This window comes from Streptomyces sp. SX-6 (genome assembly GCF_059089585.1).
Genome location: NZ_JBTHHU010000002.1, coordinates 1 through 56,590, shown reverse-complemented (window position 1 = coordinate 56,590; position 56,590 = coordinate 1). Strand labels below are relative to the sequence as shown.

The window sequence follows — 56,590 nt, the reverse complement described above, 5'->3', positions numbered from 1 at the left end:
ACGGCGATCTCCGGCGGGGCGGTGCCCGTCACCCGTGCGAGGACGCGCACCGGGGCCGTGCGCTCGGCGGGTTCGAAGGCCGGCAGCGGCAGCCGCTCGAGACAGGCGGGACCGTCGTCGGGCTCGGCGATCCCGATGAGGCCGTAGAACAGACGGCGCAGCAGCGCGGCGGACTTGCCCGGCGAGGAACTGGCCTGCTCCGCCGACGAGGCGTGGGCCCGCGGGTCATGATGCTCCATGACCCGGTCCAGCTGGGCACGCAGACCGCCCCGGAGGGACAGCCTCGGCGCCGTACGGCCCAGGGCGGCCACCGGCGAACCGGGGTCGAGGGCGTCGTCAGGGAAGGCACCCAGCAGCACGGGCACGCCGATGGCCGCGGCGTAGTACGTGACGCTGCCGTGGTCGCCCAGCAGGCAGTCGGCGGCGACGAGGGCCTGACGCCAGCCGTCCAGCGGCGGGACGACGGTCAGCCCCGCGCGCCGGGCCCGCTCCAGCCACGCCCGCAACTGGCCGGGACCGTGCCCGTACCAGATGTTGGGGTGCAGCACCGCCACGGTCCGGTACTCGTCCGCGGGCAGTTCGGAGGCGAGCCGGGGCAACAGCCAGGGCAGCGGCCCCTCTTCCGCTCCGCCATCACCGAATAGCGAGCCTGTCGACCAGGTGGAGTTGACGACGACCAGCCGCTGGCCCGGCGTCACGCCGAGCGCACGCCGGAAGCGTTCGCGCTCGGGCAGCGCGTCGAGGAGACGGTCGTAGCACGGGTCCCCGGCGAGCACGGCCGTCGGGACGGCCTCCGGACAGGCGGTGCCGAGCCGGTCCAGCTGCTCGGGGTGGGAGAGCACCGTGGCGGTCGCCAGGGGACGGCCGTCGTGCAGCAGCCACTCGGGCGAGAGCCCGAAGACGGGAGCGGGTGTCCGGTGTCCGGTGTCCGGTGTCCGGTGTCCGGTGTCCGGTGTCCGGAGCCTCTTATTGTAGCCAACCCCGTGCGACAGCACCGCCAACTTCCCTTGTACGTGGTGGAGTTGGCCGCCGTAGCTCGCCGAGACCGCCAGGTCGACGGGCGTGGCCACGGCCTGCTCCCAGGGCAGTACCGGCAGTCCCGCGGCCGCCAGCAGCTCGGGCACGCCCGCGAGGAAGGGCGACGAACCGGTGCAGGTGGCGAGCAACTGCAGTCGCAGATCGCCGTGCAGGAGCGGCAGCACGTCCAGCAGCCGCGTCGCCGACGTCACGTTGTGGACGACCAGCAGCACACGCCGGCAGTCGGCCCGTGTCACCCAGCGCTCCGCGTCCTCGCCGACCGGAACTCTCAGCCGTTCCCCATCCGCCACCCCGGAGGCCCTCCCGTATCACACGCCACTCCCGCCCCTGGCCGCCCGCGATCGTACCCGGCGGCCGGGCGGCCGTCAGCACAGCTCCACGAGGAGCACGGTGCAGAACGCCTCGAGATCGCCCGGCTTCCGGCTGGTGATCAGCGTGTTGGGCCCCCGCCCGCACACCACGGCCGGCTCGTCGACCCAGGTGCCGCCCGCGTTGCGGATGTCCGTGCGCAGGCTCGGCCACGAGGTCAGCGTCCGTCCGCGCACCACGTCCGCCTCCACCAGGACCCACGGGGCGTGGCAGATCGCCGCGACGGGCCTGCCCGTGGTGAAGAACTCCCGGACGAACGCCACCGCCCGCCCGTCCAGTCGCAGGAAGTCCGGGTTCGCCACACCGCCGGGCAGCACCAGGGCGTCGTACTCCGCCGCCCCGCTCCCGCCCACGACCTCGTCCACGGCGAAGGAGTCCGCCTTGTCGAGATGGTGGAACGCCACCACCCGGCCGGGCCGGGTGGAGACGAGCCGCGTGGTGCCGCCCGCCTCCTCGACCGCGCGCCGGGGCGTGGTGAGTTCGACCTGCTCGGCCCCCGCGGGGGCCACGAGGAACGCGACATTCACGTGTACCGGCACAGGCCCGCGGTGCCCTGGGGCGGGGCCCCTTCCACGCCGGGCTCGAGCACCCGGACGTCCGCACCGGTCAGCAGCGCGGACCGGACGGCCACGTCCGCCAGCCTGCCCTCGTGCAGGCTCCCGTTGCCCGACGGGAAGTCCTCGCGCCGCTCGTGGACTTCGGCCGGACCCGGGCCGAACCACGCGGTGCGCCGGTCCTGGGGATCGTCGGTCACCGCCAGGATGCGCAGCCGGCCCACGGCCAGGGCGTCGAGCGTGTCATGGACACCCATGACCGCGTGCCCGCCCCCCGAACGCTCCTGCTCCAGCAGGTGCAGCAGCCCCGCCGTGCGGGCGTGCCCCGCACGCGAGGCCTCCTCCTCCACCTGCGCGGCGCGCTCCGCCGCCGAGCCGTCCTCGCTGCGCCCGCCGCTGACCTGGCCGACGGTCACGTCGCGCCGCACCCGCTGGGACAGGTGCTTCGTCAGGTACTGGCGTGCCCGCACATCGCCGGCCAGCAGGAGCAGCCGCGCGGACACCTCGGCGAGGGCGGCGTCCACCGCCTCGGCGACACGGACCGCGTTGTGCTCCCAGGAGTCCTCCGCGCGGTGCTGGTAGCGCATCTGCGACATGCCGCCGGGCGCGCTCCGCACGATCTCGTCGTCCGGGCCGGTGACCGTGCGCCGTACGGCCTCGGTCGAGCCCTCCGGGTAGAGCAGGAGGTCCGCGCCGCTGCGGTCCACGACCGCGACCACCCGGGCGGGGTGGTCCTGGCGCCACTCCAGGAGCGGCAGCAGGTGCGGTACGGGCGCGTATTCGGCGATGTCCCCGCGCGGTGCGCCCGGCAGGTCGGCGGAGTGCCGCACCTCGCCCTCCGTGGCGAACGCGGCGAGCGTGCCGGTGCCGGGCAGCGAGTCCAGGACTCGGGAGGTGAGCGCGTCGACGGTACGGGCGTCGGCCCCTTCGCGGGACAGCCGGCCGGCCAGGTCGCGCCACCGGGCCTCGGCCTCCTCGGCCCGCTGCGGACGTACCTCACGGTCGAAGTAGACCGAGACGAACGGGCCCGGCGCATCGAGCAGATCGCGCAGGGTACCGGTGTCGGTGCGGGTGGCAGTGGTCATGGGGCTCCTCCTTCCACCTCCCTCCAGATGAGCAGATGGAGCGGCACGGTGCCACCGGCCCGGCGTCTTCGCAGATCAGAGGTGGTCAGCAGTCGGTGATTTCAAAGAGGACGGGATCTGACCTAGATGGCCCCTACGGTGATCACCAGCCGAACAGAGGAGACCCGGCCCGTGAGCCACGAGACCGACGAGATCCGCCCCTTCCGCATCGACATCCCCCAGGCCGACCTGGACGACCTCAACGACCGCCTGGCCCGCACCCGGTGGCCCCGGCAGCTGCCGGGCGAGGGGCGGAGCCGCGGCGTGCCCGTCGCCACGCTCAAGGAGTGGGCGGACCACTGGCGCGACGGCTACGACTGGCGCCGCCACGAGGCGCGGCTCAATGAATTCCCGCAGTTCATGACCGAGATCGACGGCCAGGACATCCACTTCCTGCACGTGCGGTCGTCCAGGCCCGACGCCCTGCCGCTCGTCCTCACCCACGGCTGGCCGAACTCCTTCGTGGAGTTCGCGGACCTCATCGGCCACCTCACCGAGACGTTCCACGTCGTCGTGCCGTCGGTGCCCGGCTTCGCCTTCTCCGCGCCGCCGCGCACGACCGGCTGGACGCCCGCCCGCGTCGGCCGGACCTGGGCGGAACTGATGGACCGCCTCGGCTACGAGCGGTACGGCGTCCAGGGCGGGGACTTCGGGGCGTCCGTCGCCCCGGAGGTCGCCAAGGCCGACCCGGAGCGGGTGTGCGGCGTCTACATCATCTGCGGCCTCGGCTTCCCCACCGAGGAGGACGTGCCCGGCATGACGGAGGACGAACGCGCCGCGTACGCACGGCTGATGGAGCAGGACTGGGTCAACGGCGTGGACCACCACGGGCTGCTGCGCGCCGCACCCCAGACCTTCGCCTACGGCTGGCACGACTCCCCGGCCGGTGCGCTGGCCTGGATGCTGCAGAAGTTCCAGGACTTCAGCACGGGCCCGGAGCCGCTGGAGCAGGTGATCGACCGCGACCTGTTCCTCACCAACCTCAGCCTCTACTGGTTCACCGGAACGCTGGGTTCCTCGTCCTGGCCGTACTACGACACCACACACTCCGGCTGGCCGACGGGCCAGAAGGCGGTGCCGACCGGCCTGTACAGCGGACCGCCCGGGATCCGACGGCTGGCCGAGCGGCACAACACCATCGTCCACTGGCCCGAGGACAATCCGGGCGGCCACCACTTCGTCACCATGGACCTGCCCGGCGAAGTCGCCGCCGACATGCGGAGGTTCTTCGCCGGGGTCCGCTGATACGGAAGGGCTCAGCGCCAGCTGTCGTCGAGCGTCATCGTCCCCGAAGTCCCCGTGGAGAAAGCACGGTTGGGGTCGCTCTCCCAGACGACGGAGCCGTCCGGGTACTTCTTGACGTACTTGTACTGGACGGACGCCCCGGCCGGCAGGGAGACCACGGCGCTCCACACCGGGTACGCGGACGGCGACAGCGGCACGGCCTTCGCCGGGTCCCAGGAGCCCAGTTCGGGCACCGCGCCCACGACGAAGACGTTCTGGCCCCAGGTGGTGGAGGCGTTCTCATGGAACGTCACCGCCACCCGGCCGGGCGGATCGTCGTGGGCGTAGCGCTGCGCGACGATGTCCGGGGTCTCGACGGTCCTGCCCTCGGAGATGCCGACGGCGAGACGCACGTACTGCGCCATGGCCCACATCAGCGGGGTCGCGGAGTTGTCGGGCTTGCCCGGGGTGAACGGCCCGCCGGGACCGGTCCAGATCTGCTCGGGGATCTGGTTGCCGTCGTTCGCGGCGGCGGCCATGTCCGAGAGCATCTGCCGGGCGTGGGCGGTGTTGCCCGTCTGGACGTCGTACTCGCCCCGCTCACCGCTGAGCACCGGCCAGGGACGCCCCACTCCGCTGCCGGTGTAGTCGCCGCCGTCGGCGGTCCCGCCGTACCCGTCGTGGTTGTAGCGGCCCCAGTAACTGCCGGTACGGATCGTCGCGTCCACCGCGGCAAGGGACTTGGCGATCCGCGCGGAGGACGCCGGCTTCACCCCGAGCCGCGACAGCTCGAGGAACCCCTGGTCGACGACGGCCCGTTGGTCCCAGGTGCCGCCGCCGTTGCCGATGGTGACCGTGTCGGCGGTGTCCGGCCTTCCGTTGGGGGTGATCCGCACGTAGTACGAGCCGTCGCCGACGGGCCCGGTGGTGGTGTAGGTGGTGGTGTCGATCGCCGCCTGCATGGCGTCCGCCTTGGCCAGGTACGTGGACGCCAGTCCGTTCTCCCCGCGGGCGCGGGCGATGTCCGCCGCGCACACCAGGCCGGCCACCTCGGCCGCCATGGTGGAGGGGGAGTACCCGCCGTTCTCCTCCCAGCGCTCCTGGCCGGTGACGGGGCCGTGGGCGACGATGTGGTCGGCGAGCAGCCGGAGCCTGGGCCAGGTCGCCGCGTCCTTGCGGCCCAACTGGTGGGCGAGGACCAGCGGGAAGGCGACCTGGTCCTCCTGGGTGCCGCCCCACTCCTGCCGGCCGTCCAGCCAGGAGTTCTGCTTGACGTAGCCGGTGTCGGTCTCCTCGTGGGCGAGGATGTAGTCGAGCGCGTCCTCGGCGTCCGCCCGGTCGCCCGCGGCCAGCAGGGCCGTGGCCATCTGGTACTGGTCCCGGGTCCACACCAGGTGGTAGCCGTGGGCCCCCGGGGCGTCGGCGCTCACGCTCGCACCCCACGGGGTCACCGGCGCGGCGACGAAACCGCCCTTGAAGGTCTTGTCCTCGTCGGCCTTCATCTCCATCAGCGACACGAGGTACTGCCGCCGGAGCCCGGCGTCGCCGGAGACCGAGGACGGCGGGGCGTGGAGCCGGGAGACCCAGGAGTGCCAGCCCGCCCGGAAGCCCTTCTCCGCCTTGTCGAACCCTGCGTGCAGCGAGGCCTTGGCGTCCGAAACCGCCGCGCCCCGGCCGGAGTTGAAGGCCAGCGCCAGGGTGAAGGTCGTCGAACCGCTGCCCGCCACGGGGATGCGGGCGGTCTGCGTGATGTGCCCCGCGGTGTCCGCGCTCTGCCCGGGGGTGGTCAGGGCGTGGGCGGTGGCCAGTTCACGGGCACCGTCACCAGGCGTTTCGGCGTAGCCGGTCGAGGTGCCGGTGAAACCGGTGGACGCGGCCAGAGCGCTGGCCACCGGCCCGTTGGAAGCGGTCAGGACACCGGCGTCGGCCGTCCCCGTGTTGCCCATGCCCTGGTTGTTCAGCGCCGGGCTGTAGTGGGCGTACAGCGACAGGGGAGTGTGCGAGAGGTTGGTGAAGGTCGTTCGCACCAGAACGGTGGAACGGTCCGGATCGGCGACATAGGTCTTGGTGATGCGGTACTTGCCGCTGGCCGCCGTGTTCGTCTGCCGCCACTCCAGCGAGGTGTCGTCCACCAGCGAGACGGCATGGCGGGTGTCGGCGACCTCGTTGTCGGTGAAGGACGAGCCGTCGGTCACGTAGTACTGGAGGCCGAAGGTGCCCGGGTTGTCGGGCCGCGGGTAGAAGACGTTCTGCAGCGCGCCGTTGCCGAGGGTGTACCAGACCTTCGAGTCCGGTGACAGCGCGTCCGCGAAACCGTCGACGCTCGGCTCGTTCCAGTGGGACGGCGCCCCGGGCGCGCCCGGGGCGGGTGCCGCCGTGGCCGGCGTGCCCGCCGCCGCGAACGCCGCGGCGGCCAGGGCGACGGCGGTGAACAAGGACGTCACGCGGCGTCTCGAGGTTGAGGATGAAGGGGAGTTCACGCCGGGAGCGTGGCGCGCTCGCCGCGTACCTGTCAACATCTGAAGCGGAATCGGCCCGTTACGCCCCTATTGGATTCGAGAGGTGAACGCAGCGGGCCGCCCGTCCGTCAGAGGGCGGGAAGCGGCTCCACGGGGTTGCGCAGTTCCTCCGCCGCGTCCGAGACCCGGCGCAGGAGGGACAGGAAGAGCGCTTGCTCCTCGGCCGAGAGCGGGGCCAGGAAGACCTGGTTCATCCGGGCCGTGCGCACGGTCAGCCTGCGGTGCGTGCGCACCCCGTCCTCCGTGAGCCGCAGCAGGAACCGGCGTCCGTCCTCCGGGTCGCGCACCTTGTCGAGCAGCCCCCGGCGGGTGAGCCGGCTGATGACCTCCGCGATCGTCGAGCGGTCGAGACCCACCCGCTCGCCCACGGTCCGCTGGTCCAGGCCCGGTTCGGCTGTCAGCGCGTTGAGGACGCCGAACTGCGGGGAGGTGATCTCCTCGGAGACCATCGTCGTCCACATCAGGTAGTGCGCCTGCTGGAGTCGCCGGGCCAGGTGCCCGGGATGCGTGGTCAGGTCCACCGCGGCCATGGTGCGCCTCCTTCTTTCGTCGGTACACAGAACGATACCTGTTGCCGTTCATCAATGGCTGAAAGCTTGTTGACGCAGGGTTATTGGGCTGCCAGCATGGCGAAATGCTCAGTGCACTGACTTATTGAGGAGTGCTTCTCGATGGACAAGGTGATGGCCACCGCCGCGGAGGCGGTGGCCGACATTCCGGAGGGGGCGTCGCTCGCGGTGGGCGGCTTCGGACTGAGCGGCGTGCCGAACGCCCTCATCAAGGCGGTGCACGCGAGCGGCGTCGCGGAGCTGAGCGTCGTCTCCAACAACTGCGGGGCGAGGGAATCCGGCCTCGCGACCCTGCTCGCCGCGGGCCGGATCTCCCGCGTGACCGGCTCCTACATCGGCGCGAACAAGGAGTTCGCCCGCCAGTACCTCGCCGGTGAGCTGGAGGTCGAGCTGATTCCGCAGGGCACCCTCGCCGAACGCCTGCGCGCCGGCGGCTGCGGCATCCCGGCCTTCTACACCCCCGCCGGTGTCGGCACCCAGGTCGCCGAGGGCGGACTGCCCTGGCGGTACGACGGGCAGGGCGGCGTCGCACTCGCCTCACCGCCCAGGGAAGTACGGGAGTTCGACGGCGTCGCGTACGTCCTGGAGCGCGGCATCCGCACCGACTTCGCGCTCGTACGGGCCGCCAGGGGCGACCGGCACGGAAACCTGGTCTTCAACAAGGCCGCCCGGAACTTCAACCCGCTCGCGGCCATGGCCGGCAACGTCACGATCGCCGAGGTCGAGGAACTGGTCGAACCCGGCGCGATCGATCCGGACCAGGTCCATCTGCCGGGGATATTCGTGCGGCGGGTCGTGGCCCTCACCCCCGAGGAGGCCGCCGACAAGGGAATCGAGCGGCGGACGGTGAGCGCCTCATGACCTGGACCCGCGAACAGATGGCCGCCCGCGCCGCCCGCGAACTGCGCGACGGCCAGTACGTCAATCTCGGCATAGGCCTGCCGACCCTGATCCCCAACCACCTTCCGGAAGGCGTCGAGGTGGTGCTGCAGTCGGAGAACGGGATCCTGGGCACCGGCCCGTACCCGGCCGAGGACCGGGTCGACCCCGATCTGGTCAACGCGGGCAAGGAGACGGTCACCGTCCAACCCGGCGCCTCCTTCTTCGACTCCGCGCTCTCCTTCGGGATGATCCGCGGCGGGCACATCGACGTCGCCGTCCTCGGCGCCATGCAGGTCTCCGCCCGCGGCGACCTCGCCAACTGGGCCGTCCCCGGCAGGACGGTCACCGGCATCGGCGGCGCGATGGACCTCGTCCACGGGGCCCGGACCGTCATCGTCGTCATGACCCACACCGCCAAGGACGGATCACCGAAGATCGTCGAGGAGTGCGGACTGCCGCTCACCGGGAAGGCCTGCGTCGACCGGGTCATCACGGACCTCGGCGTCCTGGACGTCACGGAGCACGGTCTGGTGCTGGTGGAGACCGCGCCCGGTGTCGGCACGGCGGAGATCGCGGCGAGGACCGCCGCGACCGTGATCCTCCCGGCGGAGGTCCCGTCATGAGCCCGCGTGCCGTCTACATCGTCGACGCCGTCCGCACCCCCATCGGCAGGTACAACGGCGCACTCGCCTCCGTACGCCCCGACGACCTCGCCGCCCACACGATCCGCGCACTCCTCGCCCGCACCCCGGACCTGGACCCGGCCCGGATCGACGACATCCACCTCGGCAACGCCAACGGGGCGGGAGAGGAGAACCGCAACGTCGGCCGCATGGCCGCCCTGCTGGCCGGCCTGCCCACCTCCGTACCGGGCGTGACCGTCAACCGGCTCTGCGCCTCCGGCCTCGAAGCGGTGATCCAGGCCGCGCGGGCCATCGCGCTCGGCGACGCCCACATCGCCCTGGCCGGCGGCGTCGAGTCGATGTCCCGCGCCCCCTACGTCCTGCCGAAGAGCGACCGGCCGTTCCCGGCCGGCCACGCCGAGCTGTACTCCACCACGCTGGGCTGGCGCATGGTCAACCCGGCGATGGACCCGCAGTGGACCGTCCCGCTCGGCGAGTCCGCCGAACTCATCGCCGAGAAGCACGCGATCGGCCGCGAACGGCAGGACGAGTTCGCGCTCACCAGCCACCGCAAGGCCGCGGCGGCGCAGGCGGACGGGCTCTTCGCAGCCGAGATCGTGCCCGTCACTGTCCCCCGGGCCCTCGTCGAACGCGACGAATGCGTACGCCCGGACGCCTCCCAGGAGGCCATGGCCAGGCTCAAGCCCTCCTTCCGCACGGAGAACGGCACGGTGACGGCGGGCAACGCCTCCCCGCTCAACGACGGCGCGGCCGCCCTCCTCCTCGCCGACGACGAGGGCCTTACGGCCACCGGACGCGAGCCCCTCGCCCGTATCCGCGCCACCGGCGTCCACGCGCTCGACCCGCACTGGTTCGGACTCGCCCCGGTCGAGGCCGTCAACCGGGCCCTGGCCAAAGCGGGCAGGACCTTCGCCGACCTGTCGGTCCTCGAACTCAACGAGGCGTTCGCCGCCCAGGTCCTCGGATGCGTCGCCGAATGGCCCGAGTTCGACCCGGCGGTCCTCAACCCGCAGGGCGGCGCCATCGCCCTGGGGCACCCCCTTGGCGCCTCCGGCGCCCGCCTCGCCGGAACCGTCGCCCACCAACTCGCCCGCAAGGGCTCCGGAACCGGCGTCGCCGCCCTCTGCGTCGGCGTCGGCCAGGGCCTCGCCCTCGTCCTCGAACGCTGAACTCACCGAAAAAATCAAGGAGTCACCCCATGGCTCTCACCCAGTCCGACATCGACACCGAGATGGACATCCTCCAGGACGCCTACGACAAGGCGGTGTCCGGCGGCGCCCCCGTCCGGCACCACCCGGCGCGCGACTACGCCCCGTACCGCAGTTCCCGGCTGCGCCACCCCCGTCAGCCGCTCGTCGCCGTGCACGGCGGTGACCCCGGGACCGTCGAACTCTCCGGCCCCGTCTTCGGCACGACCGACATCACCGAAACCGACAACGACCTGACCCGGCAGCACGCGGGCGAGCCTCTCGGCGAGCGGATCACCGTCTCCGGCCGGCTCCTCGACCGGGCCGGCCGCCCCGTCCGCGGACAGCTGATCGAGCTGTGGCAGGCCAACGCCTCGGGCCGGTACGCGCACCGGCGCGACCGGCACCCGGCCCCGCTCGACCCCAACTTCACCGGTGCGGGGCGGACCCTGACGGATGATCAGGGCCACTACACCTTCACCACCGTCAAGCCGGGCGCCTACCCATGGCGCAACCACACCAACGCCTGGCGCCCCGCCCACCTCCACTTCTCCCTCTTCGGCACGGCGTTCGCCCAGCGGCTCGTGACGCAGATGTACTTCCCGGACGACCCGCTCCTCGCGCACGACCCGATCCTGCGCTCGGTCACCGACCGGGCCGCCCGTGACCGGCTCGTCGCCGCCTACCGACACGACCTGTCCCGGCCGGAGTTCTCCCTCGGATACGCGTGGGACATCGTCCTCGACGGCCCCTCCGCCACCCGGACCGAGGAAGGGCGCTGACCCCGTGACGAAGACCCCGCTCCCCACCCCGTCCCACACCGTCGGCCCCTTCTACGGCTTCGCCCTGCTCTTCCCCGGCGGGGAGCAGATCGCCCCCCAGGGCCACCCCGACCGGATCCGTCTGCACGGACACGTCCTCGACGGCGCGGGCGCCCCCGTCCCCGACGCCCTCCTCGACTTCTGGCAGGCCGCCCCCGACGGCTCCCTGAAGGGCGCACCCGGCTCGATGCGCCGCGACAGAACCGGCTTCACCGGCTTCGGCCGGGCCGCCACCGACGCCGACGGCCACTACGCCCTGCACACCCTGCCACCCGGAAACGCGGGCCTGCCCCACATCAGCGTGTGCGTCTTCGCCCGCGGGCTGCTGCACCACCTCTTCACCCGCGCCTATCTCGCCGACGGCCCGGACGCACTGCTCGACGGGCTTCCGGCCGGACGCCGCGCCACGCTGCTCGCGGCCGAAGAGCCGGACCGCACCTACCGCTTCGACATCCGCCTGCAGGGCGAAGGCGAAACCGTCTTCCTGGAGTTCCCGTGACCCCCGCCGAACCCGACACCGGTCTGCTCGCCCCCGGCCGGGCGGGCTCCCCGGCCGAATCCGCCACCGGCGACACCGCCTGGCTCCAGGCGCTGCTCGACGCGGAAGCCGCCCTCACCCGCGCCCAGGCGGCGCTCGGACTCGCCCCGCCCGAAGCCGCCCGCGCCGTCACGGAGGCGGCCGACGCGGCCCGCTTCGACCTCCGCTCGATCGCCCTGCGGGCGCGCGGCGGCGGCAACCCGGTGATCCCGCTGGTGGCGGAGCTGACCGCGGCGGCGGGGGAGTGGGGGCCGTACGTCCACCGGGGCGCGACCAGCCAGGACATCCTGGACACGGCGGCCATGCTGGTCGCCGTCCGCACCCTGGAGACGATCCTCGCCGAACTGGCCCGTACGGAACGGGCGCTCGCCGCCCTCGCCGCCGCCCACCGGGACACCGTGATGCCCGGGCGCACCCTCACCCAGCACGCCGTCCCCACCACCTTCGGCCTCAAGGCGGCGGGCTGGCGCTCGCTCGTCCTCGACGCACGCGACCGGCTGCGCACGGTACGGGACACCCTGCCCGCCCAACTCGGGGGCGCGGCAGGGACCTTGGCCGCCTTCGCCGCCTACGGCTCCGGCGACCCGCTCGCCCTCCTGCCCGCGTACGCCCGTGAACTCGGCCTCGCCGCACCGGCGCTCCCCTGGCACACCCTGCGCACTCCCGTCGCCGACCTAGCCGGGCCCCTCGCCTTCACCGCCGGCGCTCTGGGCAAGGCGGCCGCCGACGTCCTGACCCTCGCCCGCACCGAGATCGCCGAGGTGGCGGAGGGCACCGGGGGAGGGTCTTCCGCCATGCCGCACAAGGCCAACCCCGTCCGTGCCACGCTGATCGCCGCGGCCGCCCGCCGCGCACCCGGCCTCGCCGCGACCCTGTACGCCTCCATGGCAGCGGAGGACGAACGGCCCGCCGGTGCCTGGCACGCCGAATGGGAGCCGCTGCGCGACCTGTTGCGCCTGGTCGGCGGCGCCGCCCGGGACGCGTCCGAGCTCATGGAGGGCCTGCGGGTGGACTCCGGCGCCATGCGCGCTCACCTCGGGCTCACGCGCGGACTGATCGTCTCGGAACGGCTGGCCGCGGAGCTCGCCCCGGTGCTCGGACGGACCCGCGCCGAGGAGCTGCTCACCGAGGCCGCCCGCCGGGCGACCGCGCAGGACCGCCCGCTCGCCGACGTCCTGACCGGGGACCCCGCACTCGTGGACGCCGACCTGGCCGACCTCACCGACCCCGCCCGCTACACCGGCTCCGCCCAAGCCCTCACCGACCGTGCCCTGGAGCGCCCATGACCGCCCTTCACCACCGGGAGGAGGGCCCGGCCACCGCCCCCGTCCTCCTCCTCGGCCCTTCGCTCGGCACCTCCACCGCCCTGTGGGACAAGGTGGCCCCCGAACTGTCGGCCACCCACCGCGTCGTCCGCTGGGACCTTCCCGGCCACGGCGGCTCGCCTGCCCGTCTGATCGGCCCCGGGGCGACCGTCGCCGACCTCGCCGCCCTCGTGCTCGACCTCGCCGACTCCCTCGGCGCCGGGCGCTTCTCGTACGCCGGGGTCTCGCTCGGCGGAGCCGTCGGGCTCCATCTCGCCGTCCACCACCCCGAGCGGGTGGAGCGCCTCGCCGTACTGTGCTCCTCCGCCCACTTCGGCGGCTCCGCGATGTGGCGGGAGCGGGCCGCGGCCGTCCGCCGCGCGGGCCTGGACGCGCTCGCCGCGACCGCCGAAACCCGTTGGTTCACCCCCGGGTTCACCGTCCCGGAGCTGGTGACGGACCTTCGGCGAGCCGACCCGCAGGCGTACGCGGCCTGCTGCGACGCACTCGCCGCGTTCGACCTCCGCGCGGAGCTCGCCTCGGTCGCCGCGCCGACCCTGCTCGTCGCGGGCCGCGCGGACCCCGTGACCCCGCCCGCCCATCTGCGGGAGATCGCCGACGCCGTCCCCGGCGCCACGCTCACCGAACTCCCCGGCGCCTCCCACCTGGCCCCGGCCGAACAGCCCGAGGCCGTACTCGCCGCCCTGCGCGCCCACTTCACCGGATGCGCCGCACACGGCATGCAGGTGCGCCGCCAAGTGCTGGGAGACGCGCACGTGGACCGCGCCCAGGCCCGGCAGACCCCGTTCACCGCCCGCTTCCAGGACCTCGTCTCCCGCTACGCCTGGGGCGAGATCTGGACCGACCCCACCCTCTCGCGCCGCGAGCGGAGCCTGATCACCCTCACCGCCCTCGTCGCCCACGGCCACCACGACGAACTGGCCATGCACGTCCGGGCGGCCCGCCGCAACGGGCTCACCGCGGACGAGATCGGGGCCGCCTTCCTGCAGACGGCCGTCTACTGCGGCGTGCCGGCCGCGAACACCGCGTTCGCGGTGGCCCAGCGGGTGCTCGCGGACGACACGGACGGGGGGTGAGCGGGACGACGGCTACGGCCGGGCGTCCCCGGGGTGGGCGAGGTCGTACGGGCGCGGATAGGGGCCCGGCCGGTACGCGACATAGCGGGCCTTGCCCGACGGATTCTCCTTCCGGGCACGGGAGTTGAGGACGCCGGGCGAGGTGTGCCACCGGCCGGTGTCCAGGCGGTGCTCCAAGGTGTGCAGGGCGCCCAGCATCTCGCCCGCGGTGAAGGTGCAGTGCCCGGGCCCGTCGACGGCGGCCTGACTGAGCAGGGCGTCCGCACCGGCCGCCGTGGCGGCCCGCCGGTAGGCGCTCTCGGACTGCACCGGGATCAGCGGGTCGCCGGTGGTGTGGATGTCGAGCTGGGGGCGGGCCAGCCGGCCCGTGAGAACGCTGGTGTGCCGCATCCACCGCACGGCCGACGGGTCGGCGGATATCCGGGGCGCGCGGCCGAGGGCCGTCAGGTCGTCGCGCAAGGACAGTCCCGCCTCCTTGTAGAGCTCGGTCACCTCCTTGAACACCGAGGAACGGCGGAGCATGGCCGTGTAGTCGACGCCCGTGTTCCAGGACGGGTTGCCGCCCGCCCGGCTCTCCATCTCCTGCCGCCAGTTGAAGGCAGGGTTCTGGAGGAGCCCTCTGACGGCCGCGTACTGGTTGGCCTGCCGGGCGTTCCAGTCGCCCGGCTCCGGCTCGGTCTGCGAAGGGTCGTTGTAGCCGGGGATGTTGTGCAGGGCGGCGGCGAGCGCGATGCGGGCACGGCCCTCGGGGGTCTGCTGGGCGGTGGTGACCTCGGCGGTGAGCGCGTCGGCGGCGCTCTTCGCGGCCGCCTGGCCGGCGAACCCGGTGAGCGGGATGTCCGCGCCGGGGGCGAGGAGCGTCTTCAGCGCGAACACCGGATCCAGCGTGCTGTTCCAGTTGGCCACGCCGCCCTGCACGAGCCCGCACATGGACAGGGAACCGTCGAACCGGCCGGCGTGCCGCTCGGCGAGTGCCGTCGTGACGAGCCCGCCGTACGAGGTGCCCCAGGCGAGGGTCCGGCGCGCCGTGCCGAACTTCTCCGTGAAGCGGTCCAGCGTGGCGAGCTGGTCGGGCACCGCGTCCGTCACGGCCCAGCCGTTCGTCGCGTACGAGGAGCCGATGAGCGCGTAGCCCTCGGCGAGCAGCTTGTCCCGGGACGCCGGACTGGGCGCGTCCTGGGCGGGGTTGGGCCCTCCGGCGGCGTGGTAGCCGTGGCTGTAGAGGAGGACGGTGCCGTTCCAGGCGGTGGGCACGTCCATCAAGTAAGCGGCGCCCGACGGGAGTCGGCCCTCCAGGTGGGTGTCCGTGGCGGCCCGGGCGGGCAGCGCGGTCGCCGCGCAGACGGCCAGGGCCAGCAGTGCGGTGACATGGATGCGGGTTCTCGACAAGGGAGTCCCTTCCGGGGTCGGGGTGGCGGCTCGGGGCGCGGAGGAGCCCGGGGCGTCCGTGCGCGTCTCGCGCAGGCGCCATGGGGCGCGTGCGGTGATCGCCGCGCCGACGGTGATCGCGCCGCCGTCCCGGTGAAGTTAGGCACAGATCGTCCAGCCGTCAATCACCCGTGTGACTCCGCGACCCGCAGCAACAGCGCGTGCAGGGCCTCCCGTTCGGCAGGCTCGAGCGGGTCCAGCAGCTCGTCCGTCACGCGCAGGCTCGCCTCGTCGGTGTCGCGCAGGAAGGCGCGTCCGTCGTCCGTCAGGACGACGATCCGGCTCCGGCGGTCGTCGGGGGCGGACCGGCGCTCGACGAAGCCCAGCTTCTCCAAGTCGTCGACCAGGCCGACGATCGCGCTGGGGTCGTAGCCGAGCCGCGCGCTCAGGCCCCGCTGCAGCGCGCCGTCCGAGGTGGCGAGGAAACGCAGCAGCGCGTAGTGGCGCAGGCGCAGCCCCGACTCGCGGAGGGAGGCGTTGAACAACTGCCCGGAGCGCAGGCCCAATCGGTACAGGAGGTAGCCCGTGTCCGCGTGCAGCTCGCGCATCCACGGCTCGTGCGCGTCGATCGGGGCGGAATGCCTGGCATATCGCTGGCGGGTGATGGCGGGCTCCCTGGTCGAGGCCCCGGGCGGGGCCGTTCGGTCACAGTGTCGCGCATCTCGCCGGACGCCAACAACTATTGACGTTAACAATCATTGCTCTTACCTTCGATCTCGAAGTCGCCATCCTGCGCGCCTCGTTGGCGCGCCCCATGCGAAGGGACTCGTTCGTGCCCAGCATCGATCTGACCGGGAAGGCCGCCGTCGTCACCGGCAGCGGCCGGGGCCTCGGTCTCGCCTACGCACACGCCCTGGCCGCCCACGGAGCCTCCGTGATCGTCAATGACACCGACGAGACCGTGGCGGCACAGGCCGTCAAGTCCATTGCCGAGGCGGGCGGCACGGCCGTCGCCGAGGTCGTCGCGGTCGGTACGGCCGAGGCCGCGGACCGGCTGGTCGCCCGCGCGGTCGCGGAGTTCGGCCGGCTCGACGTCCTCGTCACCAACGCCGGCATCCTGCGCGACAAGGTCTTATGGAAGATGACCGACGACGACTTCGACGCGGTGCTCACCACCCACCTCAGGGGCACCTTCACCTGCGCCCGCGCCGCCGCCGTCCGGATGCGCGAACAGGGCGAGGGCGGCACCCTGATCCTGATCGGCTCCCCGGCCGGCCAGCGCGGCAACTTCGGCCAGACGAACTACTCCGCCGCCAAGGCCGGCATCGCCGCCATGGCCCGCACCTGGTCCATGGAACTGGCCCGCGCGGACATCACCGTCAACGCCGTCGTACCCGTCGCCGCGACCGCGATGACCGAGACCATCCCCGCCTTCGCCCCGTACGTGGAGGCCCTGAGGAACGGCGAGCCGCTGCCCGGCTTCCTGCGCAAGGGCGAGGGCTTCGGCACCCCCGAGGACTGCGCCGCCCTGATCCCGTTCCTCGCCTCGGACGCCGCACGCGGCATCACCGGCCAGGCCATCGGCATCGGCGGCGACAGAGTCGCGCTCTGGTCGCACCCCCAGGAGATCCGGACGGCGTTCGCCGACGGCGGCTGGACCCCCGAGACCCTCGCCGACGCCTGGCACACCTCCGTCGGCGCCGAACTCCAGACGGTGGGCATCCCCGCCCCCAGCCTCCCGGAGGCGTGATGGGCACCGGCATGAACATCGACGAGCTCGTCGCGATCGACGTCCACACCCACGCGGAGGTGTCCGCCAAGGGCCACACCTCCCTGGACGACAACCTGCACGCCGCCTCCTCCGCCTACTTCAAGGTCGGGGGCGAACGGAAGCCGACCCTGGCGGAGACCGCCGCCTACTACCGCGAGCGGCGGATGGCCGCCGTCGTCTTCACCGTCGACGCCCAGTCCGCCACCGGCACCGAACCGGTCCCCAACGAAGAGGTCGCCGAGGCGGCCGCCGCCAACCCCGACGTCCTCATCCCCTTCGCCTCCATCGACCCCTTCCGGGGCAGGGCGGGTGTGCGGCAGGCCCGCCGCCTGGTGGCGGAGCACGGGGTGAAGGGCTTCAAGTTCCACCCCAGCATCCAGGGCTTCTTCCCCAACGACCGGGCCCTGGCATACGGCCTCTACGAGGTGATCGAGGAGACCGGCACCATCGCCCTCTTCCACACGGGCCAGACGGGGATCGGCGCCGGAGTGCCCGGCGGGGGCGGCTTCCGGCTGAAGTACTCGAACCCGCTCCATGTCGACGACGTCGCCGCCGACTTCCCGCACCTGAAGATCATCCTGGCGCACCCGTCCTTCCCCTGGCAGGACGAGGCCCTCGCGGTGGCCACGCACAAGCCGGGCGTGCACATCGACCTGTCCGGCTGGTCGCCGAAGTACTTCCCGCCGCAGCTCGTGCAGTACGCGAACACGCTGCTGAAGGACAAGGTCCTCTTCGGCTCCGACTACCCCGTCCTCACCCCGGACCGCTGGCTCGCCGACTTCGCCCACCTGCCGGTCAAGGACGAGGTCAGGCCGAAGATCCTCAAGGGGAACGCCGCCCGCCTGCTCGGGCTGACGAAACCGTAAGGGGCGTCAGATGCGCAACGAGGGACTGGGATCGTGGCCCGCACGCCGGGCCCGCAAGACCCCGCACCGCACCGCCTTGATCCACCGCGACACCACGACCACGTACGCCGAGCTGTACGAGCGCACCCTCCGCCTCGCCCACGCCCTGCGCGCCCGGGGCGTCCGGCGCGGCGACCGGATCTCCTACCTCGGCCCCAACCACCCGTCCTACCTGGAGACTCTGTTCGCCGCGGGCGTCCTCGGCGCGGTGTTCGTCCCGCTCAACACCCGCCTCGCCGGCCCCGAGATCGCCTACCAGCTCGCCGACTCCGGCGCCAGGGCGCTCGTCCACGGCCCGTCGCACGCCGGACTCGTCGCCGGGCTGCCGGACAGTACGGACGTGCGGACGTCCATCGAAGTGGGCGCCGAATACGAGGACGCGGTCGCCGGGGCCCCGGACGGGCCGATCGACGAGCCGGTCACCGCCGACGACATCTGCATCATCATGTACACCTCGGGGACGACCGGCCGCCCCAAGGGCGCGATGCTCACCCACGGCAACCTGATCTGGAACACCGTCAACGTCCTCGTCGACACCGACCTGACCGCCGGCGAACGCGCCCTGGTCTCCGCGCCGTTGTTCCATACGGCCGGACTGAACATGCTCACCCTGCCGGTGCTGCTCAAGGGCGGCACCTGCGTCCTGGCCGAGGCCTTCGACCCCGATGCCACCCTCGACCTGATCGAACGGCACCGGATCACCTTCATGTTCGGGGTGCCGACGATGTTCGACCAGGTGGCGCGGCGGCCGCGCTGGGCGGACGCGGACCTGTCCAGTCTGCGGATCCTCAACTGCGGCGGTTCCCCGGTGCCGACACCGCTGATCGCCCGCTACCAGGAGCGCGGACTCACCTTCCTCCAGGGGTACGGCATGACCGAGGCGGCGCCCGGGACGCTGATCCTGGACGCCGAGCACGCGGCCGCCAAGGCGGGTTCGGCCGGTGTGCCGCACTTCTTCAGCGACGTACGGGTCGTGGGGCCGGACCTCACACCGGTCGGCGTCGGCGAGACCGGCGAGGTCGTCGTGCGCGGGCCGCACGTCATGCCCGGCTACTGGGGGCTGCCCGAGGAGACGGCCGCCTCCTTCACGGACGGCTGGTTCCGCACCGGGGACGCGGCCCGCGTCGACGAGGACGGCTACGTCCGCATCGTCGACCGCATCAAGGACGTGATCATCTCCGGTGGGGAGAACATCTACCCCGCCGAGATCGAGGACCTGCTCCTGGCCCACCCGGACATCGCCGAATGCGCCGTCATCGGCGTACCGGACGACACCTGGGGCGAGGTGCCCCGCGCGGTCGTCGTGCCCCGCGAGGGCGCCGCACCCGACCCGGACGAGGTGCTCGCCTCCCTGGCCGGACGCCTCGCCAAGTACAAGATCCCCAAATCGGTGGTGGTCGCGGACGAACTCCCGCGCACCGCCTCCGGAAAGCTCCTCAAAGCCCGGGTGCGCCAGCGCCACGGCTCCGACTCCCCGTCAAGGAACGCCATATGAGCATCACCGTCAACGGCCTCGACGCACTCAGGAAGCTCGCCGGCAGCGACCTGGGCACCAGCGAGTGGATCGAGATCACCCAGGAACGCATCGATACCTTCGCCGACGCGACCGGCGACCACCAGTGGATCCACGTGGACCCCGAACGCGCCGGGGACGGTCCGTTCGGTGCCACCATCGCGCACGGCCACCTCACCCTCTCCCTCTTCATCCCCCTGTTCACCGGCCTCCTGGACGTCCATGGCGTCACGACGAAGGTCAACTACGGCCTGAACAAGGTGCGTTTCCCCGCACCGGTGCGGTCCGGCTCGCGCATCCGGCTGGCAGGGCGACTGGCGGAGGTCGAGGACGTGCCCGGCGGCGTACAGATCACGGTCGACGGCACGATCGAGATCGAGGGCGGGGACAAGCCCGCCGCCGTACTGCAGAGCCTGTCCCGCTTCTACGCCTGACGTCTTCTACGCCTGACGTCGCGCCTCACTCCTCCGCGACGCGCTCCTCGAGGAGGGCGATCTTGCCGTCCAGGAGACCCGGCAGTTCGGGCCAAATATCGATCTTGATGCTGGCCTGGACCCGGGGCGCCTTGTCGGCAACGGCCTCGGTCGCGCGCTTGATCACGTCCATGACCTCGTCCCATTCCCCCTCGATCAGGGTGTACATGGAGTCGGACCGGGTCGGCAGACCGGATTCCCGGATGATCCGCACGGCGTCGGCGACATACTCGGCGACGCCCGCCTCGACTCCCATGGGGGTCAGCGCAAAGGCAACGAGCACGGTTCTTCTTCCTTTCGTGGGAATGAGTCTTTCGTGGGAACGCGTGGGAACGCGCCGGCAGTTCAGACGGCGCCGAGCGACGTCCGGTAATCGCGTACGGCCGGTGAGCCGTACGCTTCCGCGACCCGGAGCAGATGGCCGATCTCGTCGGCGAGGTCGTTGGCGTCCGGCCCGGAGAGATCGGCCGACTGGGACTGCGGGACCATGCCGTCCCGCTGCGCCTGCAGGGCAGCCGTCAGCCAGCAGGCGGTGACGTGGGCCTCGTCCAGGTGCGCGGGGACGGCCCGGTCCGCGGCATGCCGCCGGGCCAGCTCGAGCGCACCCGGCGTGACATAGTTCCGCAGCACGATCATCGCGTCCCTGATCTCGATCACCCGCCGGTACAGGCGCAGTTGGAGCGGGATCGCGAGGCCGCTGAGGTGCCGGCCGGGAGCGAGGATGACATCGGGGTTGGCCCGGGTCAGGTCATGCCACAGGGGCGCGAGCTCCCGGTACGACCTGCTGTCCCGCCGCCGCTCGCGCACCTGGGTCACGACGGGCAGCGCCACGCCCACCGCCATGAACAGGGCCTCGATGCCGGTGACGGGCGAGAACAGCGGGGCGATGGAGTCCGAACGGGTCTGCAGATAGACGAGCTTGAGGATCCACAGCACGTCCGCCAGCAGCATCCCGGTGCCGAACAGCCGCAGCCCGTACCGCAGCAGCCGGGGCGTGTCGTGCCGCCCGTACGTCCAGCACACGAGCCCGCACGTGGTGTCCGCGACGAGGTGGAAGGAGAAGAACGTCCACCAGTAGGAGTCCGGGACGCTCGGAACGTCCGCCGAGGCGGCGATGGCGTTGCGGGCGTGCGGGGGAGCGTAGTGGTCCAGCAGCACCAGAGCGGTCACGACCGCGAAGGCGGCGCCGAACACCAACGCGGTGTGACGGGGCCGCCCCGCCGCCCCGAAGATGAACCAGAGCACCGCCGAGGCATCGATGATGCCGAAGAGATGCGTCGTCATGTCGACCCAGTGCGCGTCCGGGGCCACATGCGCCAGGACGTCGGTGACGGGCTCGAGGTGCGTCGACATCGCGAGGGAGATCATGACGATCGCGAACCACAGGGGCCGCTGCTCCCGTTCGCGGATGCCCTGCGGAGCCCGGGCCAGCGCCACCACCCACAGCGCGGTGATGCCGGCCGTCTCTATCCACGTCGGCACGACGCCCCCGCATGCCGCGCCGTGCGCAGCCCCATGGCGGACTCCAGACCGCCCAGCATGCCGGAGAGCAGCGTCGGCGCGGGAACGCGCCCCGCGGCCTCCAGGATGAGGGTGGCGATCATCTCCGCCTCCTGCTCCTGCTCGTCGGAGTACTGGATCCGGGGCAGCACATGCCGCACCGACTCGGGACTGGCGATGTCGACGTGCCGGTACAGGCTCTGATCGCCTCCGGCCGGCCGGTGTTCGCACACCATGTGGCCGATCTCGTGCACGATGATGTGCTCCTGGTGCAGATGACTGGTCCGCCCGTCGTAGAAGATGTAGTCCCCGCGCTCGGCGACCAGCCACATGCCCGACGGTGTGCCGGGCACGGTCGGTGTCGGCAGGGGGAGCAGATGCAGCGGGCGGTCCCGCTGCGCCTCGAGACGGTCGCACAACTCCCGTGCGGAAAACGGCTCGGGGAGGGTGATCCCGTCGATCACCTTCTGACATTGGCGGCGCAGACGCCTCCAGTGCATCTTCGTCGGTTCTCCAGCACTCGTGGGGGAAGCCGGGGGAGAGGGGCAGACCACCAGGTAGTCGGCGTGCATCACATCACCGTCCCCGACTCATGTGCGCGGCGGAGCCTGGCGGTTGGTCGCTCCCTGTTCCAGGTCGCGTATCTGCCGGATCATGTCGGCGGCCATGCGCTTGCCCTCGGGGGACAGGGCCGCGAGGTCGCCCCGCAGATACACCGCGCTCACACCCGCCTCGGCCATGGACTGGTCCAGCTCGCGGCGGGCCGACACCTCCTCGTTCGTCTCGCCCGCCCCGGTCGCGGGCGCGCCCTCGTCCGTGAAGAAGGCCAGAGGAACGCCGAAGTATGTGGACAGCGAGCAGAGTTGACGCAATGACGGGTCATCGCGCTCGCCACGGTGCAGCGCGCGCAGGAAGGCGCCGGACAACGGCTCGCCCGACCGCGCCGTGATCTCCGCAGCCAGCGGTGCGTAGGACGCCGCGTCACCGAACTCCGCGGCACGCGGCCCGAGCAGCTGGTCGATCCTCTTCGCCAGCGGGAACCGGCCCGCCTTGGGGAGGGCCTGGCAGCCGTGCTCCTCGGCGGCGTTGGCGGTGGGCCGGTCGTGGAAATAGGCCGCGGGAACCCCGAAGTAGTCGGCCAGCGCCTCGATATGACGTTTGGTCGGATTGTCCCGCTTCCCCTTGCGTAACTGCCAGATGTAGTTGCCGGAGATCACGGGCTCGCCGGCCCTGATGTTGATCGCCGCGGCCACGTCATTGGTGGACAACTGCCTGCCCTGCTCACGGCTCCGCACGCGGATCAGGTGATCCAACTTCTCGGCCAGCCCCGTCGGACTTCTGCCATCACTCCCCATCGCGCACCGCTCCCCTCGCCGTCCTGACCGTGAGACAACCACTGTAGTGGAACGCCAACACGTCGAGCAGCTGTCCGGTTGCGGCCTGTTCACACGTGTCTCAATGCCCTAATCTCACGCATGAGTCAATGACTCATGCGTGAGTTCGGCTTCTTCGGAGTTGTCGGAAGGGGGACATCGGATTGACACTCCACCAGCACGCCATCACGCCCCGCCCACCACTGGACTCCTGGCAGTGTGCCGATGCCGATCCGGTTTTCTCGGCACAGCAGTTGGCCCGTCTGATCGCGGACACGCTCACCGCCATGCTTCCCGAGGCCGCGTACCTCGTCCTCGCCCGCGACGAAGGCGATGAGCTGCACCTGCACAGCCTGTTGAGCGCCCAGGGCTTCCTGCTCTGGGACTTCGTCCGCCACGACGACCCGCTGCCGGCCCTGCCGAAGAACAGCCCGCTGCACGGCCGGTGGCACGACCACGACCCACGCCGGGGCGCGACGATCCTCGGCATCCTGCGGGATCTGCGCCGGCGCGGCATGACCTTCGACCACCTGCCCGAGCAGCTGGCCGACAACGAGATCCCGCCCTGCGCACCCTGCCTGCTGCTCTCCCCGACGGCCCGCCCGGCGCGGTCGCACTGGGACCTCTCGGGAGCCGCCGCCGCACGCCGCCTGCGCCCGTATCCCGACGTCGCCCGGTTCACCGCGCGGCGCTGGCAGGCGGAGCCGGCACCCGCGCCGATTCCCGTGATGTCGGCACCGTAGGACAACCGGCCCCGCGTGCGACTGCCGCGGGGCCGCCTTCTAGGGTGCGGGCATGAGCCCGCAGACCTACCTTTCCGACCTGTTCTCCCTCGAGGGCCGCACCGCCCTGGTGACCGGCGGCAGTTCCGGCATCGGCCGGGCCATCGCCGAGGCACTCGCGCGTGCCGGCGCGAGCGTCGTGATCGTGGCACGCAGGGAGGAGGAGCTGGCCGGCACGGTGGCCGCGCTGGAGGCCGACGGATGCCGGGCGGCCTGGGTGAGCGCCGACCTGGGCACCCGCGAAGGAGTGCGCGCCGCGGCCGAGCAGGCGGCCGCGGCGTTCGGGGAACCCGACATCCTCGTGAACTCCGCCGGGATCAACCTGCGGCCGCCGCTGGGCGAACTGGGCGAGGACGTATGGGACACCACCATGGCGGTGAACCTGGAGGCGCCCTTCCTGCTCGGGCAGCGGTTCGGCCCCGGCATGGCCGAGCGCGGCTTCGGACGCATCATCCACATCACCTCCCAGCAGGCCCACCGGGCGTTCGTCCAGAGCGGCGCCTACGGCGTCTCCAAGGGCGCGCTCGAATCACTGGCCCGCTCCCAGGCCGAGGCGTGGTCGCCGCACGGGGTCACCTGCAACACGCTCGTGCCCGGCTTCGTGATGACGCCGCTCAACGAACGGCTGTCGTCCGACCCCGAGAAGGTTAAGGCACTGGCCGCACGCACCCTGACCGGACGCAACGGCCTGGCCGAGGACTTCGCCGGAGCGGCGGTGTTCCTGGCGAGCCGTGCGTCCGCCTACGTCACCGGCCAGTCGCTCTTCGTCGACGGAGGATTCTCCGTCCACTAGCCCAACGGCTTCTCCAGCAGCGCCACGTCCCAGAAGGTGCCGAACTTCCGCCCCACCTGCTGCTGCACGCCCGCCGTACGGAAGCCGAACCGCTCGTGCAGCCGCATGGAGGCCGCGTTGGGCTGGGTGATGCCCGCGTACGCACGATGGACGTCCTCGGTGGCCAGCTCCTCGAAGAGCGAGGAGTAGAGCAGGCCGCCGAGGCCGCGTCCGGTGTGCCCGGGAGTCAGATAGACGCTGGTCTCCACCGAGGTCTCGTAGGCCTGCTTGTCGCGGAAGGGCCCGCTCGACGCATAACCGATCACCCGGCCCGCCTCCTCCGCGACCAGCAGCCGGTGCCGGCCCGCGGCCGGGTGGGCCTCGAGCCAGGCACGGCGCTCCTCGGTCCGGAAGGGCGCGATGTCGAAGGTGATCGGGGTGTGGACCACGTAGTGGTTGTAGATCTCGGTGAGCTCGTCGAGATCACCGGCCGCCGCCGGGCGGATCCGTATGGCCGTACTGCTGCTGTGCATCTGTGCTCCCTTCCGGCGCGGGAGGCTAACCGAGGACTGTTACGCGAACGTTTCGGCCCGTTACGCCCGCTGGGCGTGTATCGAGCCGTGATCAATCCGCGGATTCGCCTGCGTGGCGACGCATGGTCCGGTGGATCGTCTGGCATGGCACGTGTAAATCGCTTATGGAGAACAGGAGTTCATCGATTCGCCCTCGTAAATGGCCCGATTCTCCGTAACCCGGCTGACACAGGCTCGCCACTGCGACAGGATGTCTGTTTGCCGTACTGGTGAGTGAAAGGCAGTCCGCATGCCGCACCCTGCACCGCGACCGACTCCCGAGTCGACCGACCTGCTCACCGCGGAACTGGTGGTGGACATGGCCGCCCCCGTGGCGCCGGCCATCTCGCCGGACGGCAGCCTGGTCGCCTACGGCGTGGTCGCGAACAGCGGAAGGAACGGACGTCCGCACAGCTCTGTCTGGGTCGCCGCCGCCGATGGCAGCGCGGCCCCGCGCAGGCTGACCGACGGCACGGCCCGCGACGCCGCCCCGAAGTGGGCGCCGGACTCGGCTGTTCTGTTTTTCACCTCCGACCGCGAGGAGCGGGGCACCGCTCAACTCCAGCGGATCCTCCTGGACGGCAGCGAGGACATCGCCGAGGCAGAGTCCCTGACCAGGTGGCGCCAGGGCATCGGCGACCACTACCCGCTCGCCGACGGCCGCACCGTCGCGCTGCTCGCCGAGGACGAGCCCACCGCGGAGGACGAACGCCGGGAGGCCGAGGGTGACGACGCGAAGGTCTGGGGCCGGCACCTCCCGGTCGCCCGGCTGCGCCTGCTCGACCTGGCGACCGGCGTGGTCCGCACCGTGGACGGCCTCGGAGACCGCCATGTCGTGGAGGTGACCCAGCGTCCGGACGGCGGCCCGCTGGCCGTGCTGAGCTGGGCCACCCCCGAGCTCGACCCCGGCGTCACGACGGCAGGACTGCATCTGGTCGCCCCGGAGACGGGAGCCGTCCAGGACCTGGGCCCAGTCGGAGTCGAGGCCCAGTCCCCGATCTGGTGGAATCACGACGGCGAATGGCATCTGGCCCACCTGGCGCTGGCCCCTGGGCACTTGGCAGGCGCGCTCGCCGTGATCGACACGGTCACGCCGGCGACCGGCCCGACCGTCGAACAGCACCATCTCACGGTCGGCATGTCCGCCTGCCCCACCGAGCTGGCGCAGGTCGCCGACGGGCCGCCGCTGGCGCTGTTCGCCGACGGGCTGGATACCGCGCTGTACCGGCTCGATCCGCAGTCGCTACGGTTCCACCGATTGTCCTGCGCACCCGGCACACTCGCCGGGCTCACCGCGAGTCACTCCGGAGAGACCCTCGCTGTGCTGATGAGCACCGCGCGCGAGCCCAGGAACGTCCACGCGGGACCCACGGGCGGGCCACTGCTCCGGCTCAGCGACACCAGTCCCGAACTGCGCAGGATCCGCTGGGGTGTCCAGGAACGGCTCAGCTACCAGGCGTCCGACGGACTCCAGCTGGACGGCCTGCTGATCCTGCCCGCCGGCCGGACTCGGGACGAGGGCCCATTCCCGCTCGTCACCATGGTCCACGGCGGCCCTTACTTCCGCCATGCCGACGAGTTCACGCTCACTGTGGTCGACTGCGGCCAGTGGCTGGCGGCCGCCGGATACGCGGTCTTCCTGCCCAATCCCCGGGGCGGGTCGGGCCACGGCCATGAATTCGCCGCCGTGGTGGCGGGCGCGGTGGGCGGCGACGAGTGGACCGACATCCTCGCCGGGATCGACCTGCTGGTCGCCGGGGGAGTCGCCGATCCCGAACGCCTGGGCATCTCCGGCTGGAGCCACGGTGGCTTCATGGCCGCCTGGGCCATCGGCCAGACCGAGCGGTTCAAGGCCGCCATGATGGGCGCCGGCATCAGCGACTGGGGCATGCAGGCCGGGACCGGCGAGTGGGGAATCGTGGACGCGGCGCTCGGCGGCAGCACCGGCTGGAACGGGCCGGGACCGCACATCCACGACCGGAACAGCCCGATCTCCTACGTGTCCCGGATCCGCACCCCGGTCCTGATCCTGCACGGCGAGCAGGACACCAACGTCCCACTCGGCCAGGCGGTCCACTTCCATCGCGCACTGCGCCACTTCGGCGTCGAGCACGAGTTCGTCGTCTACCCCCGAGAGGGCCACGGGCTTCACGAGCGCGCCCACCAACTCGACGCCCTCCGGCGTATCCGCGCCTGGTATGACCGCTGGCTGTAGGCCCGCCCATGCCTCGCCATGCCTTGAGCTTGTTGATCAGGCGCTCGACGGTGTTCCTCTCCTTGTAGAGGTCGGCGTCTTGAAGCGCCAGATCACACCTTCGAACTGCTGCCACAGCCGCCCGGGATACGGGCCGTACCCGCCGACCGGCAAGTACGGCCCGATGAACCCCTAGTCGACGACCTTCGCCGGGCAGAGCCGCTTCGCCTTGCCGTCCCCCTTCAGCTTCGCGTCCACGCACCCGCCCGGCAGGCCGTCGTGCGACGCGCTCCCGAAGTTGGCGGTGACGGTCAGCTTCCCGTTGCCGAAGACGGTCTGCTGCACCATGCGGTCCTTGGACAGCCAGCGGAAGGACGTCATCTCCTCGGTGCCCGCGGCCTGGTGCAGAGGAGCGAAGTACTTCTGGAGCGCGGCCAGTTCGCGGACGTTCTGATCCGCCCGCTTGTCCTTGTCGCTCAGCACGAAATTGAGCGGGGTGTTGTAGAGCATCGCCAGGAGCGCACGGTTCGTCTTCTGCTCCGGCAGCTTGCCGAAGGGCAGTTCCCAGCGTTCCGCGTTGACCAGCGAACCGTGCAGCGCGGTCTCGTAGAGCGGAACCCGGTAGGCGGGGTCGTACATGGCCTTCAACGTCTGGGCGACCTCGGCCTGGTGCTCCGGCTTGAAGTCGGCCGTCCTGACCGGCTTGAAGAACATGTCCGGCGCCCCCGCGGGGCCCCAGCCGCCCCATGCCGTGTCGTTCTTCGGGTCGCTCTTCTTGATGCCGATGTGACCGTTCTCGATGCCCCACAGCCGCCCGTCGACCGGAGTCGCCGCACCGTGGTCGAAGGCGAGCACGCCATTGGCCCATGAGGCGGCGGACTCGGAACCGAGGACGAGGGGCTTGCGGGACGCACCGTTGTACGAACCGTCGGCCAGGCGCTTCATCCGGGCGAGCCGGTTCGTGCGGTCCTTGTCCATCGTCATCGGGTGCTTCGGGTCGAAGTCACGGAAGAGCTCGCCGGCCGAGTCCACGTCCAGGAAGTAGCTGTTGGAACCGTTCGCCACCAACGAGCGCGTACGGTTCGCCAGATGGTGCGCGCTCGGCTCGGCCTGTTCGAAGGCCTGTGAGCTGAGGTAGCAGCCGTGCCCGCCGAAGCCGGTCTCGGCGCTCCCGTCGGCGCGCTGCACACAGAACTGCGGGTAAACCCCCTTCGGCCACACGGAGTTGGGGGAGGTGTCCGGAGTCTTCTCCTGGCCGTTGGCGAACGAGTCGTACGGGCCCACGAGATACCCGGCCTTCTCGGCCGCCGTCACATCCCCGGCCTTCATCGGCTGGTCGTCGGAGTCGTACCCGAGCCACAGGCGCGAGATACCGAGCTTCTTGAGCCGCTCGATACTCGAGGCCCGGCGGGCGCCGCCCCACGCGTAGGCGTGGAACGCGCCCAGGAGCTTCTCCGTCTCCGGATTCTCCTTGATCTTCCGCTTCAGACTGCCCAACTGGCCATGCTCGGACAGCCAGTTGCGGTAGTCGACCGCCGGCGCGACCGGCGAACCGTCGGTCAGCGCGAACGTGACGGTGTAGGTACGCGTACCGTTGCCGCCGGAGAACGTGTGCGTGGCCGTCGCACGCAGACGGCCGCCCTCGGAGGCGAAGCGCAGCGACGTGTCGGTGTCCGTCGGCGTGATGTAGCTGACGCCCCGCCCGCCGCCGAGCGAGTAGCCCCACATCGGCATGGACAGCTCCGAGCCCAGGGCGGCCTCGCTGCCCGCGAGCCCCGCCTCGGGCCCGTTCCAGAAGGCGTCGTCCACAGGGACCGACAGCCCCTCGCCCCGCGGGAACTGCAGCGCGGACGCACCCGGATCGGTGCCCGTGACCGGCCACGCCAGCGACGCGTCACGGCCGGAGGTGACCGTGACACGCAGCCGCCCGCGCTCGGCACGGGCCTCGACGGCCAGACCCGTGCCCGGATACGTCCACCGGGCCCCGTCCGCGGTCCGGGTCACGCCGCCCGGCTTGCCGGGGGAGCGGTCGGCGGGATCCGACATCCGGATCCGCCGCCCGTCGGCGGTGCGCCCGTCGACGCCCAGGGTGGCGGTGTCGATCGTCGCGGTGCCGCCCGCGACGGGGACCTCGACACGTCCGTCATGGATCCGTACGGCTGCCGGGGAGGCGACGGAGGCACTGGCCGGGGCAGCGGTGGCCGTGGCGGACAGGGCGGTCGCGATGGCGAGCACGAGCAGGGAGTACCGGCTCGCGCGGGAAGAATTCCCGGTACGTGAATGCATGATCAAGTGATAGAGGGCGGCCTTAAGAGAGTTCTAAGAGTTCTGAGAGAAGGCCACCCCCTGCCCCGTCAGGCCGGTGAACACCCGGCGGGAAAACGCAGCCGGAACAGCGCACCCCCGCCCTCCGGCCGCTCCGCGGTGAGCTCGGCACCATGGGCACGGGCGATCTGGCGCGCCATCGCGAGACCGAGGCCGGAGCCGGGCAGGGCACGGGCCTGGCGGGAACGGTAGAAGCGGTCGAAGACATGGGGCAGGTCCTCGGCGGCGATGCCCGGGCCGTGGTCGCGCACCGTGAGATCCGCGAAGTCCCGCGTACACACCAGCCGGACCTCCACCAGCGAGCCCGCGGGACTGAACTTGGCCGCGTTGTCGAGCAGGTTGGACAGCAGCCGGGCCAGCCGCGCCGGCACACCGGTGACCGTGACACCATCCGCCGTGTCGGCGCTGAACACGATGCCCGGCCAGTGGCCGCGCGCCTGCTCCACACAGCGCTCCGCCAGCGGACCGAGCCGCACCTGCTCGACGAGCTGCTGCGGCTCCTCGTCCCGCGCGAGCTCGATCAGGTCGTTGACCATCCCCGTCACCTCGCGCAGCTGGCGGCCCAGCGCGGCGGACGCCCGGTCCCGCTGCGCGGGCGACAACCGGTCGGCGCGCGCGAGGAGTTCGGCATTGGTCCGCAGCGCCGTGAGCGGAGTGCGCAGCTCGTGCGAGGCGTCGGCGACCAGCCGGCGCTGGGCGGCGACGGCCTCCTCCAACTCGCCGAGCATCGTGTTGAAACTGGCCGTGAGCCGGGTGATCTCGTCCTCGCGACGCTCGTCACCGGGAGGCAGCTCGATGCGGTGGGCGGGGTCCCGGGTGGCGGCGATGCGTTCCGCGGTGGCCGTGAGCCGGGTGACAGGACGCAGAGACGTACGCGAAGCGACGTAGCCGAGCCCCGCGGCGAGCAGGACCCCGGCGCCGCCGACCGCGGTCAGCAGCAGCCCCGCCTGCTCCACGCCCCGGTCCACCGTGTCGGACCGGGTCGCCATCTGGAGCGCCCGGTCGCCGCCGATCGGCATCGTGTACATCCGCATGTCCCGGCCGCGCAGGCTGATGTCGCTGTAGTACGCGCCGAGCGTGCCGGCCGCGACCCGGCGCGTGGCACCGGTGACCGGAAGCACCAGGTCCTTCTGGCCCGGCGCGGCGGGATCGGCCGGCACGACCTGCGCACAGGCCGGGGATACGAGCCAGGAGCACTCCCCGTACAGCACACCGCTGCGCGTCTGGCGGGTCTGCTGGACGGCCAGCCCCGCCTGCTGCCTGAGCTGGATGTCGAGCTGCCGCCCGAGTTCGTAGCGGATGACGACGTACGCGGCCGCGAGCGCGCCCAGCGCGACCACGGCCACGGCCGCCGAGGTGATGAGGGCGAGCCTCGTCCGCAGCGGCCACAGGCCCACGAACCCCCGCCGCCGGGGACTCACTGCTCCGCCAGCCGGTAGCCGACGCCGTGCACGGTGTGCAGGAGCCGTGACGCCCCGCCCGCCTCGAGCTTGCGGCGCAGATAACCGACGTACACGGCAAGGGAGTTGGACTCCGGACCGAAGTCCGCCCCCCAGACCCGTTCCTGGATCGTCTCGCGCGGCAGTACCTGGCCCGGGTTGCGCAGGAACAGCTCCAGCAGCGTGCACTCCGTCCGCGTGAACTCCAGCGGCACCCCGCCCCGTTCGCCGGTCCGCGTGGCGGGATCGACCCACAGGTCGGCGAAGGCCAGCCGCTCGTCCGCGGGCCCGGCGGGCGCCGCACGCCGCAGCAGGGCCCGCACCCGGGCCAGGAGCTCGTCCAGGGAGAAGGGCTTGACCAGATAGTCGTCCGCCCCGGCGTCGAGCCCCGCCACCCGGTCCGAGACGGAATCGCGGGCGGTGAGCACCAGGACGGGCGTCCGGTCACCGGCCTCGCGCAGATGCCGGCAGACGGCCAGTCCGTCGAGGACGGGCATGGCGATATCCAGGACGATCACGGCCGGCGGCACCGCCGCGATCTCCGACAGGGCCGCGAGGCCGTCGGCCGCGGAGCGCACGGCGTAGCCCTCGAGACACAGACCGTCGACGACGGCCGCCCGGACCTCGGGGTCGTCGTCCACCACGAGCACGGACGTCTCCGGGGGCGCAGGTGTGGCCGGCACGGACGGAACCTCTTCCTTCGGGAACACTTTTCCGGAACCCACCCTCGCAGATCGGCCTCCGGACCCCGCACCCGCGTGGCGCAAACCGACCCGTGCCGCGCACCGGACCTGGCATGCTGAGCCGCGATCATCCGGCCCAGGCGCATGGAGGCGGTCCCGTGGACGAGACGGAAGGGCGGCGCAGCGCCGCACTGGTCATCGACGAGGCACTGGGGTTCCTCTATCCCGCCGCACTGCGCGCGGCAGCGGCCTCCGGAGTGGCGGACCACCTGGCCGACGGGCCCCGCACCCCCGCCGAGCTGGCGGCGGCCACGGGCACCGACGAGCGGAACCTCTACCGCGTCCTGCGACTGCTGGCCACCCGCGGGCTGTTCGAGGAGGACAGCACCGGCCGGTTCCGGCTGACACCCGCCGGCGACGCCCTGCGCACCGACGCACCCGTCTCGGCACGGTCCGCGGTCATGATGATCACGGACCGGACGATGTGGCTGCCGGCCGGCGAAATGGCCGGGTGCCTCACCGACGGCACCTCGGTGTTCGACCGGGTCTTCGGCATGCCCTTCTTCGACTGGTTCGCCCAGGACGCACGGACCGCCGCCGTCTTCCACGACGGCATGGCCGCCATGTCCGACGCGGAGAACCAGCCCATCGCCGACCACTGCGCCTTCCCGGAACAGGGCACTGTCATCGACGTCGGCGGCGGTCACGGCGGCTTCCTGCTGGCCGCACTGCGCGGCCGCCCCGGCCTGCGGGGCGTGCTCTACGACCGGTCGCACGTGCTCGCGGGCCACCGCCTCGACACGGAGGAGACCGCGGGGCGCTGGACGCTCGAGGAGGGCGACTTCTTCGCCTCGGCCCCGACCGGGGACGTCTACCTGCTCAAGCGCATCCTGCACGATTGGGACGACGACCAGTGCGTCGGCATCCTGGCCAACTGCCGCCGGGCGATGGCACCGGGCGGGCGGGTCCTCGTCGTCGACGCGGTCATCCCGCCCGGCAACACCCCGCACCAGGGCAAGACGCTGGACCTGATGATGATGGCGTCACTCGTCGGCCGCGAACGCACGGAGGAGGACTTCGCCCGGCTGTTCCGCGCGGCCGGCCTCCGGCTCGACCGGGTCGTCCCCACCCCCACCGTCCTGTCGGTCGTCGAGGGCGTCGCCGCCGACGCACCGGCCGTCACCGGCTGAGCGGGCGCGGACGGTATGCCCGCCGGGTGGCAGCGGCTCTCCCGCACGACGACCCGCCTCACCCCCGCGCTCCGGATGCACGAGGACCGCGTGACGCAACCGGACGGGGCGGAGGGCACGTTCCGCGTGCTCGAGGTCCCGGACTGCGCCCTCGCGGTCGCGGTGGACGAGCACGACCGGGTCGCCCTGGTCCGGTACACCACCTACGTGCACGGCGAGATGCTCACTCCACCCGGCGGGGCCGTCGAAGCGGGGGAGAGCCCGCTGGAAGCGGCGCGGCGGGAGCTGGCCGAGGAAGCGGGCATCACCGCGACGGAGTGGAAGAAGCTCGGCGCGGTCGCGCTGATGACCAACACCACCAGCCGCCTGCACATGTACGCCGCCTCCGGACTCACCGTCGGACAACAACGGCTCACGGGCACGGAGACGGGCATGAAGGTCGAGTGGTGGGATCTGCCCGCCGCACTCGAGGCCGCGACGGACGGCCGCATGCTCCTGTCCGGAGCCGCACTGTCGATCCTGCTCCACGCACGGATGACGAGGACATGAGCAGAAGCATCGCACCACGCATGTGATCGCCGCCTGATGGAGTGGTTTCGCGGAGAAAAGACCCTTCCGGAGTGCTGCGGAGCTGTTAAGACGTCGTCGACCTATCGGCATGTCTCCTGGGGGCAACCATGACCACAGCGACAACTGCGAACTATGTGACCGCTCCTCTGGTGCTGGGGCTCGCACTGACCGCAGCCTTCTCGACGACCGCGTCCGCCGCGACCTACGCGTACCACCCCACGATGGCCCATGCCGTCACGCTCACCGATCCGGACAACGGCCGTACCGTGACCGTGCACCGCGGCGACGTGATCAGCGTCAGACTGACGGCCCTCCGTGAGCACGACGCCAGGTGGGTGTGGAGCGAACCGCAGGCCTCCGCATCCGATCTCCTGCGCCGGGCCGGGGGCGGTACGACACCGAACGGCGACGCCGGCGCGGCCTTCCGCGCGGTCCGGCACGGCCACAGCGCAATCACCGCCGCCCGGCGCTGCGTTGCCGACCCCGGTCACGTGTGCTCCCACGTCGTCGAGCAGTGGAAGGTCACGGTCGACGTCCGGTGACGGCGGCCGGCACCGGACGGCTCACCACACGGGACGAAGCGGGACGTCGTGGTCGCCGTGGACGTGACGGAGGTAGGCACGCAGGTCGTGGCCGAGGGCGGCGAGCCGGTCGGGGCCGATCAGGTCGGTCAGTTCCTGTTCCGCCTCGGCCCAGAGCCGGTCGGCCAGGCGGAGGTAGCCGAGCCCGCGCTCGGTCAGGGCGAGGATGTGCGCCCGTTTGTCGGCGGGATGCGGCCGTCGCTCCACGTACCCCCATTCCCTGAGCTCGGCAACCGCCTTGGAAGCGGCCTGCTTGGTGATCCCCAGGTGGGCCGCGAGGTCCACGGTGGTCGCCTCGGGGCGCGAGGCGAGATAGCGGAAGGTGTAGCCGTGCGCCGGCCTGAGAGGTTCGCGGCCCAGCTCGGCCAGACGGGCATGGAGCCGGTCGTTCATGGCCCGGAAGGCCATCGCCAGCAACAAGGGGACCTGCCCCGGCCGATCGGCATCGCTGTGTTCCGCCGACATCGCGCTCCTCACCCTGCTCAACCCTGCCCATCGGAAATGGTCAACCACATTGACTTTATCGCAGTGGAGCTGCACGCTGATGTCGTCAATCAAGTTGACCATCTCGACGGGAGGGCATCATGCCCCTGGCCGCATTGGCCGATGCGAAGCGCTTCGAGCGTGACGGATTCACCTTCCGCCCACTGGCGGTGCCGTCGCGCGGCAGCACCGAACTGGCCATCTGGGCCTTGGAAGTTGCTCCGGGTGCGAAGAGCGAGGTCCACCAGGTGGACCGCGAAGAGGTCTTCGTCGTCGCGGCCGGCACGATCTCGGCCACGATCGGCGGCGACGAGGTCACCGCGTCCCGCGGCGACGCCGTCATCGTCCCGCCCGACACCCCCTTGCAGCTCCGCAACGACGACCCGCAGAACCCGGCAGCCATGACCGCCGTCACCTCCGCCGGCATGCAAGGGACCGTCGGCGACGCCACGTTCTCCCCGCCCTGGGCTCAGTAGCCCTTCAATCGCGCTGAGCGCAATTCACTAGATCGGGCGTTCCGGTCGCCGCCTGACGGCGCCGGGATGCCGGATCACACGTTCGGTCGCTTGACCCAGCCTTTCTTCACCAACTGATCGCAGTGCCACTTGGCATGGCGCGCGCTCTCCCCGTTCTTCCTGGCGGCATTGACACAGTCCTTGTACGGAAAAGGCGGTTGGCCATTGCGCATGTGCGGCCGCACATGCGTCGCGGGGGCAGCTTGGGCGGCCTCGGACGCGCCGATTCCGCCGATCGCAAGGACCGCGGCCAGGACAACAGTCATCCGACGCACAGCACTTCTCCTCTCCCTGTTCCGGAGCACGGCACTCCGGATGTGCACGAGTCTCAACGAGCCCGGCTGCCACGGGAAACGAACGCCGCGGAGCTGTGCCCCGTAGGGGGCGATACGCGCCGAAACTGGCTCGATCGGGTGAAGAGGCCGGCCCGCAACAGCGCGGCCCACCAGGCTCTAGGCTTCCCGGCCATGGGACAACACCCCCTACCCCGCCCCTGGTCAGACGTCGACGCGAGCGCCAACCCGGCCCGGCTCGTCACCACCCTGCGACGTAGGGCCGACTCTCCCTTCCATACCGCCTACAAACAGAAGCTGCGCTCCCTCCTGCATGCCGGGCCCGGGCGGCGGTTCCTCGACGTGGGCGCCGGAACCGGCGAGACCGCACTCACGCTGGCCGCCGAGACCGGAGCCGAAGTGGTGGCGGCGGACAAGTCGCTGACCATGGCCACCGCGATGCGCGCCGGCGGCGTACGCCGGCCCGTTGTCGCCGACGCGCATCATCTGCCGTTCCGTGACGCGGTGTTCCACGGCGCCTGGGCCGACCTGGTCCTCCAGCACGTGGCCGACCCCGGCCAGGTCATCGACGAGATGCTGCGCGTCGTACGGCCCGGAGGCCGTATCGTGCTCGCCGCCCTCGACTACGGCACACAGGTGCTCGACATCGGCGCTCCCGACCTCGCAACCCGCGTGCTCGGCCTGCGCGTTCAGGCCGACATCCGAGGAGGAGCGCTCGCCCATCAGCAACCGGCCATACTGGCCGACCGCCGCCTGGAGGACATCCGCGCGGAGGGCCGCGCCCTGGTCGTCCGCGACCCGGCAACCGTCGACCACGTCATGGGCATTCGCGACTGGGCCCGCACCGCGGTCTCCGAGGGCCACATCTCGCCGTCGGACGCCACCGACTTCGTCGACTGCTTCGACCACGCTGCCGCGACGGGCCGCTTCACCTATGCCGTGACGTTCTTCCTCACCTCGGCCACCGTGCCCAGGGCACGGTGCGGTTGAGGGCAGCGGCGACGGCGGGCCTGCGCGGGGCGAACCATCGGTACCGCGCGGCCCGTTCGGCTTCGCCACGGCACCCGCCGTCCTGCTGCCTAACTGTACCTACTAGTATGTACAATCAGGTACCGTGAATGGGCCTGACGCCGCATCAGCCGGCTGCGCGGTCGGCCGGCCCCATTCCAACGACCTTGAAAACGACCTTGAAAGGGAGCCACTGCCATGCCGTTTGTCCGCATAGACGCGTTGGGGGCCGACAGCGAGCGCCTCGAAGCGCTCGGCCGCGCCGTGCAGGATGCCTTGACGGAGACGATCGGCGTCCCGCCTGACGACAGGTTCCAGGTCCTGGTCGGCCACGACGGCACCGGCAGCACGCTGCGCTACGACAACTACCTCGGTATACGCCGCGACAACGGCATCGTGTTCATCGCGATCACGATGCGCTCCGGGCGCACCCCCGCACAGAAACAGGCTCTCTACCGCCGCATTGCCGAGCTCGCCCACGAGTACGCGGACACCGAACCGCGGAACGTGCTCATCACCCTGACCGAGAACGAGTCGGTCGACTGGTCTTTCGGCTACGGGGAGGCACAGTACGTCCGCCCCTCCGATGCATGACGGCGGGGCCTCCGTAACAGCTCAGGGGTATCCGGTTCGGTGCTGCTCGCAGGAGATGCACCGACAGCTGCCGCCGCAGACCGCTTCGGCAGCCGGGTTGTTCACCGGGAGGTGCCGGGCCCGACGGAGGGCAGGTAGCGTGGTGGACGCCAGGCGTGGAGCCGGTGTTCCACCGCTGCGCCGAGGGACAGGAGTGCGGTGTCCTGGCGGTCGCCGGCCATCAGGAGCAGCCCTACGGGTAGTTCGTTCACGGTTCCCGCGGGTACCGACAGCGACGGGTATCCGGCCACGGCCGCGGGGGTCGAGGAGGGGATGACGTCGTTGTCGCCTCGTGCGCAGTCGGTTGTCCAGGCGGGTGGGTTGGCCGGTGCGGCGAGGGCGTCCAGGTGGTGGAGGGTCATGGTTTCGTCGATGGAGCGGCGGGAGAGGTCCTTCAGCTCGGCGCGTATGGCCCGGTATCCCGGGTCCGTGGTGGCGGGGGCGGTCAGCGCCTGCTCGAACAGCTCCTGGCCGGGGAAGCAGGTGCGTTCCGCCGGGTGGCTGCGGTTGAACGCGATGAGCTCGGCGAGGTTGTGCGGTCCGTGGCGTGTGGCGAGGTAGGCGTCGATGTCCCGGTGGAACTCGCTGAGCAGTGCCGGGAATTCGAGCTCGGCGAGTCGTTTCTGGTACGGGGGTGTCACCTCGACGACCATGGCTCCTGCCCTGCGCAGCTTCTCTGCGGTACGGGTCATCACCTCATCCACGTCCCGTCCGAGCGAGGGCAGCCGCCACAGTCCGATCCGTTTGCCGTGCAGCCCGTCAGCATGTGCTGGCTTGTCCAGGCGGCTTGCGAGATGACCGATACGCGAGGTGTCGCTGCCGCTGAGCACTGCGAAGGTGATGGCGGTGTCGAGCACGTTGCGTGCCATGGGTCCTGCGGTGTCCTGTTCGGCGGAGATCGGGACCACTCCGGCCTGGCTGACGAGGCCGAGGCTGGGCTTGTGGCCGACAACTCCGTTCATGCCGGCCGGGCACACCACGGAGCCGTCCGTCTCGGTTCCGATCGCCACTTGCGCGAGTGATGCGGCGAGGGCTGCGGCCGACCCGGAGGACGACCCGCAGGGGTTGCGGTCCAGTACGTAGGGATTGCGGGTCTGCCCGCCGACGGCCGACCATCCCGAAGTCGGCTTTGCCGCACGGAAGTTCGCCCATTCGGACAGGTTGGTCTTGCCGAGGATCACCGCTCCGGCGGCCCGTAGCCGGGTCACCAGGGCGGCGTCGGTGTCCGGTGCCCTGCCGGCCAGCGCGAGCGACCCGGCGGTCGTGGACAGGCCACGGGTGTTCACGTTGTCTTTGATCAGCACGGGTATGCCGTCCAACGGGCCCCGGGTGCGGCCGCGCCGGTGCCGGACGTCGCTGGCGGCTGCCTGCCGCAGAGCCGTCGGATCGGTGCGCAGCACGGCGTGGATCTTCGGGTTGACGGCCCTGATCCGCTGCAGATAGGCGAGGGTCAGGGCAGACGAGGTCAGTGAGCCGTTGGACATGTGCGCCTGCAGTTCCGGGATCGTCACTGTATCGAGATCGATTCCCGGTCCGGTGACTGCGGCGTGTGCATGCGGATATGTCATGCCTGCGCAGAGGAAGATCCCGGCCAGGGCGGTGATGCTCCGCTTCCTCGTCCTTGTCTTTGTCATGGGGGTCAGCGGACTGGAGGCCGAGGGGCTGGCGCAAGGGCCTTTCGCGCCGGGTTCACCTTCACCCCGTCTGCTCGGCCTCCTCGGTCTCGTCTCGAACTCGGTGCTGGAGAGAAGGAATCGATCGATGGGCCCGTCAAGAACGTTGACCATGGACCAGCCTGCGAATTGCGGGCAGCCCGGGCTGGCGGGTACCGGACGTCGAGACAGAGTGCTCGCACTGCCGATACCCGCCCCGCGCGCTCCCGGCAGCCGCCCAGCAGCGCGGACTCACGTGCTCGGCAGGGCTCTGGCCTCCGAGCCGGTCAGTATGTGCACCGGCAGGGGTTTCAAGGTGTCAGAGCATGAGCAGCAGCCGGGTGTTGGGTACGAGCTTGCGGTTTACGCTGGTGCTCTGCACGAAGATCGTGAAGTCGTCGTTGTGGTCCGGTGTGACGCGGACTTCCGTGTCCGGCAGGCCGAGCAGGGTTCGGGCCTCGGGCCCCGTGTATACCCGGTCCGTCTTCTTCTCCAGCACCGCTATCTGTTTCTTCGCCTGGATCTTCTCCGACTTGCTCAGCTGGTAGAACGCACCGCCGGTACGGTAGGTGTGTCCGCATTCGGTGACCCAGTCCCGGATCGCCGCGTCACGGGTCACCGGGATCAGCTGGTACTCGGACGGATTCACCGGGGTGAGGCCGGCCGCCTTGATGGTGTCCTGGTTGACTGCCTCTGCACCTGTGGAGAACACCGCTCGTGATCCCCGGATGCCCTGGGTGCGGCCTACCATGAATTTCTCGGTGGCCTGCCGGATGACCTGTCCGGCTTCCTCCAGACCCTGTGTGCTCGTGGCGTCCCAGATGGCGATGTTGTCCTTCGGGAATCCGCATTGCATAGCCTCGCGTTTGCCCATCTGGTCCGGCACAAGGACGGCCAGTGTCCAGTTGTCCTGCTGTGTCCTGATCATCTCGGTCACGGCATCGACCAGTTCACGCGGGTCCCTGTCCGGTTCCCCCGGGCAGCGATGGCTTGCGTTCTCCTGTCCGTCGGTGAGTACGAACGTCAGGAAGCTGTGGTCGCCGTACAGTTGGGCTGTCTGCGCCAGCTCCCGCTGTGATTTCAGTGCGGCCGCCAGCAGGGCTGTCATTCCTCCGACCCGGTACAGCTGCTTCAAAGACGGCATCCGCAGCACGTCCTTGTCGTAGATGACGCACTCCACCTTGTCGGCGAAGACGTACACCGTGACGCGGGTTTCCTGGTCCAGTTCCCTTGACCGGCGGGCAAGATAGGCAATCTGCTGGTCGGCGACCTCGACGACCTTGCGGCTCAGGTGCGACATGGACGAACTGGCATCCAGCACAAGGGCAACGTGATTGATGTAGTTCTGGTTTCCGGTCATGACAGCTCCCCCTCGTTCCGACTCGATGCTCCTACCGTCTCACCCACCACTGACAATCGGCCTTGGCTCCCGGACCGGATGAAGAGAGCCCAGTGGTGTCCCGCTGGGTGGTGTCGCGTGTGAGGGTGTTGGTGGGGGTTCTGGGCAGGAATGGGCCATCGCGTGGCGGTCGTGGGAGAAGTCTTCGGGTCCTCCGCGAAGGACGGTCGCACGGTGGCTCTCTCCGGGTCTGGCCTGGCCCGGCTGCTGGAGTCACTACGTGCGGTGGACGGCAGCGAAGTCATCTGCCGTCTCTTGGAGCGGATGCTCGGGGAACTGTTCGGGGCCGTGGTCATGAACGTGGTCGGTGCCGAGTGTCATCAGTGCGCTCCGGACGGCACCACCTGCCGCAACGGCCGCCGCGGGCGCGGCCTGGCCGCGGTTGGCGGTGGCCTGGAGCTGGTCATCCTCAAACTCCGTGCGGGGTCGTTCTTCTCGTTCTTGCTCGAGCGCTGGCGGCGTGTTGACCATGCGCTGTTCGCGGTCGTCATGGAGGCCTGTGTTCACGGTGTCTTCACGCGTTCCGTCGGTGACCTGGTCAAAGCCGTGGGTGTCGATACCGGTATTTCCAGGTCCGAGGTCTTCCGGATCTGTTCGGGCCTGGGTAGCGGGCTGGACGGGTTCCGTAAGCGCCCGTTGGAGCGGACCGTCTTGCCCTGCGTCTTCCTTGACGCCACCTGCTGCAAGGCCGGGGTGGGCCACCGGATCGTTTTCCAGGGCGTGGTGATCGCCACTGGTGTCTCCGTCGCCGGACAGTGCGAGGTCCTTGGGGTCGCCGTCGGTGACAGCGAGTCCAGGGCGTACGGGGCTGTGTTCCTGTGCTCGTTGCGCGAGCGTGGCCTGGACTGGGTGCGGCTCGTAGTCTCCGACGCCCGCACTGTCGTCGGCCTCCTCGTCCGGTAGTTCCCCCAGGTCAAGGGCATGATCCTCGAAGCAGAGACGGACCTGGCCGCCTTCGCGTCCTTTACCTCTCCGAAGCGCCCGTGGCCGGGCTCTTCACCGGCCGGCCCATGGCCGGCATCCATACCTTCCCGGCCGAAACGGAGAACGCCCGTCCGTTTCGGAAGTGACACCACCACAGGGGACATGACTCTCTGTCAGGCTCAGAAGGCGGAGTTGGCGAACCAGCGCGTCAGCAGTTCCTTGTTTCCCGTCGCCTGGAAGGCGTCCGCACTGTGGTCGAGGCGTCGGTACAGGAGCAGCAGCAGATCTGCGGCGGTTCCCTCGACGGTTGCATCGGCGGATGCGGTTGTGCCCGTGTTGCCGGGGCCCTGTTCGACTCCGAAGCCGTCGGGGTGCAGGTGGACCAACCAGTCGCCGTCTGTGTCGGTGCAGTGGAAGCGGAGGGTTTCGCCGTTGCCGCGCAGGGCGGCCGTTGTGGGGGCGAAGAATGCGGCGTGGGGCAGGTTGACGAGGAACTCGTCCACGCCGTCGGCTGCCAGGCCGGGGTCGATGAAGGGTCGCAGGCCCAGGGCGAGTTCTGCGTCGGCGCGGTGGACCAGGGTCTCGAACAGCATGCGCCGCATCCAGAACCTGGCGTGCTGGTCGGCGCCCCAGGCCCACATCGGGGCGTCCGGGTCGGTGACGGCGAGGGTGCTCGCGGCTTCGGCCGCGCTCGCCGCCAGCCAGTCGGCGTAGCCGTCCTCGTGCTCAGGCAGGTGCAGCTCCACCTCGCGGCTGCGAGGCGGCTCCTGGACGAGCTGGCGCAGCAGGACGCAGAACCAGCGCTGCACGCTGCCGGTGTGCCGGACGAGGTCGGCGAGCTTCCAGCCCGGGCAGGTGGGCACCACAGTCGCCGGCTGAGCGCCCCGGACCACCTCCACGAACCTGGCACTCTCCGCCGTGATGGCGTCCCGGTGGGCGGCGGGTCCGGAATTCCAACCCGAATAGTCCGTGGTGCTCACGTATACGCTCTTTTCTGAACTCACCGGCCTGGAGACCTGGGCGGCCAGGCTTCTTCCGCGCAGCCTGCCACAGGACGTGCAGAGCACAGGCACTCGGGACGGTGTCCCGCCACCTCGACCGCGGAACCCGGCCTTCGTGAGTTGTTCACGGCCCGAGGGCGCGCGTGACGAGCTGGAGGGACTCGCCGTCGCCGGGCGGGCCGCTTCAAGCCGCCGCGTGGACATGGGGGATATGGGTTCTCGGGCATCGGTTTGGAAGGCGGCGGCGTGAGCTGCAATCCGTGGCCCGGGATTACGTTCGGCAACTCATGGCCGTTCAGGCCCAGGGTGTCCTGGCCCCTGAGCTGTCGCCTCAGCTGTCGCGCCTTCTTTGAGGTCGAGGTGAGCCGTTCCGGGTTCGGCAGAGGGGATCCGCCCTCCTGCATGCGCTTTTATCAGCGGACGTAGTTTTTCAGCCGCTCGGTCGCCAATCCTTCTTCCGGGATGACGTTGACGGCGAAGCGGGTGAGGCTGCGGGCGATGCCGGGTGCGGCGGTGACGGGGGGAGTCCCGGAGGGCGGGGAGGAACACGAGCTCGGCCTTGTCCAGGGCGAACCGGAAGAGCAGGATGGTGCCGCGCTGCGAGCGTCACCATGTGTGTCTCATCCCTGAGCAGCGGGCCGGGGCGGCCGTGCGGTTCCCCGTCGGCCATCAGGCGCAGATGGTGTTCTTCCTGGCCTGGTACGACAACAGCGCTCCGGTGCTCGCGGCGGTCCTCGGGACGAGTGTGCGTGCGGGGTCGCCCGGGCTGTTGACCCGAACCTGTGTGGGACGCAGGGCCCCTGCGTCCCACACACCGCAGGGAGTTGGTATGCGCATTTCTAATGCTCTTAAGGAAAAATCGATGCGAATATTGCATTGTTTTGGGGTATGGTGGGGGTATGGGGTTGGGTCTGGAGGAGTCGTTGCGGTTGACGGTGGCTGCGTTGATGCAGGCGACGGGGGAGTCGCAGCGGTCGGTTGCTGCGGTGCTCGGGCTGACGCAGACGCAAATCTCGCGCCGGCAGTCCGGGGCCACGTCGTGGACTCTGCGTGATGTCGATGTCCTGGCTGGGCACTACGGGATCGCTGTGCTGGATCTGCTGGCGGGTCCGACCCGGGCGTGCGAGGCGCTGCCTGCCGTCTGGCGCCGCGGTGCCAGCACGGAGAGGGGAGCGGCTGCCCGGTGAGTGATTTCGATGCGATCGATTCGCTGCTCGCGGCCGTTGGCCCGGAAGCCGGGCTCCCCGCCGCCCGGGTCCGTCAGGAGTTGCGGGAGCGGGCCCGGTTGTCCAAGGCGCAGGTGGCCCGGGCGCTCGGGGTGAGCCCGTCCACGGTTGCCGCCTGGGAGAAGGACAGGGACCCGGTCGGCGAGGTGCGGGCCAGGTATGCCTACCTTCTGGACGGCCTCGTCTCGAAGTTCACTGCCCCGGCCGAAGCCGAGCCGGCCGCGTCGCAGACCGTTCCCTGTCCGGGGCCGGCGGTGCCCACGGCCGGGCCGCCCGTCCCGCTGGCCGCCGGTTTCGCTGCCGGCACTGCCCCGGTGACGCCGTCTGCCGCCGGGCCGGCCATGGCGCAGGCCTCTGCCGCGGCCGGCGCCCTTTCGCCTTCCCTGGCGGCCGAGGAGGGCGGTGAGGGTGACGAGGTGGAGGTCCTCGCGGTGCCCGAGCCGTGCGTGCTGTGTGGGCACCCGGCCGGACAGCGGGTAGCAGGGTTCGTCCAGCACCTCGATCCGGGCGACTGCCGCACGGAGCCCACCGCCACCGCGCCCTCAGTCGTGCCGGCCGCCGCGCCCGCTGCGGAGCCTGCCGCGATGTCCGTGCGGCCCGACACCGCTCACGCCGCCGATTTCCCGGCGCGCGCATCACGGACGCCGCGCACACAGCGTCCGGCAGCCGGTGACTCCAGAGGTCCGGCGCGGCGTGCGTTCCAGGAGCCGTCCGGCCCGGTCGACCTGATCGGCCAGGCAGTACAAGGCGCGCTCGCCGAGCACCACGGTGACGTGGAGGCGGCGACGGCCGTGTTGCTGAAGCGGGCGATCGGTGATGCGATGCGGCTGTTGGACGAGACCCGCAAGGGCGCCCGCTACGACGTGATCGCCCACCCGTGGATCCCCGACATCCTCAAGAAACCCACCTCCCGCGGCGCGGACCGGATCTGGGAGGCCCGCCCCAAGTGGACCCGCCACGAACTGCCGCCCGGCGCGCATGAGGTGACCGCGCTCGACATCAACGGCGCCTACCTCTCCGCCCTCAAAACCCACCTCCCGCTCGGCCAGCTCGAGCACTCCGCCGGCCTTCCTCACGACCGCCGCCGCGCCGGTGTCCACCTGATCACCCCGCCCGCCTGGGAGCACGAGGCGGTGCTGCCCAACCCGATCGGCCAGCGCGACGAACCAGGCCCCCTGTGGGTGACCGAGCCGACCCTGCGCCTCCTGCTGCGCCTGTCGGGCCCGAAGTACGGCCTGTGCGCGCCCCCCGAGATCCACGAGTCCTACACTTCCGGTGCCACGGAGAATCTCCTGGAGAAGTTCCGTATCGCCCTGAAGGACGCGCGTGACACCGCGATCGAGCAGGGTGACGAGGTCACTTTGGAGTACGTGAAGGCGATGTACTCCAAGTTCGTCTCGACGATGGGGGAGTCGAACTACAACCGGGAGCTGTACCGGCCGGACTGGATGCACATCATCCGCTCGCAGGCGTTTGCGAACCTGTGGCTCAAAGCGCTCAAGGCCCATGACGAGGGACTGATGGTCGTCCGCGCGATGGGCACCGACGAACTCCACGTCATCGGCGACTGGCACAGTGTCTTTCCCGAAGGCCGCGGCGTTACCGAGGTCAAGGTCAAGGACACGTACGCCGCCGGAACCGACACCACCGAGCACGCAAAGACGGAAGGGGAGGGAGAGGAGTAAATGCCGGAGAAGAACATCGAGTTCGGGAAGTTCGGTGCCCGGGGTATCAAGGGCAGCGATGCCGTGGCCCGGCAGCTGGATGCCCTCGCGGGCGGTATCGCGACCCCGGTGACCGCCAAGCGCGGCTGGATAGCGCGCCTGCACTACCTGACAAAAACGGCCCACGCACGCAAGGCCGCGCGGGATGCCGGGCTGACGGTCACCGACCGGACGCTGAAGGCGTGGCTGGAGGGCAAACGCCGGCCGTCGAAGGCCAGCCTGGAACGCATCGACACGGCGTACCGGGCGGTGCGCCGGCAGAACGTCGCCCGTCACCTCCTCAAGCGCCTGAACCGCGAGGGCCGCGGGACCCGGGTGGAGATCCATCCCCTCGACCAGTTCCAGGTGCCGCGCCAGCTGCAGCGGGTGGTGGAGTACCGGACGATGAACGTGCGCCGCTGGGACCGCATCGTCGGCTCCTGGGCGGCCGGTGACTACCAGGGCCTCGACGACGCGTGGACCACCGACGTGCTCCCGGACCTGGGCTCGCAGTGGGGCCAGTACGAGTACGTCACCAACGTCGGCTTCGCCGCCTAGAAGAACTTGTAGGTTCTCAAACTCCGTGTCATTTTCTCAGGTCCGATGTCAGACGGATGTCATGTCTTGAGAATGTGCTGGTCACGGCTCCGAGGCCGGGCGTCCGGGGCGAGGATCTGACACGGGGTATGAGAATTCCTCGGGGTGACACGGTCTGAGAACTCTGCAACATCCCTGGTCATGGTGTCGGCACATGACATGGCGGATGAGAACCTACTGGGCTGCTGCTCCCGGCCGCGAGGCGTTCTTACATGGGGTGTCAGATCTGACGCCGTAGTGAGAATGGCTGGTCGGCGGGCTCACCCGATCGGGTGACGGGCCCGCGAAAGGGGCGCCTGTCCGATTCAACTCATGCCAGCGTGGCGCGAGTTGGGGTGGAGAGGGGGCGCGAATGCCTGGGCCGGAGCGGGATGTCATGTCGGTCAGGGTCAGCGTCCGTCACCGTGACGGGGGGATCGAGGAGCGGGCGTGGGACACGGCGCCTGCCGCGTTCCTGCAGCCGGCGGTGCCGTGGCGGACATTCCGCTGGCATGAGGGGCAACGGCACTACTCGGGCACGTACTGGTCCGCGACAATGCGCGATCACGTCATCTATGAGTCGCGCCTGGAGCTGGCGAGGCTGCTGTTCGCGGATTTCGACCCGTCGGTCCGTCGCATCGTGGCGCAGCCCTTTTTGCTGACGGCCGTGGTGGACGGCCAGCCGTGCAGGCACATCCCGGACTATCTCCTGACCGGTGATGACGGGCCGGTGGTGGTGGACGTCAAGCCCGCCTCCCGGCTGTCCCGGCCGGAAGTGGAGCGGACACTGGACTGGACCCGGCAGGCCGTTGAGGCACGCGGCTGGCGGTATGAGGTCTTCAGTGAGCCGTCGCCGGTGGTGCTGGCGAACATCCGGTTCCTGGCCGGATACCGCAGGCCCTGGCTGTTCAGCCCCGAACTCGTGGAGGAACTGCGCGGCGCCGGACTCGACGGGATGGCTCTGGGCCATGCGGCGGCATGCCTGCCCGGCCGGCCCGGGCCCCTGGTGCGGGCGGCGGTCTACCACCTGCTGTGGAACGGCCACTTCACGGTGGACCTCGGCCGGTCGCTGAGTTCGTCGCAGGTACTGCGGAGGGCGTCGTGAGCGGGGCCGCGGTGCGGGTGGGTGTCGGGACGCGTTTTTGCTACGACGGTGAGACGGCCGAGATCGTTGAGATGACCGCGACCGCGGCGGGCAGTGAGGCTGTCCTGAAGGACGGGCGGGGACGTCTGGTGCGCCTGTCGGTGAGGGAACTGCTGTTCTCCGGCCGCGCCGAGATTGTTCCCGAGGAGGCGGGACCGTCCTCGCACGACGCGCAAGAGATTGCCTCCGTGGTGCTGTCCCAGCTGGACGACGCGCAGCGCCGGCAGATCATGGAGCGTGCCGGGCACATCCGCGAGGTGCTGACGGGATACCGGTCGGGCAGTGCGGAGCTGGCCCGGGCCGGTGAGCCCCGGCCCGAGTACGCCGGCACCGTGCCGCTGGAGGCCCGCTACCGCGCCAAAGCCGGGGAACTCGGTGTCACCGACCGCACCATCCGGCGCTGGACCGCGGCCTACCGTCAGCACGGCGAAGCCGGGCTCGCCAACCAGGGACGGGGAACAGGCAGGGCCCCGGGCCGTGTGGACGACCGCTGGGTGGCAACAGCGCGGGAGGTGATGGCCGAGCACACCGACGCCTCCAAACCGTCCCGCAAGATGGTCATCACCCGCACCCGCGCGAGGACGACCGCCCGGTTCGGTGCCGGTACGGTGCCGCAGCCCAGCCAGGCCACCGCCTACCGGGCGCTGGCCCAACTCGAGCGGGAGCACCCGCTGTTCCGGCTGAGCACGAAACGCAACCGGGACATCGCCGCCCGCCCGCCCGGCCCGTACGGGAAGCTGCGCCCGGCCAGACCGGGGGAGTACCTGCTGATGGACTCCACCCGGCTGGATGTCTTCGCATGCGACCCGCTCACCCTGCGCTGGGTACAGGCGGAACTGACCATCGGCATGGACTGGTACACCCGCTGCATCACCGGGATCCGCCTGACCCCCGTCTCGACGAAGGCGGTGGACGTCAGCGCGGTCCTCTACCAGTGCTTCCGCCCCCGACCCGCCCCTCCCGACTGGCCGCGGCACGCGGTGTGGCCCGAGCACGGCATCCCCCGCACCGTGCTCCTCGACACCGGCGCCGTCCAAGGGCCGGGGCTGGCCACGCCGCCGCTGGTGCCCGAGACCCTGGTGGTCGACCACGGCAAGGTCTACGTCTCGGAGCACCTGACCTCCGTCTGCCGCCGGATGGGCATCTCCCTCCAGCCCGCCCGGCTGCGCACCGGCCGGGACAAAGGGCCGCTGGAGCGGTTCTTCCGCACGTTGCGCGAGGACCTGCTGCAGGCACTGCCCGGCTACAAGGGCCCCGACCTCGCTTCCCGCGGCAGCAGCCCGGAAGAGGAGGCGTTCTTCTTCCTGGACGAGCTGGAGGCGATCATCCGCCAGTGGGTGGCAGTGGTCTACCACCACCGCCCGCACACGGGCCTGGTCGAGCCGGGCCTGCCGGGACTCCAGCTGTCTCCGGCGGTCATGTTCGAGCACGGCATGGCCCGGGCCGGCTACATCGAAGCACCCAGGGACCGGGACCTGGCCTTTGAGTTCCTGCGCACCGAGTGGCGCACCATCCAGCACTACGGGGTGGAGATCGGTGGCCGCCGCTACCGCGGAACGGGCCTGCCCGCCCCCGGCACACGCAGCCCGTACGACGGCCCGGGCACGAACACATGGCCGTTCCAGGTGGACCCCGACGACATCACCCGGATCTACTTCCGCCACCCCGACGACCGCCAATGGCGCGCCCTGCTGTGGGAGCACGCGCCGCCGGAGGGGATGCCGCTGAGCGAGGAAGCCCTGGCATTCGCCCGGAAGCTGGCCGCCTCGGCCTACCGCTACCCGGACGACCGGGTGGCCGTGGCCGACCTGCTTCAGCGCTGGCGGCTGGGGCTGGGCAGCACGCGCACCGAACGGCGCATGGCGCTGAGGCTGGCCCGCGAGGCCGCGATCGCGCTCCCCGAAACCGCCACCCTCACCGAGGCCGCTCTGCCACCCGCCCCCGCAACCCCCGGGCCGGGCCCCTGCGCGCACCAGCCTGCAGCCGATGCGCTGGCACAGACGGGTGATGACGACGACGCCGACTTCGACGACGACCTCAACGAGGACGACTTCTACGCCGACGCCCTGGAGGACGCGTGAGCGACACGGCGGCTGCGCCGGACTTGGGCAACCTGGCACTGTCGCGCAAGGAGGACTTCCGCGCGTTCGCCACTGCCCCGCGGCCCGGCCGGCCCGAGCCGCTGACGGCGGCCGAGCTGGCCGCGCTCAGCCCTCAAAGCCGGGCCGCCTACAACCGCCGGCGCCGTGTGTGGCACGCGAACCTGGGGCCGGTCAGAACTCCGCAACTGGCCGCGCTGCACGAGGACCTGTGGGACATCGTCGACAGCAACCTGCAGGACGGCGACAAGACCAAAGGCGCCGTGGCCGTCGATGCCTTCCCGGGGCTGGGCAAGACCACGGCGGTGCTGGCGTTCGCGCGGGCCTTCCACCGCAGGGAGATCGACGAACAGGGAGCGCTGACCAGCCAGGGGCACGAGCGGTGGCCGGTGTGCCGGGTGGGGCTGACGGGCAACACCGGCATGAAGGATCTCAACCGGGCCATGCTGGAGTTCTTCGGGCACCCTGGACGCGGGCGGGGGACCACCGCCCAGCTCGGCCAGCGGGCGCTGGACTGTGTGCTCTCCTGTGAGACCCGCCTGCTGGTACTGGACTTTACCGACCGCCCGTAGTCCTGCCCGTGATGTCCATCTGGGACTGTGACCAGCACGTCCTGGGCTTGTTTACCGACCGTGTCCGGGGCGTCTGTCATGTTCTGGAGTCGGTACGGAGGACAAGTGGCACGGCAGCTCATCGTCGGGGACTTGAGGGTCCAACGGATCGAGCGGAAGGACGGGCAGCGGTCGTGGACGATCGTCTGGCCCGAGGGCACGCTGCACGCGGAGGCGGACCGGTTCCTGCGTGAGCACGAGGGCTCGGGCACGCAGAAGACGTACGCGTACTACCTGGTGGACCACCTGCGGTGGCTGGAGCGCGAGTGCCTGACCTTCGGCACGGTCCAGCTGCGGGACCTGGAACGGTACATGGGCATCGTCGGCGCCGAGGTCCGCATACCGCTCGGGGAACCGTGGCGGGTGGGCAAGCGCCCCTACGGCCGCTCGGCGTTGTCGACCGCGGCCGCCTGCCTGAAGGGCTTCTACCTGCACCAGGCTTCCCGCGGCGTCAACGGCGAACTCGGTAAGAAGCTCGACAAGTCCCGCCTGCCGACGCGGGCGGACAAGCGCCGCTCGTTCCTCGGGCACGTGAAGAACACGCTGCCGACCAACCCGCTGGCGCCGAAGGGGCCGCACCGCCGGCACCCGAAGATGCTGCCGGAGGGAGCCAGGGAGAAGCTGCTGGAGACGGTGAACGCCGCCCGGGACCGGCTGGTCGTCGACTGGCTTGCCGACGGCGGCCTGCGGATCGGCGAGCTCTGCGGGCTGCACCTGGTCGACCTGCACCTGCGCGAGAACGCGGCCTGCGGCGAGTGCCGCACCCCGCATCTGCACGTCTGCCACCGGCCCGGCAACCCGAACCAGGCCGAGGCCAAGACCAAGCACTCCTGGCGGGTCGAGCGCGGGACGGTGACCGGCGGGCTGATCAAGCGGGTCAGCCCGGCGATGGTGCACTCCTACTTCGAGTACATGACGAACGAGTACCCGCGCGGCGCCGGGCACGGCATGCTCCTGGTCCAGCTGCACGGCGCCGATACCGGCCAGCCGTGGGCGCCGGTCGGCGCCCGGCGGATGCTCGGCCGGGCCGGGAAACGCGCGGGTCTGGGGCTCGTGAAACCCCACGCCTTCCGGCACACCTTTACCTCCGCGGTTCTCGATGCCGCGGACGGCAACACCCTGATCGCCCGGGACGCCGGCGGCTGGGCGTCGGCCGCGATGGTCGACGAGGTCTACGGCCACGTCGATGTCCACGACCCGGTCTTCGACGCCGCGCTTCGCACGGTCTGGGGTGAGACGAAGTGACCGCGAACTCGCTGCTGCCCCTCTACACCGAACGCCCCGACCGCGAGGGCCGCGACCGGCTGGAGATCCTCACCGCGCTGATCGGTGCCCCGTCCTTCGATCCGATCTTCCGTGGAGTACTCGTACGGGTTCCCCAGGACCACCCCGTCTACCAGTGGGGATGCGTCGTCGGCGCCTGCGAACGCGTCCGATCCGGAGGGACGGACCTGTGCTCCATCCACCTTCAACAGTGGGGAAAGGCTCGGGAGGCGGGCACGACCCGGGCGGAGTTCCTCACCGCGGCACAGCCGCTGTCCCGGGCCGAGTTCGAACGCGAGGGCCCGTGCTTGATCTGCCCAGATCGGCCGGCGGAGCCGCGAACCGACCTGCGGTTGTGTCGCTACCACTACAGCTCCTGGAAGTACTACGTCGCCCCACGCAAGACCGTGGTGGACTTCGAGCAGTGGGTTGTCGAACAGGAGCCCCGCGAGGGTTACGGAAACTGCAAGGTCACGGTCTGCCCCGGGCTGGCAGAGTCGCCGCTGGGTTTGTGCAGTTGGCACTGGCACCGCTACAAGCGCGACCGCCGCCCCGGCGGAGCGGCTCTTCCGGCCAGTTGGTGGCAGCGCTACGAGAGCCAGGGACACCCCGTCCCCGTCTCCTGCACGGACGAGAACGCCTTCCGCACCTGGTGCGCGACGGTCGATCCGGCCCCGCGGCCGGGACTGGTCAACCTGCGCGGTCTGCGGCCTCTGCTGCGAGCCGAGATCCAGTACACCCTGTTCGCCCACACCCAGCAGGACCGGCACAGCATCTGGCACCTGGACTGGATCCAGAAGCTCGTCAACCTCGCGCGAGGACGCGATGCCGTCTCGCTGACCGACCTGGACCTGGACGACTTCCCGCGCTTCCACACCTCGATCGTGAAGAAGATGCTCCACTACCTGCGGCTGGTCTACTTCACCCCCGAGCAGACGCGGGACGCCGGATTCCTGGAGACCGACCACTTCGGCATCCGCTTCCCCCACCGGGCCAGCCACATCGACCTGACCCGCATCACTCAGCGCTGGCTGCGTGACCTGCTCTGGGATTACACCGCCGAGCTGATCCGCTCGCCCCACCGCCCGCGCACCGCAGTGCCCATCGACGGCATCCGCCGGGCCTGCACTGAGCTGAGCGCGTTCATAGAGGTCGACGCCCCGGGCGGCGGCCACGACCCGAGCGCCTTGCGGGTGGAGCACATGCACCGCTTCATCGCCGACCAGCGCCATCGTGAACGCCACGGGCTGCCCTCGCTGGTGATGAAGGGGCTCTACGGCAAGCTGTCGACAGTCACCTCCGTCACTCGCACCGACGTGTTCAACGGCGTCCGCAAGCTGCTGCGGCACGCGCTGGAGAACGGCGCCGCTGAACGGCTCGGCCTGGACCGCGAGTTCATCATCGCCATGCCGTTCGCCGGCGGCGAGCCGCTGCGGGCCCGGCGTCCGTTTCCCGACGAGGTCGCCCGAGCCCTGGCCGACGAGGCCAACCTTGCCCAGCTCGCAGAGCAGTACGACCCCGATGACCAGGGGATGCGAGATGTCTGGGAGACCATCGTGCTGACCGGCCGCCGCGTGAACGAGGTCCTCAAGCTGCGCTGGAACTGCATCGGTTGCTACGGTGGCTTGCCGATGTTCTGGCACGACCAGACCAAGGTCGGCAACTACGACACCGCGATCCGTATCCCCGACCGGCTCTACGACCTCCTCGCCGAACGGCAGCGCAAGACACTGGACCGCTTCGTCGCCCGGCACGGACGTCGCCCGACCGGCGCCGAACGTGCTCAACTCGCCCTGTTCACCAGCAAGGTCCGCAACCCCGACGGCTCCACCGCCCTGTCCTACCAGTGGTTTCACCGGCGGTTCCGGGAGTGGGTCGCCGAGCTCGACCTGGGCCAGCTTGTGCCCCATCAGGCTCGCCATACTCTGGCCACCAGCCTACTTCGGGCCGGGGCGAGCCTCACCCACATCCGCCGCTATCTGGGCCAGGTCTCGGACCGGATGGCCGAACACTACGTCCATCTGACCAGCGAAGACCTGGAGAACGTCCTCCAGCACGTCTGGGTGACCGGCCCCGGCACTGCCCAACCCGGCGAGCTCCTTGCCGGGGAGACCACCCCGCTCACCCGCGAGCGGGCCCAGGCGCTTGCCATCGACCTCGCCCGCCGCAGCACGCCTGCCGAGGGTGGGTTCTGCACCTTCCAGCCGGTCGTCGACGGCGGGGCCTGCCCCTGGAACCTGGACTGCCACAACTGCGACAAGTTCGTCCTCTCCGGCGCCGACCTGCTGTATTGGCGGCGGAAGCGTGAACAGTGGCGATTGCTGGCCGAGGGTGCCCCGGACGACGCGACAGCCGACTACCTGCACCGCTACTTCGAGCCCACCGCCCGCGCCATCGACGGTCTGGAGAAGGCCCTGGCCGGGCTTGGCCTCCTCGACGACGCCCTCGCCCTGGACCTGCGCAAACCCCAGGACTACTTCCACCGGGTGTGGTCCACCGCCTTCCGCGCCGCCGACCTCGCCGACGCGGGCGCCGAAGATCAGGGCGAGTACAGCGATACGTGCACAACTGACAACGACCCCGAGCAGGACATCGCATGAAGACCGCTGCCGTTCCAGAACCCCGCACAGCCGCTGCCCTGGCCGCCCGCCGCCACAAGACCGAGACCGCCCTGAAGCGGGTCCGCGAAGCCATCACCCGCCTCCGGCGCGAGAAGGCCCAGGTCAGCGTCGCCGCCGTCGCCCGCCGCGCAGACGTCTCCCGCACCTTCCTCTACGACAATCCCGAGGCCAGAGCTGTCATCGCCTCCGCAATGGCCGAGGCCGGAGACCGCCGGACCCAGTTGCTCGCCGACCAGGACGAGGAACGTGAGGCGACCTGGCGCGAACGCGCCCTGAATGCCGAAGACGCCCTCAAGACCGCCCACGGCGAGATCCTCGCCCAGCGGACCCGCATTGGCGAACTCCTCGGCCAGGTCCGGGACCTGGAGGCTGAGTGGACCGAGGAAGCCATCCAGCGGATCATCTCCGAGAACACCACTCTCAAGCAGCGGGTCCGTCAGCTCACGGCCGACAACCGCACCCTCGACGAGCGCCTCAAGGCCGCCCGCTCCAACCTCCGCTTCCAGGACCGCCGCGTCGCCGACCTCGAAGCCCGCATAGCCGAACCGTCGGGGCGAAACTGACCGACTTCCGGAAACCGGTGGCGCCCAACGAGGGTGCCTGTCATCTTTGATCCAGCATTCATCGGCGATGAACCATCGTTCATTGGGAAGGGGAACGCAACACGTGATCCTCGTGCATGTCTCCACCACCTGGCCCCAGGTCCTCGACGGTCAACTCACTCCAGAACAAGCCACGTTGGGAGAGTGGTTCAACATCAGCGACTCGTCGCTCGCCGAGTACGGCGACGCCGTGCTCGGCATCTTCGAGAACACCGTCGTGAGCGCGTTCGACGTCACCGGCGAGCCCAACCGCGACGGCGAGGGTCGGGTCACCTTCCCCGGCACCCCCTCGGCGAAGTGGTCTCACCTGATCGGCACCCCCAACCCCGGCAAGTCCTGGGGCGTCCGCGGCATGGCCCGGCCGATCCAGTACCTCGACACCGCTGTGGTGACCGGCGGCACCGTCGAGGTCGAAGACGACGGCATCGCCCGCCGAGCCGTCGTCGAAGGCTTCACTCTCGTTGTCGACAAGGAGGGCAGCGCGGTCTTGTCCGTCCCCGCCGGGCGCAAGGTCACCGTCATGACCAACGCGGCCTGAACCCCGCCAGGGTCCCGGAGCCCCGGATGCCAACTGGCGTCCGGGGCTCCGGCACGAGATTACGTGGGTGAGTTGCGGCAACAGCCCCAACTCTGCGTCGCGGACATGTAGTCTATGAATCGTCGCAGTTCAGAGCCGGTATCTGAGCTCCTGCGGTCGGTAATCTGGACGACCTGCACTTCCTCAGATGGCACCACAGCAGCGGCATCGAGGTCAGCAACCATCTGAAATGGATCGCGAACGAGTTCCCGGTGACCCTGCTGATGGTCGGCGTCCACCTCGCCGACAAAGGACTGTTCACCGAAGGCGGCACCGCCCAGGAGCCGGTCCTGGCCCAGACCGGACGGCGCACCACCCGGCTGGGCATGCGCCCCTTCACGATCGACTCCGAAGACGGACGCCGCGAATGGCGCCGGCTGCTGCTCGCCCTCGAACAGCGCATCGTGCTCACCGACGCCTATCCCGGCATGCTCGCCGACGACCTTTCCGATTACCTCTTCGCCCGCTCAACCGGCCACATCGGCTCGCTGATGACCCTGACCAACCGTGGCTGCCAGCGCGCCATGCGCTGCGGCGCCGAAAGGCTGGAGGCCGGCCTGCTGGATGAAGTCAAAAACGACGAGGCCGCCGAACAGGCCCGACGGGAACTCGCGGCCGCCCTTGACCGGGGCAAGCTCACCTCTCGCCCGCGCCGCACCCGCCGAAAGGCGGCCTGAGACCCATGCTCACGCGTACCCTCCCGCTGCGCGTTGACCCGCTGCCCGGGGAGGCGCTGGACTCCTGGCTGGAAGCGATTGCCACCCGCTCCCAGACCCCGTACGGCGAGGTGCTGCAACACCTGGGGTTTCCCACCCGCACGCAATCCGTCGACCGCGACGGCAAGAGACCGCCGTCCTTCACCCACCGCCTGGCCGACGACGAGCTGGCCCGGCTTGCCGCGGCCACCGGCCTGGCCCCCGACCGCCTGGCGCGGATGACATTGGCCTCCTACGGGCCACACGCTGTCGAGGTCGCCACCACCGGCACCCGCCGCATCAACCTCAAGCACAGCTGGGGCAGGGGCACCGGATCCCGCTTCTGCCCCGATTGCCTGGCCGACACCGCAGGCCGCTGGCAGCTTGCGTGGCGCCTGGGCTGGGCCTTCGCCTGCGCCCGGCATCAGCGGCTGCTGGCCGACTGCTGCCCGGCCTGCCGCCGCATTCCCCGCCACCGCCCCCACTCCGGCCGCTCCATCCCCCAACCCGGACTCTGCGGCAACGCCCCCATTCCGCCCGGCGACAGCCCGACCCGCGGCTGCGGCTTCAACCTCGCCCTCACCGAGACGCTCCGCCTGCCACCAGACCACCCGGCCCTGCACGCCCACCACGCGATCGAACAGCTGATCGCCGGTACCAGTACACCGATCAGCCTCTACGAGCACTTTCCGCTGCCCGCCGCAGACGTTCTGCGCGATCTCCGCGCGCTCGCCCAGCGCATGCTCGCCCCCACGCTGCGCCCCGCCCTCAACGACTGGGTCCCCTCCGACCTCCTGGACGCCTACACCCAGATCCAGAACCAGGCCAAGCGGCACGGCAGGCAAGCGGGCCGACCGGGCTTTCAGCCCCACGGCGAATCCGAGCAGCGCCCCGGATTCATGGCGCCCGCCCACGCCGCCTCCACCGCCCTGGCGGCCACTGCCGCCCTCCACATCCTCAACGCCCCCACGCTCCAGGAAGCCGCTGGCCGGCTCCGCCCGGCGATCGTGCTGCTGCGCCGGCACAACCCCCAGCCCGTGATCCCCTCCAGCATCGAGGACTGGGGCAAGGACCTCAGCCCCGTCCTCGACAGCGTGCACCTGGCCGCTCTCGCACCCGACCTCAGACACTCCGCCCAACTGCGCTACCGCACCAGCACCCCTCTGCCATGCCGCCCGACAGCCACCAGCACCCACCGTGCACGCCAGCGAACACGGAACATGCCGGCCCAGCTCTGGCCCGCATGGGCAATACGCCTACTACCCGCAGGGCACCGGGACTTCAGCTCCGACTCCCAACGCCTTGCCGTCTGCCTGGCCATCACCGCCACCACCCAGCCCCTGGACGACGCGGCCACCGCCCTGGGCGGCTCGGCCACCGCACTGCTGACATCCCTGGCGCTGCGCCGCTGGTCGAGGACCCCGTACTGGCCCGCCATGCAAGAAGCGCTCATCGCCCTCGCGGACCACCTCGACGACACCGAAGTCCCCATTGACTACGCGCGCCGCCGCCAACTCGCCCACGCTTCACTGCTTCCGAGACGGCAGTGGCAGAACATCTGTGACGGAGCGTTGGTTCTGCGGTAGTTGAGAGGTTGTGGGCTGGTGTTTTGTGTTTGTGGTGGGAATTTGAGGGTGGGGCGGGATGGCTTTGGCTGATCGTTTTGGGTGTCGTGTGGAGGTGT

General features: G+C 70.7%; 54 protein-coding genes (1 of these 54 cut by a window edge). 34 read left to right on the top strand and 20 right to left on the bottom strand.

The features are described 5' to 3' along the window. The 3 genes from ACV530_RS02820 to ACV530_RS02810 form a co-directional block, all read right to left on the bottom strand. Positions 1 to 1,328 carry the 5' portion of a hypothetical protein gene (locus tag ACV530_RS02820; RefSeq protein ID WP_494330593.1) on the bottom strand. 445 nt of this gene lie to the left of the window's left edge, so the window shows 1,328 of its 1,773 coding nt (coding positions 1–1,328); its start codon is at positions 1,326 to 1,328; the stop codon falls past the left edge of the window. Between the two features lie 75 nt (positions 1,329 to 1,403). After that, positions 1,404 to 1,934, bottom strand: a complete 531-nt coding sequence (locus tag ACV530_RS02815) for a type 1 glutamine amidotransferase domain-containing protein (RefSeq protein ID WP_494330814.1) — start codon at positions 1,932 to 1,934, stop codon at positions 1,404 to 1,406. Then, a complete protein-coding gene (locus tag ACV530_RS02810; RefSeq protein ID WP_494330592.1) occupies positions 1,931 to 3,046 on the bottom strand; it encodes a baeRF2 domain-containing protein in 1,116 nt (371 codons plus the stop codon). Before ACV530_RS02810 ends, ACV530_RS02815 begins: the two co-directional genes overlap by 4 nt. A 171-nt stretch (positions 3,047 to 3,217) precedes the next feature. Between ACV530_RS02810 and ACV530_RS02805 the strand changes: the two genes are divergently transcribed. Next, positions 3,218 to 4,330: an epoxide hydrolase family protein gene (locus ACV530_RS02805; protein WP_494330591.1), complete on the top strand. Its 1,113-nt coding sequence runs from the start codon at positions 3,218 to 3,220 to the stop codon at positions 4,328 to 4,330. Between the two features lie 11 nt (positions 4,331 to 4,341). On the opposite strand, the gene ACV530_RS02800 is transcribed toward ACV530_RS02805, so the two are convergent. Together ACV530_RS02800 and ACV530_RS02795 are read right to left on the bottom strand one after the other, a co-directional pair. Continuing rightward, a complete protein-coding gene (locus ACV530_RS02800) occupies positions 4,342 to 6,753 on the bottom strand; it encodes a glycoside hydrolase family 15 protein (RefSeq protein WP_494330590.1) in 2,412 nt (803 codons plus the stop codon). Positions 6,754 to 6,896: 143 nt separating this feature from the next. Continuing rightward, the gene (locus ACV530_RS02795) at positions 6,897 to 7,358 is read right to left on the bottom strand and encodes a MarR family winged helix-turn-helix transcriptional regulator (RefSeq protein WP_494330589.1); all 462 of its coding nucleotides are present in this window, start codon (positions 7,356 to 7,358) and stop codon (positions 6,897 to 6,899) included. 141 nt (positions 7,359 to 7,499) lie between these two features. On the opposite strand from ACV530_RS02795, the gene ACV530_RS02790 reads away from it, so the two are divergent. From ACV530_RS02790 to pcaDC, 7 genes are read left to right on the top strand one after another with little or no spacing between them, the layout of a single operon-like run. Next, entirely contained in the window at positions 7,500 to 8,258 is a 759-nt protein-coding gene (locus tag ACV530_RS02790; protein WP_494330588.1) for a CoA transferase subunit A, read from the top strand. Beyond that, positions 8,255 to 8,902, top strand: a complete 648-nt coding sequence (locus ACV530_RS02785) for a CoA transferase subunit B (RefSeq protein WP_494330587.1) — start codon at positions 8,255 to 8,257, stop codon at positions 8,900 to 8,902. Before ACV530_RS02790 ends, ACV530_RS02785 begins: the two co-directional genes overlap by 4 nt. Continuing rightward, the gene (locus ACV530_RS02780) at positions 8,899 to 10,092 is read left to right on the top strand and encodes a thiolase family protein (protein ID WP_494330586.1); all 1,194 of its coding nucleotides are present in this window, start codon (positions 8,899 to 8,901) and stop codon (positions 10,090 to 10,092) included. Before ACV530_RS02785 ends, ACV530_RS02780 begins: the two co-directional genes overlap by 4 nt. 29 nt (positions 10,093 to 10,121) lie before the next feature. Further along, positions 10,122 to 10,892, top strand: a complete 771-nt coding sequence (gene pcaH, locus ACV530_RS02775) for a protocatechuate 3,4-dioxygenase subunit beta (RefSeq protein WP_494330585.1) — start codon at positions 10,122 to 10,124, stop codon at positions 10,890 to 10,892. A gap of 4 nt (positions 10,893 to 10,896) precedes the next feature. Further along, a complete protein-coding gene (gene pcaG, locus ACV530_RS02770; RefSeq protein WP_494330584.1) occupies positions 10,897 to 11,430 on the top strand; it encodes a protocatechuate 3,4-dioxygenase subunit alpha in 534 nt (177 codons plus the stop codon). Further along, positions 11,427 to 12,755, top strand: coding sequence for a 3-carboxy-cis,cis-muconate cycloisomerase (pcaB, locus tag ACV530_RS02765; protein ID WP_494330583.1), 1,329 nt, complete (start codon positions 11,427 to 11,429; stop codon positions 12,753 to 12,755). Before pcaG ends, pcaB begins: the two co-directional genes overlap by 4 nt. Then, positions 12,752 to 13,870: a bifunctional 3-oxoadipate enol-lactonase/4-carboxymuconolactone decarboxylase PcaDC gene (gene pcaDC / locus ACV530_RS02760; protein WP_494330582.1), complete on the top strand. Its 1,119-nt coding sequence runs from the start codon at positions 12,752 to 12,754 to the stop codon at positions 13,868 to 13,870. The genes pcaB and pcaDC overlap by 4 nt, the downstream gene beginning before the upstream one ends. Before the next feature lie 12 nt (positions 13,871 to 13,882). Here the strand turns inward: pcaDC and ACV530_RS02755 are convergent, their stop codons facing one another. Next, a complete protein-coding gene (locus tag ACV530_RS02755) occupies positions 13,883 to 15,259 on the bottom strand; it encodes a DUF6351 family protein (RefSeq protein WP_494330581.1) in 1,377 nt (458 codons plus the stop codon). A gap of 164 nt (positions 15,260 to 15,423) precedes the next feature. Further along, positions 15,424 to 15,846 (bottom strand): MarR family winged helix-turn-helix transcriptional regulator, encoded by a 423-nt coding sequence (locus ACV530_RS02750; protein WP_494330580.1) that lies wholly within the window; start codon positions 15,844 to 15,846, stop codon positions 15,424 to 15,426. 224 nt (positions 15,847 to 16,070) lie between these two features. On the opposite strand from ACV530_RS02750, the gene ACV530_RS02745 reads away from it, so the two are divergent. From ACV530_RS02745 to ACV530_RS02730, 4 genes are read left to right on the top strand one after another with little or no spacing between them, the layout of a single operon-like run. Further along, positions 16,071 to 16,988, top strand: coding sequence for an SDR family NAD(P)-dependent oxidoreductase (locus ACV530_RS02745; protein ID WP_494330579.1), 918 nt, complete (start codon positions 16,071 to 16,073; stop codon positions 16,986 to 16,988). Positions 16,989 to 16,999: 11 nt separating this feature from the next. Continuing rightward, a complete protein-coding gene (locus ACV530_RS02740) occupies positions 17,000 to 17,875 on the top strand; it encodes an amidohydrolase family protein (protein WP_494330813.1) in 876 nt (291 codons plus the stop codon). 10 nt (positions 17,876 to 17,885) lie between these two features. Next, a complete protein-coding gene (locus ACV530_RS02735) occupies positions 17,886 to 19,409 on the top strand; it encodes an acyl-CoA synthetase (RefSeq protein ID WP_494330578.1) in 1,524 nt (507 codons plus the stop codon). Beyond that, positions 19,406 to 19,861 (top strand): MaoC family dehydratase, encoded by a 456-nt coding sequence (locus tag ACV530_RS02730; RefSeq protein ID WP_494330577.1) that lies wholly within the window; start codon positions 19,406 to 19,408, stop codon positions 19,859 to 19,861. The genes ACV530_RS02735 and ACV530_RS02730 overlap by 4 nt, the downstream gene beginning before the upstream one ends. A gap of 25 nt (positions 19,862 to 19,886) precedes the next feature. On the opposite strand, the gene ACV530_RS02725 is transcribed toward ACV530_RS02730, so the two are convergent. From ACV530_RS02725 to ACV530_RS02710, 4 genes are all read right to left on the bottom strand, one after another. After that, entirely contained in the window at positions 19,887 to 20,183 is a 297-nt protein-coding gene (locus tag ACV530_RS02725) for an MTH1187 family thiamine-binding protein (protein WP_494330576.1), read from the bottom strand. 62 nt (positions 20,184 to 20,245) lie between these two features. After that, the gene (locus tag ACV530_RS02720; RefSeq protein ID WP_494330575.1) at positions 20,246 to 21,382 is read right to left on the bottom strand and encodes an MAB_1171c family putative transporter; all 1,137 of its coding nucleotides are present in this window, start codon (positions 21,380 to 21,382) and stop codon (positions 20,246 to 20,248) included. Next, a complete protein-coding gene (locus tag ACV530_RS02715) occupies positions 21,367 to 21,900 on the bottom strand; it encodes a hypothetical protein (protein ID WP_494330574.1) in 534 nt (177 codons plus the stop codon). The genes ACV530_RS02720 and ACV530_RS02715 overlap by 16 nt, the downstream gene beginning before the upstream one ends. Positions 21,901 to 21,990: 90 nt before the next feature. After that, positions 21,991 to 22,695: a helix-turn-helix domain-containing protein gene (locus tag ACV530_RS02710; RefSeq protein WP_494330573.1), complete on the bottom strand. Its 705-nt coding sequence runs from the start codon at positions 22,693 to 22,695 to the stop codon at positions 21,991 to 21,993. Positions 22,696 to 22,937: 242 nt separating this feature from the next. Between ACV530_RS02710 and ACV530_RS02705 the strand changes: the two genes are divergently transcribed. Together ACV530_RS02705 and ACV530_RS02700 are read left to right on the top strand one after the other, a co-directional pair. Then, the gene (locus ACV530_RS02705; RefSeq protein ID WP_494330572.1) at positions 22,938 to 23,516 is read left to right on the top strand and encodes a hypothetical protein; all 579 of its coding nucleotides are present in this window, start codon (positions 22,938 to 22,940) and stop codon (positions 23,514 to 23,516) included. A 52-nt stretch (positions 23,517 to 23,568) separates the two neighbouring features. Continuing rightward, positions 23,569 to 24,348 (top strand): SDR family NAD(P)-dependent oxidoreductase, encoded by a 780-nt coding sequence (locus tag ACV530_RS02700; protein ID WP_494330571.1) that lies wholly within the window; start codon positions 23,569 to 23,571, stop codon positions 24,346 to 24,348. On the opposite strand, the gene ACV530_RS02695 is transcribed toward ACV530_RS02700, so the two are convergent. Next, the gene (locus ACV530_RS02695; protein WP_494330570.1) at positions 24,345 to 24,860 is read right to left on the bottom strand and encodes a GNAT family N-acetyltransferase; all 516 of its coding nucleotides are present in this window, start codon (positions 24,858 to 24,860) and stop codon (positions 24,345 to 24,347) included. The two genes, ACV530_RS02700 and ACV530_RS02695, sit on opposite strands and share 4 nt — an antisense overlap. 289 nt (positions 24,861 to 25,149) lie before the next feature. Here ACV530_RS02695 and ACV530_RS02690 point away from each other — a divergent pair, with 289 nt between their 5' ends. Continuing rightward, a complete protein-coding gene (locus ACV530_RS02690; protein ID WP_494330569.1) occupies positions 25,150 to 27,114 on the top strand; it encodes a S9 family peptidase in 1,965 nt (654 codons plus the stop codon). Positions 27,115 to 27,285: 171 nt separating this feature from the next. Here ACV530_RS02690 and ACV530_RS02685 read toward each other — a convergent pair whose 3' ends face one another. The 3 genes from ACV530_RS02685 to ACV530_RS02675 form a co-directional block, all read right to left on the bottom strand. Continuing rightward, positions 27,286 to 29,379, bottom strand: a complete 2,094-nt coding sequence (locus ACV530_RS02685; RefSeq protein ID WP_494330568.1) for a glycoside hydrolase — start codon at positions 29,377 to 29,379, stop codon at positions 27,286 to 27,288. 68 nt (positions 29,380 to 29,447) lie between these two features. Beyond that, positions 29,448 to 30,839, bottom strand: a complete 1,392-nt coding sequence (locus tag ACV530_RS02680; protein ID WP_494330567.1) for a sensor histidine kinase — start codon at positions 30,837 to 30,839, stop codon at positions 29,448 to 29,450. Beyond that, a complete protein-coding gene (locus tag ACV530_RS02675; RefSeq protein WP_494330566.1) occupies positions 30,836 to 31,540 on the bottom strand; it encodes a response regulator transcription factor in 705 nt (234 codons plus the stop codon). Before ACV530_RS02675 ends, ACV530_RS02680 begins: the two co-directional genes overlap by 4 nt. 158 nt (positions 31,541 to 31,698) lie before the next feature. Here ACV530_RS02675 and ACV530_RS02670 point away from each other — a divergent pair, with 158 nt between their 5' ends. From ACV530_RS02670 to ACV530_RS02660, 3 genes are all read left to right on the top strand, one after another. Further along, complete coding sequence (locus ACV530_RS02670; RefSeq protein ID WP_494330565.1) at positions 31,699 to 32,730, top strand: methyltransferase; 1,032 nt, start codon at positions 31,699 to 31,701, stop codon at positions 32,728 to 32,730. A 15-nt stretch (positions 32,731 to 32,745) separates the two neighbouring features. Continuing rightward, positions 32,746 to 33,279 (top strand): NUDIX hydrolase, encoded by a 534-nt coding sequence (locus tag ACV530_RS02665; protein ID WP_494330564.1) that lies wholly within the window; start codon positions 32,746 to 32,748, stop codon positions 33,277 to 33,279. Positions 33,280 to 33,407: 128 nt separating this feature from the next. Beyond that, positions 33,408 to 33,842 (top strand): hypothetical protein, encoded by a 435-nt coding sequence (locus ACV530_RS02660; protein ID WP_494330563.1) that lies wholly within the window; start codon positions 33,408 to 33,410, stop codon positions 33,840 to 33,842. Between the two features lie 21 nt (positions 33,843 to 33,863). Here ACV530_RS02660 and ACV530_RS02655 read toward each other — a convergent pair whose 3' ends face one another. Next, the gene (locus ACV530_RS02655) at positions 33,864 to 34,346 is read right to left on the bottom strand and encodes a MarR family winged helix-turn-helix transcriptional regulator (protein ID WP_494330562.1); all 483 of its coding nucleotides are present in this window, start codon (positions 34,344 to 34,346) and stop codon (positions 33,864 to 33,866) included. 119 nt (positions 34,347 to 34,465) lie between these two features. On the opposite strand from ACV530_RS02655, the gene ACV530_RS02650 reads away from it, so the two are divergent. Continuing rightward, positions 34,466 to 34,840: a cupin domain-containing protein gene (locus ACV530_RS02650; RefSeq protein ID WP_494330561.1), complete on the top strand. Its 375-nt coding sequence runs from the start codon at positions 34,466 to 34,468 to the stop codon at positions 34,838 to 34,840. 74 nt (positions 34,841 to 34,914) lie between these two features. Here ACV530_RS02650 and ACV530_RS02645 read toward each other — a convergent pair whose 3' ends face one another. Next, positions 34,915 to 35,145 (bottom strand): hypothetical protein, encoded by a 231-nt coding sequence (locus ACV530_RS02645; protein ID WP_494330560.1) that lies wholly within the window; start codon positions 35,143 to 35,145, stop codon positions 34,915 to 34,917. A 201-nt stretch (positions 35,146 to 35,346) separates the two neighbouring features. Between ACV530_RS02645 and ACV530_RS02640 the strand changes: the two genes are divergently transcribed. Together ACV530_RS02640 and ACV530_RS02635 are read left to right on the top strand one after the other, a co-directional pair. Continuing rightward, the gene (locus ACV530_RS02640; protein ID WP_494330559.1) at positions 35,347 to 36,162 is read left to right on the top strand and encodes a methyltransferase domain-containing protein; all 816 of its coding nucleotides are present in this window, start codon (positions 35,347 to 35,349) and stop codon (positions 36,160 to 36,162) included. 216 nt (positions 36,163 to 36,378) lie between these two features. Further along, positions 36,379 to 36,774: a tautomerase family protein gene (locus ACV530_RS02635; protein ID WP_494330558.1), complete on the top strand. Its 396-nt coding sequence runs from the start codon at positions 36,379 to 36,381 to the stop codon at positions 36,772 to 36,774. 101 nt (positions 36,775 to 36,875) lie between these two features. Here the strand turns inward: ACV530_RS02635 and ACV530_RS02630 are convergent, their stop codons facing one another. Next, positions 36,876 to 38,381: an amidase gene (locus ACV530_RS02630; protein WP_494330812.1), complete on the bottom strand. Its 1,506-nt coding sequence runs from the start codon at positions 38,379 to 38,381 to the stop codon at positions 36,876 to 36,878. 403 nt (positions 38,382 to 38,784) lie between these two features. Further along, positions 38,785 to 39,825 carry a vWA domain-containing protein gene (locus ACV530_RS02625; RefSeq protein WP_494330557.1) on the bottom strand — a complete coding sequence of 347 codons (1,041 nt, stop codon included), beginning with the start codon at positions 39,823 to 39,825 and terminating at the stop codon, positions 38,785 to 38,787. Between the two features lie 213 nt (positions 39,826 to 40,038). On the opposite strand from ACV530_RS02625, the gene ACV530_RS02620 reads away from it, so the two are divergent. Then, positions 40,039 to 40,767, top strand: a complete 729-nt coding sequence (locus tag ACV530_RS02620) for a transposase (protein ID WP_494330556.1) — start codon at positions 40,039 to 40,041, stop codon at positions 40,765 to 40,767. Positions 40,768 to 40,967: 200 nt separating this feature from the next. Here ACV530_RS02620 and ACV530_RS02615 read toward each other — a convergent pair whose 3' ends face one another. Beyond that, entirely contained in the window at positions 40,968 to 41,768 is an 801-nt protein-coding gene (locus tag ACV530_RS02615) for a maleylpyruvate isomerase family mycothiol-dependent enzyme (RefSeq protein WP_494330555.1), read from the bottom strand. 920 nt (positions 41,769 to 42,688) lie between these two features. Between ACV530_RS02615 and ACV530_RS02610 the strand changes: the two genes are divergently transcribed. The 12 genes from ACV530_RS02610 to ACV530_RS02555 all read left to right on the top strand — a co-directional run bounded on the left by ACV530_RS02610 (position 42,689) and on the right by ACV530_RS02555 (position 56,492). Beyond that, a complete protein-coding gene (locus tag ACV530_RS02610; protein WP_494330554.1) occupies positions 42,689 to 42,976 on the top strand; it encodes an XRE family transcriptional regulator in 288 nt (95 codons plus the stop codon). Beyond that, the gene (locus ACV530_RS02605) at positions 42,973 to 44,700 is read left to right on the top strand and encodes a helix-turn-helix domain-containing protein (protein ID WP_494330553.1); all 1,728 of its coding nucleotides are present in this window, start codon (positions 42,973 to 42,975) and stop codon (positions 44,698 to 44,700) included. The genes ACV530_RS02610 and ACV530_RS02605 overlap by 4 nt, the downstream gene beginning before the upstream one ends. Continuing rightward, positions 44,701 to 45,276, top strand: a complete 576-nt coding sequence (locus tag ACV530_RS02600; protein WP_494330552.1) for a transcriptional regulator — start codon at positions 44,701 to 44,703, stop codon at positions 45,274 to 45,276. A gap of 415 nt (positions 45,277 to 45,691) precedes the next feature. After that, positions 45,692 to 46,399 (top strand): TnsA-like heteromeric transposase endonuclease subunit, encoded by a 708-nt coding sequence (locus ACV530_RS02595; RefSeq protein ID WP_494330551.1) that lies wholly within the window; start codon positions 45,692 to 45,694, stop codon positions 46,397 to 46,399. After that, the gene (locus ACV530_RS02590) at positions 46,396 to 48,519 is read left to right on the top strand and encodes a TnsB C-terminal domain-containing protein (protein ID WP_494330550.1); all 2,124 of its coding nucleotides are present in this window, start codon (positions 46,396 to 46,398) and stop codon (positions 48,517 to 48,519) included. Before ACV530_RS02595 ends, ACV530_RS02590 begins: the two co-directional genes overlap by 4 nt. After that, complete coding sequence (locus tag ACV530_RS02585) at positions 48,516 to 49,109, top strand: AAA family ATPase (protein ID WP_494330549.1); 594 nt, start codon at positions 48,516 to 48,518, stop codon at positions 49,107 to 49,109. Before ACV530_RS02590 ends, ACV530_RS02585 begins: the two co-directional genes overlap by 4 nt. A gap of 105 nt (positions 49,110 to 49,214) precedes the next feature. Next, complete coding sequence (locus ACV530_RS02580; RefSeq protein ID WP_494330548.1) at positions 49,215 to 50,393, top strand: tyrosine-type recombinase/integrase; 1,179 nt, start codon at positions 49,215 to 49,217, stop codon at positions 50,391 to 50,393. Further along, positions 50,390 to 53,011, top strand: coding sequence for a tyrosine-type recombinase/integrase (locus ACV530_RS02575; protein WP_494330547.1), 2,622 nt, complete (start codon positions 50,390 to 50,392; stop codon positions 53,009 to 53,011). The genes ACV530_RS02580 and ACV530_RS02575 overlap by 4 nt, the downstream gene beginning before the upstream one ends. Then, complete coding sequence (locus ACV530_RS02570; RefSeq protein ID WP_494330546.1) at positions 53,008 to 53,595, top strand: DUF6262 family protein; 588 nt, start codon at positions 53,008 to 53,010, stop codon at positions 53,593 to 53,595. The genes ACV530_RS02575 and ACV530_RS02570 overlap by 4 nt, the downstream gene beginning before the upstream one ends. Before the next feature lie 103 nt (positions 53,596 to 53,698). Further along, complete coding sequence (locus ACV530_RS02565; protein WP_494330545.1) at positions 53,699 to 54,172, top strand: hypothetical protein; 474 nt, start codon at positions 53,699 to 53,701, stop codon at positions 54,170 to 54,172. A gap of 251 nt (positions 54,173 to 54,423) precedes the next feature. Continuing rightward, on the top strand, positions 54,424 to 54,888 hold the full coding sequence (locus ACV530_RS02560) for a hypothetical protein (RefSeq protein WP_494330544.1): 465 nt from the start codon (positions 54,424 to 54,426) through the stop codon (positions 54,886 to 54,888). Positions 54,889 to 54,893: 5 nt separating this feature from the next. After that, positions 54,894 to 56,492, top strand: coding sequence for a TniQ family protein (locus ACV530_RS02555; protein WP_494330543.1), 1,599 nt, complete (start codon positions 54,894 to 54,896; stop codon positions 56,490 to 56,492). The last annotated feature ends 98 nt before the right edge of the window (positions 56,493 to 56,590 follow it).

What these genes read in the sequence shown, in the direction of transcription:
- ACV530_RS02730 (WP_494330577.1), top strand. Translation starts at nt 19,406, where the DNA reads ATGAGCATCACCGTCAACGGCCTCGACGCACTCAGGAAGCTCGCCGGC.
- ACV530_RS02595 (WP_494330551.1), top strand. Translation starts at nt 45,692, where the DNA reads ATGTCGGTCAGGGTCAGCGTCCGTCACCGTGACGGGGGGATCGAGGAG.
- ACV530_RS02785 (WP_494330587.1), top strand. Translation starts at nt 8,255, where the DNA reads ATGACCTGGACCCGCGAACAGATGGCCGCCCGCGCCGCCCGCGAACTG.
- ACV530_RS02690 (WP_494330569.1), top strand. Translation starts at nt 25,150, where the DNA reads ATGCCGCACCCTGCACCGCGACCGACTCCCGAGTCGACCGACCTGCTC.
- ACV530_RS02715 (WP_494330574.1), bottom strand. Translation starts at nt 21,900, where the DNA reads ATGCACTGGAGGCGTCTGCGCCGCCAATGTCAGAAGGTGATCGACGGG.
- ACV530_RS02810 (WP_494330592.1), bottom strand. Translation starts at nt 3,046, where the DNA reads ATGACCACTGCCACCCGCACCGACACCGGTACCCTGCGCGATCTGCTC.
- ACV530_RS02640 (WP_494330559.1), top strand. Translation starts at nt 35,347, where the DNA reads ATGGGACAACACCCCCTACCCCGCCCCTGGTCAGACGTCGACGCGAGC.
- ACV530_RS02635 (WP_494330558.1), top strand. Translation starts at nt 36,379, where the DNA reads ATGCCGTTTGTCCGCATAGACGCGTTGGGGGCCGACAGCGAGCGCCTC.
- ACV530_RS02645 (WP_494330560.1), bottom strand. Translation starts at nt 35,145, where the DNA reads ATGACTGTTGTCCTGGCCGCGGTCCTTGCGATCGGCGGAATCGGCGCG.
- ACV530_RS02790 (WP_494330588.1), top strand. Translation starts at nt 7,500, where the DNA reads ATGGACAAGGTGATGGCCACCGCCGCGGAGGCGGTGGCCGACATTCCG.
- ACV530_RS02795 (WP_494330589.1), bottom strand. Translation starts at nt 7,358, where the DNA reads ATGGCCGCGGTGGACCTGACCACGCATCCCGGGCACCTGGCCCGGCGA.
- ACV530_RS02650 (WP_494330561.1), top strand. Translation starts at nt 34,466, where the DNA reads ATGCCCCTGGCCGCATTGGCCGATGCGAAGCGCTTCGAGCGTGACGGA.
- ACV530_RS02660 (WP_494330563.1), top strand. Translation starts at nt 33,408, where the DNA reads ATGACCACAGCGACAACTGCGAACTATGTGACCGCTCCTCTGGTGCTG.
- ACV530_RS02700 (WP_494330571.1), top strand. Translation starts at nt 23,569, where the DNA reads ATGAGCCCGCAGACCTACCTTTCCGACCTGTTCTCCCTCGAGGGCCGC.
- ACV530_RS02685 (WP_494330568.1), bottom strand. Translation starts at nt 29,379, where the DNA reads ATGCATTCACGTACCGGGAATTCTTCCCGCGCGAGCCGGTACTCCCTG.
- ACV530_RS02740 (WP_494330813.1), top strand. Translation starts at nt 17,000, where the DNA reads ATGAACATCGACGAGCTCGTCGCGATCGACGTCCACACCCACGCGGAG.
- ACV530_RS02610 (WP_494330554.1), top strand. Translation starts at nt 42,689, where the DNA reads ATGGGGTTGGGTCTGGAGGAGTCGTTGCGGTTGACGGTGGCTGCGTTG.
- ACV530_RS02655 (WP_494330562.1), bottom strand. Translation starts at nt 34,346, where the DNA reads ATGTCGGCGGAACACAGCGATGCCGATCGGCCGGGGCAGGTCCCCTTG.
- ACV530_RS02630 (WP_494330812.1), bottom strand. Translation starts at nt 38,381, where the DNA reads ATGACATATCCGCATGCACACGCCGCAGTCACCGGACCGGGAATCGAT.
- ACV530_RS02570 (WP_494330546.1), top strand. Translation starts at nt 53,008, where the DNA reads ATGAAGACCGCTGCCGTTCCAGAACCCCGCACAGCCGCTGCCCTGGCC.
- pcaH (WP_494330585.1), top strand. Translation starts at nt 10,122, where the DNA reads ATGGCTCTCACCCAGTCCGACATCGACACCGAGATGGACATCCTCCAG.
- ACV530_RS02600 (WP_494330552.1), top strand. Translation starts at nt 44,701, where the DNA reads ATGCCGGAGAAGAACATCGAGTTCGGGAAGTTCGGTGCCCGGGGTATC.
- ACV530_RS02625 (WP_494330557.1), bottom strand. Translation starts at nt 39,825, where the DNA reads ATGACCGGAAACCAGAACTACATCAATCACGTTGCCCTTGTGCTGGAT.
- ACV530_RS02735 (WP_494330578.1), top strand. Translation starts at nt 17,886, where the DNA reads ATGCGCAACGAGGGACTGGGATCGTGGCCCGCACGCCGGGCCCGCAAG.
- ACV530_RS02665 (WP_494330564.1), top strand. Translation starts at nt 32,746, where the DNA reads ATGCCCGCCGGGTGGCAGCGGCTCTCCCGCACGACGACCCGCCTCACC.
- ACV530_RS02780 (WP_494330586.1), top strand. Translation starts at nt 8,899, where the DNA reads ATGAGCCCGCGTGCCGTCTACATCGTCGACGCCGTCCGCACCCCCATC.
- pcaDC (WP_494330582.1), top strand. Translation starts at nt 12,752, where the DNA reads ATGACCGCCCTTCACCACCGGGAGGAGGGCCCGGCCACCGCCCCCGTC.
- ACV530_RS02750 (WP_494330580.1), bottom strand. Translation starts at nt 15,846, where the DNA reads ATGCGCGAGCTGCACGCGGACACGGGCTACCTCCTGTACCGATTGGGC.
- ACV530_RS02695 (WP_494330570.1), bottom strand. Translation starts at nt 24,860, where the DNA reads ATGCACAGCAGCAGTACGGCCATACGGATCCGCCCGGCGGCGGCCGGT.
- ACV530_RS02555 (WP_494330543.1), top strand. Translation starts at nt 54,894, where the DNA reads ATGCTCACGCGTACCCTCCCGCTGCGCGTTGACCCGCTGCCCGGGGAG.